Origin of the sequence: Bradyrhizobium zhengyangense (genome assembly GCF_022012435.1) — a bacterium.
GTDB lineage: Bacteria > Pseudomonadota > Alphaproteobacteria > Rhizobiales > Xanthobacteraceae > Bradyrhizobium > Bradyrhizobium zhengyangense.
In genome coordinates, this window is sequence record NZ_JAKLUA010000007.1 from 54830 (window position 1) to 110968 (window position 56139).

54 protein-coding genes (2 of these 54 only partly in view) are annotated in these 56139 nt (G+C 63.8%); 29 read left to right on the forward strand and 25 right to left on the reverse strand.

Features of this window, described 5'->3' with window-relative positions; genetic code table 11:
- Positions 1 to 303, forward strand: the 3' portion of a protein-coding gene (locus tag L6637_RS21805; RefSeq protein ID WP_237864603.1) for a thiamine pyrophosphate-binding protein. Its footprint begins 1359 nt before the window's first position; the window shows 303 of its 1662 coding nt (coding positions 1360–1662); its start codon lies beyond the left edge, outside the window; the stop codon is at positions 301 to 303.
- 53 nt (positions 304 to 356) lie between these two features.
- Here the strand turns inward: L6637_RS21805 and L6637_RS21810 are convergent, their stop codons facing one another.
- A complete protein-coding gene (locus L6637_RS21810; RefSeq protein WP_237864602.1) occupies positions 357 to 1736 on the reverse strand; it encodes an LLM class flavin-dependent oxidoreductase in 1380 nt (459 codons plus the stop codon).
- Between the two features lie 263 nt (positions 1737 to 1999).
- Between L6637_RS21810 and L6637_RS21815 the strand changes: the two genes are divergently transcribed.
- The 6 genes from L6637_RS21815 to L6637_RS21840 all read left to right on the forward strand — a co-directional run bounded on the left by L6637_RS21815 (position 2000) and on the right by L6637_RS21840 (position 7647).
- Positions 2000 to 3394: a M20 family metallopeptidase gene (locus L6637_RS21815; protein ID WP_237864601.1), complete on the forward strand. Its 1395-nt coding sequence runs from the start codon at positions 2000 to 2002 to the stop codon at positions 3392 to 3394.
- A gap of 84 nt (positions 3395 to 3478) precedes the next feature.
- A complete protein-coding gene (locus tag L6637_RS21820) occupies positions 3479 to 4390 on the forward strand; it encodes an amino acid ABC transporter substrate-binding protein (RefSeq protein WP_237864600.1) in 912 nt (303 codons plus the stop codon).
- 131 nt (positions 4391 to 4521) lie between these two features.
- Positions 4522 to 5253, forward strand: a complete 732-nt coding sequence (locus L6637_RS21825) for an amino acid ABC transporter permease (protein WP_237864599.1) — start codon at positions 4522 to 4524, stop codon at positions 5251 to 5253.
- A gap of 4 nt (positions 5254 to 5257) precedes the next feature.
- Positions 5258 to 5950 (forward strand): amino acid ABC transporter permease, encoded by a 693-nt coding sequence (locus tag L6637_RS21830; protein WP_237864598.1) that lies wholly within the window; start codon positions 5258 to 5260, stop codon positions 5948 to 5950.
- Positions 5951 to 5962: 12 nt separating this feature from the next.
- Positions 5963 to 6694 (forward strand): amino acid ABC transporter ATP-binding protein, encoded by a 732-nt coding sequence (locus L6637_RS21835; protein ID WP_237864597.1) that lies wholly within the window; start codon positions 5963 to 5965, stop codon positions 6692 to 6694.
- 92 nt (positions 6695 to 6786) lie between these two features.
- Complete coding sequence (locus L6637_RS21840) at positions 6787 to 7647, forward strand: D-amino-acid transaminase (protein WP_237864596.1); 861 nt, start codon at positions 6787 to 6789, stop codon at positions 7645 to 7647.
- Between the two features lie 135 nt (positions 7648 to 7782).
- On the opposite strand, the gene L6637_RS21845 is transcribed toward L6637_RS21840, so the two are convergent.
- The 3 genes from L6637_RS21845 to L6637_RS21855 form a co-directional block, all read right to left on the reverse strand.
- The gene (locus L6637_RS21845; RefSeq protein WP_237864595.1) at positions 7783 to 8244 is read right to left on the reverse strand and encodes a carboxymuconolactone decarboxylase family protein; all 462 of its coding nucleotides are present in this window, start codon (positions 8242 to 8244) and stop codon (positions 7783 to 7785) included.
- Positions 8245 to 8272: 28 nt separating this feature from the next.
- Positions 8273 to 9892, reverse strand: coding sequence for an MDR family MFS transporter (locus tag L6637_RS21850; RefSeq protein ID WP_237864594.1), 1620 nt, complete (start codon positions 9890 to 9892; stop codon positions 8273 to 8275).
- A gap of 119 nt (positions 9893 to 10011) precedes the next feature.
- Positions 10012 to 11163 (reverse strand): HlyD family secretion protein, encoded by a 1152-nt coding sequence (locus tag L6637_RS21855; RefSeq protein ID WP_237864593.1) that lies wholly within the window; start codon positions 11161 to 11163, stop codon positions 10012 to 10014.
- Positions 11164 to 11303: 140 nt separating this feature from the next.
- Here L6637_RS21855 and L6637_RS21860 point away from each other — a divergent pair, with 140 nt between their 5' ends.
- Entirely contained in the window at positions 11304 to 12215 is a 912-nt protein-coding gene (locus L6637_RS21860) for a LysR family transcriptional regulator (RefSeq protein ID WP_237864592.1), read from the forward strand.
- A 14-nt stretch (positions 12216 to 12229) separates the two neighbouring features.
- On the opposite strand, the gene L6637_RS21865 is transcribed toward L6637_RS21860, so the two are convergent.
- Entirely contained in the window at positions 12230 to 15679 is a 3450-nt protein-coding gene (locus tag L6637_RS21865) for an indolepyruvate ferredoxin oxidoreductase family protein (protein ID WP_237864591.1), read from the reverse strand.
- A gap of 151 nt (positions 15680 to 15830) precedes the next feature.
- Here L6637_RS21865 and L6637_RS21870 point away from each other — a divergent pair, with 151 nt between their 5' ends.
- Positions 15831 to 16286, forward strand: a complete 456-nt coding sequence (locus L6637_RS21870) for an Lrp/AsnC family transcriptional regulator (protein WP_237864590.1) — start codon at positions 15831 to 15833, stop codon at positions 16284 to 16286.
- Between the two features lie 116 nt (positions 16287 to 16402).
- On the opposite strand, the gene L6637_RS21875 is transcribed toward L6637_RS21870, so the two are convergent.
- Genes L6637_RS21875 through L6637_RS21885 form a run of 3 tightly spaced genes read right to left on the reverse strand, consistent with a single transcriptional unit; the run spans position 16403 to position 19645 of the window.
- A complete protein-coding gene (locus tag L6637_RS21875; RefSeq protein WP_237864589.1) occupies positions 16403 to 17188 on the reverse strand; it encodes a fumarylacetoacetate hydrolase family protein in 786 nt (261 codons plus the stop codon).
- Positions 17189 to 17203: 15 nt separating this feature from the next.
- Positions 17204 to 18571: an LLM class flavin-dependent oxidoreductase gene (locus tag L6637_RS21880; protein ID WP_237864588.1), complete on the reverse strand. Its 1368-nt coding sequence runs from the start codon at positions 18569 to 18571 to the stop codon at positions 17204 to 17206.
- Positions 18572 to 18592: 21 nt separating this feature from the next.
- Positions 18593 to 19645 (reverse strand): Ldh family oxidoreductase, encoded by a 1053-nt coding sequence (locus L6637_RS21885; protein WP_237864587.1) that lies wholly within the window; start codon positions 19643 to 19645, stop codon positions 18593 to 18595.
- Positions 19646 to 19941: 296 nt separating this feature from the next.
- Here L6637_RS21885 and L6637_RS21890 point away from each other — a divergent pair, with 296 nt between their 5' ends.
- Positions 19942 to 23505 carry a bifunctional diguanylate cyclase/phosphodiesterase gene (locus L6637_RS21890; protein WP_237864586.1) on the forward strand — a complete coding sequence of 1188 codons (3564 nt, stop codon included), beginning with the start codon at positions 19942 to 19944 and terminating at the stop codon, positions 23503 to 23505.
- 39 nt (positions 23506 to 23544) lie between these two features.
- Here L6637_RS21890 and L6637_RS21895 read toward each other — a convergent pair whose 3' ends face one another.
- From L6637_RS21895 to L6637_RS42415, 3 genes are all read right to left on the reverse strand, one after another.
- On the reverse strand, positions 23545 to 24351 hold the full coding sequence (locus L6637_RS21895; RefSeq protein ID WP_237864585.1) for a WecB/TagA/CpsF family glycosyltransferase: 807 nt from the start codon (positions 24349 to 24351) through the stop codon (positions 23545 to 23547).
- Positions 24344 to 26635 (reverse strand): GumC family protein, encoded by a 2292-nt coding sequence (locus tag L6637_RS21900; RefSeq protein WP_237864584.1) that lies wholly within the window; start codon positions 26633 to 26635, stop codon positions 24344 to 24346. Before L6637_RS21900 ends, L6637_RS21895 begins: the two co-directional genes overlap by 8 nt.
- A gap of 295 nt (positions 26636 to 26930) precedes the next feature.
- Complete coding sequence (locus L6637_RS42415; protein WP_276575759.1) at positions 26931 to 27065, reverse strand: hypothetical protein; 135 nt, start codon at positions 27063 to 27065, stop codon at positions 26931 to 26933.
- 392 nt (positions 27066 to 27457) lie between these two features.
- Between L6637_RS42415 and L6637_RS21905 the strand changes: the two genes are divergently transcribed.
- A complete protein-coding gene (locus L6637_RS21905; protein ID WP_237864583.1) occupies positions 27458 to 28486 on the forward strand; it encodes a glycosyltransferase family 2 protein in 1029 nt (342 codons plus the stop codon).
- Between the two features lie 18 nt (positions 28487 to 28504).
- On the opposite strand, the gene L6637_RS21910 is transcribed toward L6637_RS21905, so the two are convergent.
- Positions 28505 to 29476: a glycosyltransferase gene (locus tag L6637_RS21910; protein WP_377803072.1), complete on the reverse strand. Its 972-nt coding sequence runs from the start codon at positions 29474 to 29476 to the stop codon at positions 28505 to 28507.
- Between the two features lie 232 nt (positions 29477 to 29708).
- On the opposite strand from L6637_RS21910, the gene L6637_RS21915 reads away from it, so the two are divergent.
- The 4 genes from L6637_RS21915 to L6637_RS21930 all read left to right on the forward strand — a co-directional run bounded on the left by L6637_RS21915 (position 29709) and on the right by L6637_RS21930 (position 34417).
- Positions 29709 to 30776, forward strand: coding sequence for a glycosyltransferase family 1 protein (locus tag L6637_RS21915; protein ID WP_237864582.1), 1068 nt, complete (start codon positions 29709 to 29711; stop codon positions 30774 to 30776).
- Positions 30777 to 30827: 51 nt separating this feature from the next.
- Positions 30828 to 32180: an O-antigen ligase family protein gene (locus L6637_RS21920; RefSeq protein ID WP_237864581.1), complete on the forward strand. Its 1353-nt coding sequence runs from the start codon at positions 30828 to 30830 to the stop codon at positions 32178 to 32180.
- A 134-nt stretch (positions 32181 to 32314) separates the two neighbouring features.
- Positions 32315 to 33457, forward strand: coding sequence for a GNAT family N-acetyltransferase (locus L6637_RS21925; protein ID WP_237864580.1), 1143 nt, complete (start codon positions 32315 to 32317; stop codon positions 33455 to 33457).
- A gap of 75 nt (positions 33458 to 33532) precedes the next feature.
- Complete coding sequence (locus L6637_RS21930) at positions 33533 to 34417, forward strand: protein-L-isoaspartate O-methyltransferase family protein (protein ID WP_237871975.1); 885 nt, start codon at positions 33533 to 33535, stop codon at positions 34415 to 34417.
- A 262-nt stretch (positions 34418 to 34679) separates the two neighbouring features.
- Here the strand turns inward: L6637_RS21930 and wrbA are convergent, their stop codons facing one another.
- The 3 genes from wrbA to L6637_RS21945 are packed head-to-tail and all read right to left on the reverse strand — an operon-like array spanning position 34680 to position 36811.
- Positions 34680 to 35279 carry an NAD(P)H:quinone oxidoreductase gene (gene wrbA, locus L6637_RS21935; protein WP_237864578.1) on the reverse strand — a complete coding sequence of 200 codons (600 nt, stop codon included), beginning with the start codon at positions 35277 to 35279 and terminating at the stop codon, positions 34680 to 34682.
- A 44-nt stretch (positions 35280 to 35323) separates the two neighbouring features.
- On the reverse strand, positions 35324 to 36022 hold the full coding sequence (locus L6637_RS21940) for a pirin family protein (protein ID WP_237864577.1): 699 nt from the start codon (positions 36020 to 36022) through the stop codon (positions 35324 to 35326).
- Between the two features lie 36 nt (positions 36023 to 36058).
- The gene (locus L6637_RS21945; protein ID WP_237864576.1) at positions 36059 to 36811 is read right to left on the reverse strand and encodes an SDR family NAD(P)-dependent oxidoreductase; all 753 of its coding nucleotides are present in this window, start codon (positions 36809 to 36811) and stop codon (positions 36059 to 36061) included.
- A gap of 116 nt (positions 36812 to 36927) precedes the next feature.
- Between L6637_RS21945 and L6637_RS21950 the strand changes: the two genes are divergently transcribed.
- The gene (locus tag L6637_RS21950; RefSeq protein WP_237864575.1) at positions 36928 to 37863 is read left to right on the forward strand and encodes a LysR family transcriptional regulator; all 936 of its coding nucleotides are present in this window, start codon (positions 36928 to 36930) and stop codon (positions 37861 to 37863) included.
- A gap of 80 nt (positions 37864 to 37943) precedes the next feature.
- On the forward strand, positions 37944 to 38465 hold the full coding sequence (locus tag L6637_RS21955; protein WP_237864574.1) for an REP-associated tyrosine transposase: 522 nt from the start codon (positions 37944 to 37946) through the stop codon (positions 38463 to 38465).
- Between the two features lie 68 nt (positions 38466 to 38533).
- Here L6637_RS21955 and L6637_RS21960 read toward each other — a convergent pair whose 3' ends face one another.
- Positions 38534 to 38791, reverse strand: a complete 258-nt coding sequence (locus L6637_RS21960; protein ID WP_237864573.1) for a hypothetical protein — start codon at positions 38789 to 38791, stop codon at positions 38534 to 38536.
- Between the two features lie 169 nt (positions 38792 to 38960).
- Between L6637_RS21960 and L6637_RS21965 the strand changes: the two genes are divergently transcribed.
- Together L6637_RS21965 and L6637_RS21970 are read left to right on the forward strand one after the other, a co-directional pair.
- A complete protein-coding gene (locus L6637_RS21965) occupies positions 38961 to 39947 on the forward strand; it encodes a tripartite tricarboxylate transporter substrate binding protein (RefSeq protein ID WP_237864663.1) in 987 nt (328 codons plus the stop codon).
- A gap of 95 nt (positions 39948 to 40042) precedes the next feature.
- Positions 40043 to 40396 carry a hypothetical protein gene (locus L6637_RS21970; RefSeq protein ID WP_237864572.1) on the forward strand — a complete coding sequence of 118 codons (354 nt, stop codon included), beginning with the start codon at positions 40043 to 40045 and terminating at the stop codon, positions 40394 to 40396.
- A 6-nt stretch (positions 40397 to 40402) separates the two neighbouring features.
- On the opposite strand, the gene L6637_RS21975 is transcribed toward L6637_RS21970, so the two are convergent.
- A complete protein-coding gene (locus L6637_RS21975) occupies positions 40403 to 41227 on the reverse strand; it encodes an adenylate/guanylate cyclase domain-containing protein (protein WP_237864571.1) in 825 nt (274 codons plus the stop codon).
- Positions 41228 to 41391: 164 nt separating this feature from the next.
- Between L6637_RS21975 and L6637_RS21980 the strand changes: the two genes are divergently transcribed.
- The gene (locus L6637_RS21980) at positions 41392 to 41634 is read left to right on the forward strand and encodes a hypothetical protein (protein ID WP_237864570.1); all 243 of its coding nucleotides are present in this window, start codon (positions 41392 to 41394) and stop codon (positions 41632 to 41634) included.
- A 96-nt stretch (positions 41635 to 41730) separates the two neighbouring features.
- On the opposite strand, the gene L6637_RS21985 is transcribed toward L6637_RS21980, so the two are convergent.
- The 3 genes from L6637_RS21985 to L6637_RS21995 form a co-directional block, all read right to left on the reverse strand.
- On the reverse strand, positions 41731 to 42198 hold the full coding sequence (locus L6637_RS21985; RefSeq protein ID WP_237864569.1) for a YbaK/EbsC family protein: 468 nt from the start codon (positions 42196 to 42198) through the stop codon (positions 41731 to 41733).
- A 21-nt stretch (positions 42199 to 42219) separates the two neighbouring features.
- Positions 42220 to 42960 carry a haloacid dehalogenase type II gene (locus L6637_RS21990; protein WP_237864568.1) on the reverse strand — a complete coding sequence of 247 codons (741 nt, stop codon included), beginning with the start codon at positions 42958 to 42960 and terminating at the stop codon, positions 42220 to 42222.
- Between the two features lie 209 nt (positions 42961 to 43169).
- A complete protein-coding gene (locus L6637_RS21995; RefSeq protein ID WP_237864567.1) occupies positions 43170 to 45020 on the reverse strand; it encodes a caspase family protein in 1851 nt (616 codons plus the stop codon).
- A gap of 241 nt (positions 45021 to 45261) precedes the next feature.
- Between L6637_RS21995 and L6637_RS22000 the strand changes: the two genes are divergently transcribed.
- The gene (locus L6637_RS22000) at positions 45262 to 45609 is read left to right on the forward strand and encodes a hypothetical protein (RefSeq protein ID WP_237864566.1); all 348 of its coding nucleotides are present in this window, start codon (positions 45262 to 45264) and stop codon (positions 45607 to 45609) included.
- A gap of 46 nt (positions 45610 to 45655) precedes the next feature.
- Here the strand turns inward: L6637_RS22000 and L6637_RS22005 are convergent, their stop codons facing one another.
- Positions 45656 to 46666, reverse strand: a complete 1011-nt coding sequence (locus tag L6637_RS22005; RefSeq protein WP_237864662.1) for a zinc-dependent alcohol dehydrogenase family protein — start codon at positions 46664 to 46666, stop codon at positions 45656 to 45658.
- An 85-nt stretch (positions 46667 to 46751) separates the two neighbouring features.
- Between L6637_RS22005 and L6637_RS22010 the strand changes: the two genes are divergently transcribed.
- Positions 46752 to 47099 carry a MerR family transcriptional regulator gene (locus L6637_RS22010; protein ID WP_237871976.1) on the forward strand — a complete coding sequence of 116 codons (348 nt, stop codon included), beginning with the start codon at positions 46752 to 46754 and terminating at the stop codon, positions 47097 to 47099.
- 59 nt (positions 47100 to 47158) lie between these two features.
- Here the strand turns inward: L6637_RS22010 and L6637_RS22015 are convergent, their stop codons facing one another.
- Positions 47159 to 48043 (reverse strand): amidohydrolase family protein, encoded by an 885-nt coding sequence (locus L6637_RS22015; protein WP_237864564.1) that lies wholly within the window; start codon positions 48041 to 48043, stop codon positions 47159 to 47161.
- A 340-nt stretch (positions 48044 to 48383) separates the two neighbouring features.
- On the opposite strand from L6637_RS22015, the gene ykgO reads away from it, so the two are divergent.
- The 3 genes from ykgO (at position 48384) to L6637_RS22030 (ending at position 49641) form a co-directional block, all read left to right on the forward strand.
- Positions 48384 to 48509: a type B 50S ribosomal protein L36 gene (ykgO, locus tag L6637_RS22020; RefSeq protein WP_006611362.1), complete on the forward strand. Its 126-nt coding sequence runs from the start codon at positions 48384 to 48386 to the stop codon at positions 48507 to 48509.
- A 107-nt stretch (positions 48510 to 48616) separates the two neighbouring features.
- On the forward strand, positions 48617 to 49255 hold the full coding sequence (locus tag L6637_RS22025) for a tetratricopeptide repeat protein (protein WP_237864563.1): 639 nt from the start codon (positions 48617 to 48619) through the stop codon (positions 49253 to 49255).
- Positions 49256 to 49380: 125 nt separating this feature from the next.
- Positions 49381 to 49641: a hypothetical protein gene (locus L6637_RS22030; protein ID WP_237864562.1), complete on the forward strand. Its 261-nt coding sequence runs from the start codon at positions 49381 to 49383 to the stop codon at positions 49639 to 49641.
- Positions 49642 to 49647: 6 nt separating this feature from the next.
- On the opposite strand, the gene L6637_RS22035 is transcribed toward L6637_RS22030, so the two are convergent.
- Positions 49648 to 49830, reverse strand: a complete 183-nt coding sequence (locus L6637_RS22035; protein ID WP_237864561.1) for a hypothetical protein — start codon at positions 49828 to 49830, stop codon at positions 49648 to 49650.
- Between the two features lie 329 nt (positions 49831 to 50159).
- Here L6637_RS22035 and L6637_RS22040 point away from each other — a divergent pair, with 329 nt between their 5' ends.
- Entirely contained in the window at positions 50160 to 51116 is a 957-nt protein-coding gene (locus L6637_RS22040; protein WP_237864560.1) for an alpha/beta fold hydrolase, read from the forward strand.
- Between the two features lie 18 nt (positions 51117 to 51134).
- Here L6637_RS22040 and cycA read toward each other — a convergent pair whose 3' ends face one another.
- Entirely contained in the window at positions 51135 to 51545 is a 411-nt protein-coding gene (gene cycA / locus L6637_RS22045) for a cytochrome c-550 CycA (RefSeq protein ID WP_237864559.1), read from the reverse strand.
- Between the two features lie 226 nt (positions 51546 to 51771).
- On the opposite strand from cycA, the gene L6637_RS22050 reads away from it, so the two are divergent.
- On the forward strand, positions 51772 to 53265 hold the full coding sequence (locus tag L6637_RS22050; protein WP_237864558.1) for an FAD-linked oxidase C-terminal domain-containing protein: 1494 nt from the start codon (positions 51772 to 51774) through the stop codon (positions 53263 to 53265).
- A gap of 49 nt (positions 53266 to 53314) precedes the next feature.
- Here L6637_RS22050 and L6637_RS22055 read toward each other — a convergent pair whose 3' ends face one another.
- On the reverse strand, positions 53315 to 53650 hold the full coding sequence (locus L6637_RS22055; RefSeq protein WP_237864557.1) for a putative quinol monooxygenase: 336 nt from the start codon (positions 53648 to 53650) through the stop codon (positions 53315 to 53317).
- A gap of 235 nt (positions 53651 to 53885) precedes the next feature.
- Here L6637_RS22055 and L6637_RS22060 point away from each other — a divergent pair, with 235 nt between their 5' ends.
- Positions 53886 to 55121, forward strand: coding sequence for an FAD-binding protein (locus L6637_RS22060; protein ID WP_237871977.1), 1236 nt, complete (start codon positions 53886 to 53888; stop codon positions 55119 to 55121).
- Positions 55118 to 56139 carry the 5' portion of a glycolate oxidase subunit GlcF gene (glcF, locus tag L6637_RS22065; RefSeq protein ID WP_237864555.1) on the forward strand. Its footprint extends 301 nt past the window's final position, so only the first 1022 of its 1323 coding nucleotides appear in the window; the start codon lies at positions 55118 to 55120; its stop codon lies beyond the right edge, outside the window. The genes L6637_RS22060 and glcF overlap by 4 nt, the downstream gene beginning before the upstream one ends.

Sequence of the window (56139 nt, forward strand, 5' to 3'; positions counted from 1 at the left end):
GCGATGTACTCGATCCAGTCGCTATGGACCGCCGCGCATCACAAGCTGCCGCTCAATGTCGTCATCGCCAACAATGGCGGCTACCGCATCATCAAGCAGCGCCTGCTTTCCTTCCATGGCGACAACAATTATGTCGGCATGGATTTTGTCGATCCGCCCGTGGATTTCGCAGGCGTTGCCAAGGCGCTCGGCTGCGAAGCGATCAAGATCAGCGATCCCAGCGAGCTGAAGGCGACGCTGGCGTCGGCGTTCAATCGGCCGGGTACGAAGCTGATCGAGGTGATGGTGGACGGGGAGGTGTAGCCCCGGTGTCGTCCTGGCGAAAGCCAGGACGACACCGAAGATGAGGTGAGAGCCTACCCCCTCTTCCCCACCCGATACCCCGCCGCAGGATGCGGCGCATCAAGCCGCGCGCGGCCGTCGCCGAACAGTTTTTCCCGCAGCGTACCCTTTGCATATTCCGGCTTGTACCGCCCGCGCCTGGTCAACTCCGGCACCAGCATGTCGCTGATATCCTCGAAATCGCCGGGCGAGATCGCAAACGCGACGTTGAGGCCGTCGACATCAGTCTTCTCGAACCAGTCCTCGATTCTGTCGGCGACGCTTTCGGGCGTGCCGACCACGACCGGCCCGGCGCCGCCGATGCCGACATGCTCGATGACATCACGCACGGTCCAGACCCGATCGGGGTCGCCGCGGGTGACGTTGTCGAGCGCGCTGCGGCCGGCATCGTTCTGGACGTGACGGACCTGCTGGTCGAGCTCGTAGCCTGAGAAGTCGATGCCGGTCCAGCCCGACATCAAAGCGAGCGCGCCTTCCGGATTGATGTGCGAGCGGTAGTCGGCATATTTCGCCGCAGCTTCAGCTTCGGTGTTGCCGAGGATGATCGTCATCATGTTGAACATCAGGATCTCGGCTGGGTTGCGGCCGAGCGCGGCCGCCTCCTGGCGGATCGCGGCGACGCGCGGCGCGATGATCTTGGCAGACGGTCCCGACATGAACACGCATTCGGCGTGTTTTGCGGCGAACTGCCGCCCGCGCGGCGAGGTGCCGGCCTGGTACAGCACCGGCGTGCGCTGGGGCGACGGCTCGCTGAGATGGATCGTGTTGTTGATGCGATAGTTCGCACTCTCATGATTGATGCGATGAACTTTGCTGGGATCGGTGAAGATGCCGCGCTTGCGATCGCGCAGCACCGCGTCTTCCTCCCAACTGCCCTCCCAGAGCTTGTAGACAACCTCCATATATTCGTCGGCGATGTCGTAGCGGTCGTCGTGCCCGGTCTGCTTGTCCTTGCCGGCGCCTCGCGCGGCGCTGTCGAGATAGCCGGTGACGACGTTCCAGCCGATCCGTCCCTCGGTGAGATGGTCGAGCGTCGACATCCGCCGCGCGAACGGATAGGGCGGCTCGAACGAAAGATTGCTGGTGACACCGAAGCCCAAATTCTTCGTCACTGCCGCCATTGCCGAAAGCAGCAGCAGCGGCTCGTTCGACGGCGTCTGTGCTGCATTGCGCAAGGCTGCGTCAGGGCTGTTGCCATAGACGTCGTAGACGCCGAGCACGTCGGCCAGGAACAACCCGTCGAAACGGCCGCGTTCCAGCGTCTTGGCAAGATCGATCCAGTAGGGCAGGCGGTTATATTCGGCGGTGCGGTCGCGCGGATGGGTCCACAGCCCTGGCGACTGATGCGCGACGCAATTCATCGCAAATGCGTTGAGCCTGATTTGCTTGGCCATGCTGGTCCCCCGGCGCCCTGTACTGAGCGCTCTTTGAATGATAGACGTGCGCCCCAATCTGGCGAAGTTCTTGCATATCATTGGTCCATGGCAAGGGCCAAGAATAGGAAGGCTTGCGCTTGGCAAGGCCAAAATCAGCGGCACTTCCGCTCTTGGCAAGCCAAGCTCAAGAGAGCAAGAACGAAATCGCAAGGCCCCGCCACTTTCGAGCGTCCGCGTAGTCCGCTACGCTGCCTCGTTCCAGGACGTTGAAGACGATACTGATGACCAGAGCCGACGCCATCACCCGCGCCCGTGACGACTTCCAATCCGGTGCGTTTCTCTCCGAACTCGACCGCCGCGTCGCCTATAAGACCGAGAGCCAGAACGCCTCGCGCGGCCCTGAGTTGCGGGCCTATCTGGAACAGGAGATGGTGCCGGCCTTTGCCGCGCTCGATTTCACCAGCCGCATCGTCGAATCCCCGAGCGGCAAGTCGCCGTTCCTGTTTGCCGAACATCATGAGAGCGCGTCCGCGCCGACCGTGCTGGTTTACGGCCATGGTGACGTCGTCGACGGCATGGAAGGCGAGTGGCGTGATGGCCGCGATCCCTGGCGCACGACGAAGGCGGGCATTCGCCTCTATGGCCGCGGCACGGCCGACAACAAGGGCCAGCACAGCATCAACATGGCGGCGCTGCGCGCGGTGCGCGAGGCCCGCGGCGGCAAGCTCGGCTTCAATGCAAAGTTCATCGTCGAGATGGGCGAGGAGATCGGCTCGCCCGATCTCGGCAAGGTCTGCGATCTCAACCGCGATGCGCTCAAGGCCGATCTGTTCATGGCCTCGGACGGACCGCGGCTTTCGGCGGATCGGCCGACGCTGTTCCTGGGCTGCCGCGGCGGCATCCGCATCCATCTCGATGTGAATTTGCGCGATGGCGGCAACCATTCCGGCAATTGGGGCGGCGTGCTCGCCAACCCCGCGACCATCCTGGTCAACGCGATCTCGACGCTGGTCGATGGCCATGGCCGTCTCCAGCTTGAAGCCTTGAAGCCGCCGCGCCTGACCAACCAGATCCGCAGCTATCTTGCCGACGTGCAGGTGGTGCCGACCGAGGACGAGCCACAGCTTGCGGAGAACTGGGGTGAGGACGGCCTGTCCGCGGCGGAGCGGCTCTATGCCTGGAACACGCTGGAAGTGCTGGCGATGTCGTCGGGCAATATCGAGAAGCCGGCCAACGCCATTCCCGGCCATGCCAATGCCGTGTTGCAACTGCGTTTCGTGGTGGGCACCAAGGTCGATGGCCTGATCGACGCCGTCAGGGCGCATCTGGTGGAAAAGGGTTTTCCGATGGTCGAGGTGCGGGCGGCCCAGAGCTTTGCCGCCTCGCGCACCGATTTCGACAGCCCCTGGATCAAATGGGCGGCTGACTCAGTCCAGAACACCACCGGCAAGGCGCCGGCGGTGCTGCCGAACTTCGGCGGCTCGTTGCCGAACGACGTGTTTTCGGAAGTCCTGGGCCTGCCGACGATTTGGGTGCCGCACTCCTATCCCGGCTGCTCCCAGCATGCGCCCAATGAGCACATCCTGCTGCCATTGACCGAAGAAGCCTTGACGGTCATGGCCGGCCTGTTCTGGGATCTCGGTGAATTGCCCAAGCCGCTAAGTCCATTAACCTGAGCGGGCATCCAGCCGAAAGTCACATTCTAATCCGGGCCGAGATGTGCTTGCATCTGGCCGCATCATCCTGAAAGGGGAGAAAAAGTGAAACATTTCCGTCACATCGGCCTCGCGCTCGTCGCGACCTTTGCTGTGAGCCAGGCTGGGGCCGAGGAACTCACCGGCACGCTGAAGAACATCAAGGACACCGGCGCCATCACGCTCGGCTTCCGCGACTCCTCGATCCCGTTCTCCTATCTCGACGACAACCAGAAGCCCGTCGGATTCGCGATGGACATCTGCTACAAGATCGTCGACGCCGTGAAGAAGGAGCTCAAGCTCGACAAGCTCGAGGTGAAGCTCAACCCGGTGACCTCCGCGACGCGTATTCCGCTGATGGCGAACGGCACCATCGATCTCGAATGCGGCTCGACCACCAACAATGCCGAGCGCCAGAAGCAGGTCGCCTTCACCAACACCCACTTCCTCACCGCCAGCCGCTACGTCTTCAAGAAGTCGAGCGGCCTGAAGTCGATCGACGACCTCAAGGGCAAGACGGTGGTCTCGACCGCCGGCACCACCAACATCAAGCAGCTGACCGAAGCCAACGTCGAGAAGAAGCTCGGCGCCAACATCATCCCGGCCAAGGACCACGCCGAAGCCTTCCTGATGGTCGAGACCGATCGCGCGGTTGCCTTCGTGATGGACGACATCCTGCTTGCGAGCCTCGTCGCCGGCGCGAAGACGCCGTCCGACTATGTGATCTCCAAGGATGCGTTCTCCAAGCCCGAGCCCTACGGCATCATGCTCCGCAAGGACGACGCGCCGTTCAAGAAGGTGGTCGATGCGGCAACTGCTGCGCTTTATACCTCGGGTGAAGGCCAGAAGATCTACGACAAGTGGTTCATGTCCAAGATTCCGCCGAAGGGTCTGAACCTCAACACCCCGATCTCCGATCAGCTGAAGAACGAGTTCGCAAAGCCGTCGGACTCGCCGATCCCGGACGACTATAAGTAAGATATAACCCCGACCTTCCTGGGTCGGGATCATGTCCGGCCACTCTTGACACCAGAGTGGCCGGACATTTGCATAAGCGCCCAGACCTTCTTTCGAGCCGATCTTGATTGGCGCGTTCGCGCGGGGGACACGTGAACTACCATTGGAACTGGGGAATTTTCTTCGAGCCGAACCCGATGGGGACTGGCACCTATCTCGACATGCTGTTGTCGGGCCTGGTGCTGACCTTGAAGACGGCGGTGCTCGCCTGGATCATCGCACTGGTCTTCGGCTCCTTAGTCGGCGTGATGCGGACGCTGCCGTCGAAGGCTGCCGGCTGGTTCGGCTTCTGCTGGGTCGAGTTCTTCCGCAACATGCCGCTGCTGGTGCAGCTGTTCCTGTGGTTCTTCGTGCTGCCCGAACTGCTGCCGAAGGCCGCCGGCCTGTGGCTGAAGCAATTGCCGAACGCGCCGTTCTGGACCGCGGCGATCGGTATCGGATTTTTCATGTCGGCGCGCGTCGCGATCCAATTGCAGGCCGGCATTTCCTCGCTGCCGCGCGGGCAGAAGATGGCTGCGACCGCGCTCGGGCTGACCACGATGCAGGGCTATCGCTATATCCTGCTGCCGATGGCGTTCCGCATCATCCTGCCGCCGCTGACCTCCGAGTTTCTGAACACCATCAAGAACACGGCGGTCGCCATCACCATCGGCCTGATCGAGCTGACCGGACAGGCGCGCTCGATGCAGGAGTTCTCGTTCCAGGTGTTCGAGGCCTTCACGGCGGCGACCATCCTCTACCTCCTCGTCAACGCCGTGGTCGTGACCGCGATGCGCTTCCTCGAGCGCTGGGTTGCGATCCCCGGCTACATCACGGGGAAATAGCGCCATGTTCAGCAATTTCGATTTCGGCGTCATCATCCGCGCGCTGCCCTATCTGTTCTACGAGGGCATGACGTTCACGCTGCTGCTGACGGGGCTCGCAGCCCTCGGCGGCCTCGTGTTCGGCACGGCGATCGCCTTGATGCGGCTGTCGGGCTACAAGATTCTTGGCCGCATCGCCGGTGTCTATGTCGACTTCATGCGCTCGCTGCCGCTGGTGCTGGTGATCTTCTGGTTCTACTTCCTGGTGCCCTATATTGGACAGTGGGTGACCGGAGCCTCGCGCCCGATCAGCGTCGGCGCGTTCGCGTCCTCGCTCATCACCTTCATCATGTTCGAGGCGGCTTATTTCTCCGAGATCATGCGTGCCGGCATCCAGTCGATCTCGCGGGGGCAGCCGGCTGCGGCCAACGCGCTCGGCCTCACTTACGCGCAGACCATGCGCTACGTCGTGCTGCCGCAGGCGTTCCGCAACATGCTGCCGGTGCTGATCACACAGACCATCGTGCTGTTCCAGGACACTTCGCTGGTCTACGTGCTGTCAATCACCGATTTCCTCGGTGCGGCCAGCAAGGTCGCACAGCGTGATGGCCGTCTGGTCGAGATGTATCTGTTTGCCGCAATCGTCTACTTCACCATTTCCTGTATCGCGTCCTTCGGCGTTCGCCGCCTGCAGGCGCGCATCGCCATCATCCGCTAGAGCAAGTCGGTCATGATCGAAATCAGCCACGTCAACAAATGGTACAGCCCGACCTTCCAGGTGCTGACCGACTGCACCACCAGCGTCACCAAGGGAGAGGTCGTGGTGGTCTGCGGCCCCTCGGGCTCGGGCAAGTCGACCCTGATCAAATGCGTCAACGCGCTGGAGCCGTTCCAGAGCGGCGACATCAGCGTCGATGGCACCAAGGTCAACGATCCCAAGACCAATCTGCCGAAACTGCGCTCGCGCGTCGGCATGGTGTTCCAGCACTTCGAGCTGTTCCCGCACTTGAAGATCATCGACAACCTCTGCCTCGCGCAGCAGAAGGTGCTGGGCCGATCGTCTGACCAGGCGGTGGCGAAGGGCATGCAGCTGCTGGAGCGCGTCGGCCTGAAGGAACAGGCGCAGAAGTTTCCCGCGCAGCTCTCCGGTGGCCAGCAGCAGCGTGTCGCGATCGCGCGCGCACTCGCCATGGACCCCATTGTCATGCTGTTTGACGAGCCGACCTCGGCGCTCGACCCGGAAATGGTGAGCGAGGTGCTCGACGTCATGGTCGACCTCGCCCATGAGGGCATGACCATGATGGTCGTCACCCACGAAATGGGCTTTGCCCGCAAGGTCGCCAATCGCGTGATCTTCATGGATCGCGGCGAGATCGTCGAGGACGCGCCGAAGGAGGACTTTTTCGGCCAGCCGCGCAGCGACCGCGCGCAAAAGTTCTTGTCGAAGATTCTCTCCCACTAACCACCGCCGCCCCGGAATGACGAAACGAGGGTGCTCGACCCCCTCAACTGGCGTATAACGCGCCAAATCCCAATCCTCCCAGGAGACCCGCCTTGGATTCGATCGCCTACGTCAACGGCTCATTCGTCCCGCTCGCGGACGCGAAAATCTCGGTGCTGGATCGCGGCTTCCTGTTTGCCGACGGCATCTACGAGGTCTCGGCTGTGCTTGACGGCAAGCTGGTCGACAACGCCTCGCATCTGGCACGGCTGGAGCGTTCGGTCGGCGAGATCAAGCTGAAATTGCCAGAGACCGTTGAGCGCATCACCGAGATCCAGAAGGAACTGATCGCCCGCAACAAGCTGATGAGCGGTCTCGTCTATCTCCAGGTCACGCGCGGCGCCGACAAGGGCCGCGACTTTCCGTTTCCCAAGGCCGACGTCAAATCGAGCCTGGTGATGTTCACTTCGGAGAAGGACATCGTCAACGCCGCCTCGGCCAAGACCGGGATCAACGTCATCACCGTGCCCGACATCCGCTGGGAACGGCGCGACATCAAGAGCGTGGCGCTGCTGGCGCAGGTGCTGGCGAAGCAGGCTGCGGCCGAAGCCGGCGCCGGCGAAGCCTGGATGCTGCAAGACGGCTACGTCACCGAGGGCGGCTCGTCCACGGCGTTCATTCTCACCAAGGACGACGTCATCGTCACCCGACAGAATTCGAACGCGATCCTGCCCGGTTGCACCCGCAAGGCGGTGATCGCGCTTGCGGAGGAACGTCAGCTCCGCGTCGAGGAGCGCCCCTTCACGGTCGCCGAGGCGCTCGCCGCCAAGGAGGCGTTCGTCACGTCGGCCTCGGCGTTTGTGCAGCCGGTGGTCGCGCTCGACGGCAAGACGATCGGCGACGGCAAACCCGGCCCGATGGCAACGCGCCTGCGCGAGATCTACGTGGAGTTCGCGAAAGCGACGGCGGTCTAAGCCGCGCGCTCCGCTGCCGTAAGGTGGGCAAAGGCGCACTTGCGCCGTGCCCACGTCCTTTCCCTCGTTGGCTGAAGGTGGGCACGCTACGCTTTGCCCACCCTACGAGACCTGCTTCGAGGGACGCGCCGCGCCCTACGCCACCGACGCCTTCACCTTCACCGGATGTACCGCGCGGAACGCGATCGCCAGCCTGTTCCAGGCGTTGATGGCGCCGATCAGGGCGGTCAGGTTCACCGTCTCCGCGTCAGAGAACTGCGCGCGGACCTCTGCATAGACATCATCCGGCGCATGCGTCTCGGAGATCAGAGTCACCGACTCGGTCCAGGCAAGCGCGGCGCGCTCGCGGTCGGTATAGAGCGGGGACTCGCGCCAGGCATTGAGCAGATAAATGCGCTGCTCGGTCTCGCCGCGCTTGCGCGCGTCCTCGGTGTGCATGTTGATGCAGAAGGCGCAGCCGTTGATCTGCGAGGCCCGGATCTTGACGAGCTCGATCAGCGATTTCTCGAGTCCGGTCGACTGGATTTGCTCTTCCAGCGCCATCAGCGCCTTCATCGTGTCGGGGGCGGCCTGGTAGAAATTCATGCGGGGTTTCATGGTCGTTCTCCTTTTGCGGGGTGAGGGGTCAGTGGGCTCCCCCGGCCGAGACATGGCCGGGCTTCTTCAGGAAGAGGGACGCGATGAAGGCCACGATCAGCGCGAGGCCGAGCAGATAGAAGGTGTCGCTGAAGGCGAAGATGTAAGCCTGCTTCTGCACGACGTGGCCGATCGCGACATAGGCGCGATGCGCGGCATCGGCACGGTCGAGCACGCCGTGATTGATGAAATATTGCGTGAGCTGCTCCAGCCGCGTGCGGGTGGCCTGCTCGAACACCGAGACCGACTGCGTCAGCACGTTGGAGTGATACTGCTCGCGCTTGGTCAGCACGGTTTGCAACAGGGCGATGCCGACGGCGCCGCCGAGGTTGCGCATCATGTTGAACAGGCCGGATGCCGAGCCCGCATTCTCCGCCTCGATGCCCGATGTAGCCACCGCCGACAGCGGCGCCATCACAAGCGCCTGGCCGATAGCGCGGACAACGTTCGGCCACAACAGCTGGTCGGCGGCGTAATCGCTGGTCATGAAGATATTCATGAAGTTCGAGGCGGCGAACAGGATGAAGCCGATTCCAATGATCATCCGTGCATCGAAGCGCTGCATCAGGCGCGGTACCAGCGGGATCAGCACCAGCTGCGGCAGACCGGTCCAAGCCAGCACCATGCCGATCTGCTCGGAATTGTAGCCCTGAATCCGCGACAGATATTGCGGCAGGATGAACACCGAACCATACAACGCGACGCCGAGCAGAAAGTTCGCGAGCATCCCGAAGCCGAAATTGCGGCGGACCAGCAGGCGCAGGTTGAGCAGCGGCTTCTTCACGGTCAGCTCGATGATCAGGAAAGCGGTCAATGCCACGGCCGCGATCACGCTGAGCTTGACGATGAAGGGTGAGCCGAACCAGTCGTCCTTGTTGCCTTCTTCCAGCACGGTCTGAAGCGCGGAGAGGCCGATCGCCATGGTGATGATGCCGGCCCAGTCGCCGTCGCGCAGGAGCGACAACTTCATCGGCTTGGGTTCGAGCGCGTACCAGAGCATGCCGACCATGATCGCGCCGGGCGCGAGGTTGACGTAGAAGATGTATTGCCAGCCCAAATTCTCGGTGAGATAGCCGCCGATGGTCGGGCCGATCGCCGGTGCGAACGTCGCCGACAGCGCGAACAGCGCAAGCCCGACCGGCTGTTTTCCACGCGGCAGCAATGTGATGATGAGAGTGAATGCCATCGGGATCAGAACGCCGCCAGTGAAACCTTGGACGGCACGCAGCACGATCATCTGCGGCAGGTCCTGCGCCAGCGCACAGGCCGCGGACAGCGCCAGGAACAGGATCGCATTGGTGAGCAAATAGATCCGGATCGAGAACACCTGCGCGAGCCAGCCGGACAGCGGGATCACCACGATCTCGGCGATCAGGTAGGAGGTCGAGATCCAGCCGCCGTCGTCGATGCCGGCGCCGATCGCGCCCTGGATGTCGGCGAGCGAGGCGTTGACGATCTGGATGTTGAGCACTGCCATGAAAGCGCCGAGCGTGGCGCCAACCACCGCGATCCAGGTCTTGGCGGAAACGGCCGGCGTGGCGGCAGCAGCTTGCGGCGCGGGGATGTCGGCGGCGGAGGCGGCGTTGACGGCTGGTTGGAGCGTGCTCATGGAAGCCTCGTCTCTGTTGCGGAGACAGGATGCGTCAGGTGGACCGTTTCGATAATCGGGGAAGTCCGGGAAGGATCATCAGGCAGGACTTGATAATCCTGCCGCGATCCTCCGCGACATCAGCTTCCGTTCGGACGCGGCGCGTTGTCGGCGACGCGCTTGGTCGTCTCGTGCTCGGCCACCACCGTCGCCTTGGTATCGACCGTCGGCACTGCCGACATGCCGGGGCGCAGCAGGCCCGTGAGACTGTGATCGTCGAGCACGATCTTCACTGGCACGCGCTGCACGATCTTGGTGAAATTGCCAGTCGCATTGTCGGGAGGCAGCAGCGCGAATTCAAGCCCGCTGGCCGGCGAAAGGCTGTCGACATGGCCGTGCAGCGTGCGATTGCGAAAACTGTCGACGATCAGTTCGACCGGCTGGCCGGCGCGGACATGGGTGAGCTGGGTCTCCTTGAAGTTCGCGACGACATAGACCGCATCGAGCGGCACCACCGCCATCAACTGCGTGCCGGCCTGCACGTACTGGCCGACCCGCAAGGATCGGGCGCCAACGGTGCCGTCAACAGGCGCGGTGATCTCGGTATAGGACAGGTTCAGCTCGGCCTGGTCCGCGACCGCGCGGGCGCGGTCGAGCTGCGCAGAAGCCTGCGCGCGCTGCGTCGTGAGCACGTCGACCTTGCGCTGTGCGGCAACCAGGCCCGACTGCGCATGCTGCAATTGCGCGTTGCTGGCGCGGAGCGCTGCGTCGGTCTGCTGCGCGCGCTGGATCGTGCCGGAGCCAGACTTCATGAGGTCGTCGTAGCGGGCGCGCTCCTCCTGCGCGAATTTCAGATTGGCATCGGCTGCGACGACGTCGGCCGTGCTCTGCGCGATAACAGGCTGTTGCAGCTCGAGCTGGGCATCGAGGTTGCGCACTGAGGCTTCGGCGGCCGCAACGTCGGCGCGGGCTTGCCCCAGCGCGGCCTTGAAGTCGCGGTCGTCGATCCTGGCCAGCACCTGGCCGGCCTTGACCTTCTCGTTGTCGCCGACCTGCACCTTCGCGATGTAGCCGGAGACCTTGGGGGCGATGATGGTGGAATCCGCCTTCACATAGGCGTCATCGGTGGTCTCAAGGTAGCGGCCAGTAGTCAGGTAATTGTAGCCAAAGTCGCCGGCGCCGGCGACGCCGAGGATCAGTCCCAGCGCAAGGGCCGCCCGCTTGATTGCCTGCCGAGATGGTTTCAGGCTGATTTTATCAGTTGTTTCAGTGGTATAAGTCGCGTTCGACATGACATCCTCCGGATTTGGCAGGCGTCCCGTTCCGAAGGGGGCGCTGTTGTCTGGGTCGAAGATGCGCTGTCCCGGCTCTTGTGATAATCCGCCAAAAAGCAAAATGATTGTCCACCCACGCTGCATAATCCGAGGCGCTCATGGACCGGCTGACCAGCCTGACCGCTTTTGTCCGGGTCGTTGATACCGGCGGCTTCTCCGCCGCCGCCCGCAAGCTCGAGATGTCCACGACCATGGTGAGCAATCACATCCAGGCGCTGGAGGAGCGGCTGGGCGCGCGGTTGCTCAACCGCACCACCCGCAAGGTCAGCGTCACCGAAATCGGCAAGGCCTATTACGACCGCTGCATCCAGATCCTCGCCGATATCGAGCAGGCCGACGACATCGCCGGCGCCCTGCAGTCGGTGCCGCGAGGGACGTTGCGGATTCATTCCGCTACTCACATGGTGCCCTTTGTCGCGGGCGTCGTGGCAAAACTGCTGTCGACTTATCCGGAGGTGAAGGTCGACCTGCGCATGGGCGAAGCCAATGTCGACCTGATCGAGGAGGGCTACGACGTTGCTCTCCGCATGACCCCGCCGCCGGACTCCAGCCTGATCGTCCGCAGTCTCGCCACCTGGCGCCACGTGCTGTGCTGCTCGCACGACTATCTCGAAAAGCATGGCCGCGTGCAGCAGCTTGCCGAGCTCACCGAGCACAATTGCGGCCGCCACCTCAACTATCCCTTCGGCGACGAATGGCGCTTCTTCGACCGCAAGGGCGCGCCTGCCTCGGTCCGCATTTCGGGCAGCCTCGTTACCAACAGCGGCGAGGCGCTGCGGCGGATGGTGATCGAGGGCGCCGGCATCGGCCTGCTCGCGGGATTTCTGGTGAGCGACGATCTCGACGCGGGGCGGCTGGTGCGCCTCTTGCCGGAATATCGGCCGGTCGAGATGTCGATGAACGCGGTCTATCCGCATCGCCATCATCTGTCGGCCAAGGTGCGCACCTTCATCGACATGCTCGTGCATCATGGCGCCGAGCAGCAGAAGCTGATCAATCCGTATTCGTGAGCCCAGGCGTCGCGTCAACCGGTGGCGCGCATCTTTGCCGGCGAAGATGCCGCGAGATTGGCGAGCAGCTGCTCGACCTCAGGCTTCACCTTTGCGATCGCGATGTCCTTCACCGGCCCGTAACCGCGGATCTCCATCGGCGCTTTGGCGATGGCGACGAGGTCAGGCAGATGGGCCGCGTCGAGATTGTCAAGCATCTGCGCGATGACGCCCTCGTACCAGACAATCAGCTCTCGCTCTGCGCGCCGCTCCGCGGCATAGCCGAACGGATCAAGCGGTGTCCCGCGCAGCACCTTGAGCCGCGCCAGCACTGCGAGCGGCATCTGGATCCACTGGCCAAAGGCGCGCTTACGCGGGCGGCCGCGCGCGTCATGACCGGACGGCAGGAACGGCGGCGCGAGATGATACTGCACGCTGAAGCCGTCCTCGAACTCGCGCTTCAACTCGTCGAGGAAGCCGCTTCTCATGTGCAGACGCGCAACCTCATATTCGTCCTTGTAGGCCATCAGCTTGAACAGGGTGCGCGCGACGGCCTCGGTCAGCGCCTCGCTCTTGAGTCCGGCTTCGGCACGGCGGACCTTGGCGACGAGCGCCCGATAACGCGCGGCGTAGGCGTCGTTCTGGTAAGCCCTCAGGAAGTCGGATCGCCTGGTGATGAGCTGGTCGAGCGTCTCGGTTTTTGTTGCCTCATTCGCTTTCGGCAGAAAGTCGGGATCGGCGGCGGCGATCCGGCCCCACGCGAAAGCCTGCTTGTTGCGCTCGACCGCGACACCATTGAGCTCGATGGCGCGCAGCAGCGCCGATAGCGAGACCGGCACAAGTCCGCGCTGCCAGGCAAAGCCGAACATGATGATGTTGGCATAGACGGCATCGCCGAGCAGGCGCTCGGCCAGCGCATTGGCGTCGATGCTGTCGAGATTGTCGTTGCCGATGACCTGCCGGATCGCACGCAGGCGAGCAGGCGAGGCGAGATCGGCGTCGCGGAAGCGGACGACGTCGCCTGTCGGCATCTCCGCGGTATTGATCGCCGCGCGCGTGCCGTGGCGGTAGGTGCCGGATGCCTTTGGCGAGGAGCTGACCACGAGGTCGCAGCCGATCAGTGCGTCGGCAGCGCCCTGGTCGATACGGACCTGATGCAGTGCGTCGGGCGATGCGGCCAGGCGGATGTAGCTCAGCACCGGCCCGAATTTCTGCGCAAAGCCGGTGAAGTCGAGCACCGAGACACCGCGACGCTCCAGATGCGCCGCCATGCCGATCAGCGCGCCGACCGTGATCACGCCGGTGCCGCCGACGCCGGTCACGAGCAGATCGTAGGGACGATCGAGCGCTGCGGGGACGGGCAGGGGGAGCGTCGCTGCGTGGCCGATCGCATCAATCTGGCTGGCGCTCTTCTTCCGTCGCGTCGCGCCTTCGACGGTGACGAAGCTCGGACAAAAACCGTTGAGGCAGGAAAAGTCCTTGTTGCAGGCGGACAGATTGATCTGCCGCTTGCGGCCGAACGGCGTCTCCTTCGGCTCGACGCTGAGACAGTTGGACTCGACCGAGCAGTCGCCGCAGCCTTCGCAGACGAGGTCGTTGATGTAGGCAAAGCGCTTGGGATCGGCCATCTGTCCGCGCTTGCGGCGACGCCGTTTCTCCGTGGCGCAGGTCTGCTGGTAGATCAGAACCGAGACGCCGGAGAGGTCACGCAGCTCGCGCTGCACGGCGTCCATCTCCTCGCGCGGATGGATGGTGACGCCACCAGGCAAATCCGCCGGCGAGAATTGTGCGGGATCGTCCGATACCAGAGCGATGCGGGCCACGCCCTCGGCGCGAACGCTGTGCGCAATGGCCTGCACGCTGACGGGCCCGTCGACCGGTTGGCCGCCGGTCATGGCGACGGCGTCGTTGAACAGGATCTTGTAGGTGATGTTGGCTTTGGCCGCGATCGCCTGACGGATCGCCATCGATCCGGAGTGGTAGTAGGTGCCCTCGCCAAGGTTCTGGAAGATGTGCTTGTGGCCGGTAAATCGCGACGAAGCCGCCCAGTTCACGCCCTCGCCGCCCATCTGGATCAGCGATGAGGTCTCGCGATCCATCCAGCTCGCCATGAAGTGGCAGCCGATTCCCGCCAGCGCCTTCGATCCCTCCGGCACTTTCGTCGAGGTGTTGTGCGGGCAGCCAGAGCAGAAGTAAGGGGTGCGCGTTGCGCCGGATACGTTGATCGTGCGCGCAGCTTCCGGAAGCAAGGCGGCCGCACGGGCCGCGAGATTGAGGCCCGGAAACATCGGATCGAGCCGTCGCGCCAGCACCGACGCCAGCGCGCGCGGTGACATCTCGCCGATCCAGGAGATCAGCCGAGCGCCGGTTTCGTCATGCTTGCCGACCATGCGCTCCGGCTTGGCGCCGGGATAGTCGTAAAAATATTCCTTGAACTGGCTCTCGATGATGCCGCGCTTCTCCTCGACCACGAGGATCTCGCGCTTGCCTTTCACGAAGTCCATCGCGTCGTGCAGCGCCAGCGGCCAGACCATGCCGACCTTGTAGATGTCGATGCCGATGCTGCGGCAGGCGGCTTCATCAAGCCCCATCAACCGCAGCGCTTCCATCAGGTCCAGATGCGCCTTGCCTGTCGTGACGACGCCGTAGGTGGCATCAGGGATGTCGTAGATGTGGCGATCGATCGGATTGGCCTTGGCGAAGGCGTAAACCGCGTGCTTCTTCGCCTCCAGCCGCTCCTCGATCTGCGGGCCCGGCAGGTCCGGCCAGCGATAGTGCAGTCCATCAGGCGGCGGCGTGAAATCGGGCGCGCGGAAGATGCGCGGTGGGCGCAGTGCGACGGATGCGCCCGACTCCACGATCTCCGAGATCGCCTTGAAGCCGACCCACATGCCGGAGAAGCGGCTGAGCGCATAGCCGTATTCGCCGAATTCAAGATATTCGTCGACGCTTGCGGGATGCAGCGTCGGCATGAACCAGCTCATGAAGGCGACGTCGGACTGGTGTGGCATCGAGGAGGACACGCAGCCATGATCGTCGCCGGCGACGACCAGCACGCCGCCGTGCGGCGAGGAGCCGTAGGCGTTGCCGTGCTTGAGCGCATCGCCAGAGCGATCGACGCCGGGACCCTTGCCGTACCAGAGCCCGAACACGCCATCGACTTCACGGTCGGCTTGTGTCTCGACCTGCTGGGAGCCGAGCACTGCGGTGGCCGCAAGGTCCTCGTTGACAGCGGGAAGGAATTCGATGCGGTCTTTCTTGAGCCGTTGTTGGATGCGCCAGAGCTCGAGATCGATGCCGCCGAGCGGCGAGCCGCGATAGCCGGAGATGAAGCCCGCCGTGTTGAGGCCGGCCGCCCGATCGCGTCGCACCTGGTCGAGTACGATGCGGACAATGGCCTGTGTGCCCGTGAGGAAGACGCGGCCCTCCTCGCGCTCATAGCGGTCGGAGAGTTCGTAGGCGTCGAGTGACGGAATGGCGTCCATGGTGGACCTCGCGCGGCATCCTGCCGATAGCAAAGGTTAGGCCCGGGGCGCTGGTAGGTCTTACCTATTTATCCCGATATGGTCGCAGAATCGGTAGATTTTTGCCTATTCCGGACAAATTTGGTAAAACTTATCGATTGGAGGGCTCTCGATGATCGAAGACCATGACCTGCGGATTCTCGCCCACCTCCAGAAGGACGGTCGCGCCACCAACCAGCAGCTGGCCGATGAGGTCGGCATGTCGACCTCCGCCTGCTGGCGCCGGGTGCGCGCGCTCGAGGACAGCGGCGTCATCCGCGGCTATGCGGCCCTCATCGCGCGCGAGCAGGCAGGCTTTGCGATGTCGGCCATCCTCCATGTCTCATTGGAGCGGCACGACGCCAAATTCGTCGACGAGTTCGTCTCGCGCGTCACCACGCGCCGCGAGGTGCTGGAGTGCTTTGCGACCACCGGCGATGCTGACTATCATTTGCGCGTCGTTGTGCAGGACATGGCGGCCTACAACCGCTTCCTCGATGAGTTCATGTTCCGCATTCCCGGCATTCGCTACGTCCGCAGCAATGTGGTGCTGAAGGAGATCAAGACCAGCGTCGCGCTGCCGTTCTGACATACGGGAGGTGCCGTAGGGTGGGCAAAGGCGCTCTTGCGCCGTGCCCACGATCTTTCCATGATCGAAAAAGGTGGTGGGCACGCTTCGCGTTGCCCACTCTACAGCACCGGCGCTTACTGCCCCTCCCGTACAAACCTGTTCCGCAAGCTGCCGACACCAATAATCTCGATCTCCACGATATCGCCGTGCTTGATGTCGGGCGAGGCGCCATCCGTGCCCATCCAGATCACGTCGCCCGGCCACAGCGTAAAATACTTCGTCAGCTCGACCAGGAACGGCACCACGCCAAAGATCATGTCGTTCGTGTGGAAGCGGTTCGTTTCCTTGCCGTTGACGCGGACGATGGTCTCCATCGTCGCAAGATCGGCCTCGGTTTCGATCCATGGGCCCATCGGCTTGAACGTGTCGGCATTCTTCGAGCGCCACAGGCTGCGATCGGCCTTCTGCCAGGTGCGCTCGCTGACGTCGTTGCCGATGGTGTAGCCGAATACGCAATCCATCGCGTTCGCTTCGGTGAGATGTTTTACCTTCTTGCCGATGACGACGACGAGCTCGCCCTCGTAGTGGATCTTCTCCGTGGCAAAGGACGGGATCACGACATCCTCGTCATGCGCGATCAGCGCGTTCTGGGCGCGGTAGCCGATCTCGGGCCTCTCAGGCACAGCCGGCACCGTGCCGGCCTTGTCGGCGGCTTCCTTCAGATGCCTCAGATAATTCAGGCCGACGCAGTAGAAGGTGCGTGGAATCAGCGGCAACTCGATCTTCACCTGCGACAGCGGATGCGTGCGCGACGTACGCTGCCACTCACCGAAGGGATCGCCGTCGACCGCGATCACCTGATCGCCGTCCATGATTCCCCAGGAGGTCTTGCCGGAGGCGGTGAATTTTAGCCAGCGCATAGTCTGTCCTCGCTGTTATTCTGCAGCATTGCGCGGCTGCACTTTCCACGCGCCGGCGGCGGGCCGCTTCAAGCCGAGATTCTCCCGCAGCGTCTTGCCACGGTAGTCCTTCTGGAACAGGCCGCGCCGCTGCAACTCCGGCACCACATGCTGGACGAAATCGGCATAGGAGCCGGGCACGTAAGTGGCCGCGATGACAAAGCCGTCGCAGCCGCGCTCGACGAACATCTCTTCAAGCTTGTCCGCGATCTCCTTGGGGCCGCCGACCATGGCGTCGTGCACCTGGCCGCGGCCGGAGAAGGTGACGAAGTCGCGCGCGCTCGGATTGCTCTTGCCCGAGGTCTTCAGCACGCCGTCGCGGATGCCCAGGATGCCCTGCATGCTCTTGAGGTCGTCCGTCGTCAGCGGTTCGTCGAGATCCTTGGTGGCGAAGTCGTAATTGAGCGCTTCTGATAGCAGCGACAGCGCGTCGATCTCCAGCGGCAGCTTGTTGATCAGCGCCATCTTGTCCTCGGCTTCCGCCTTGGTCGCGGCACAAACGGGCGTCGTCAGATTGCAGAGGAACATCTGCTCCGGATCGCGGCCGGCTTTCGCGGCCTCGTTGCGCACGGACGCATAACCTTCCTTCGCGGCGCCGAGATTGCGCGCGGCGGTGAAGATCACCTCGCCCCATCGTCCGGCAAAGCGCTGGCCGCGGCCGGACGCGCCGGCCTGGATGATGACGGGGTGGCCCTGCTGCGAGCGCGGCACGGTGAACGGCCCGCGGGACTTGAAGGCCGCGCCCCTGTGATCGAGCCGCTTCACCTTGGTCGGATCGGCAAAACGTCCGCTTGTCTTGTCCATGATCAACGCGCCGTCTTCCCATGTGTCCCAATGGCCGAGCACGACCTCCATGAACTCGTCGGCCTTGTCGTAACGGGAATCATGTTCGGGATGGGAGTCCCGGCCCATGTTGAGCGCCTCGCCGTCGTTGAGCGAAGTCACGACGTTCCAGCCCGCGCGCCCGCCCGACATCAGATCGAGCGTGGCAAAGCGGCGGGCGACGTCGAACGGCTCGTAATAGGTGGTCGAGCATGTTGCCCCTAAGCCGAGCTTGTCGGTCACCATGCCCATCGTGGTCAGCACGATCAGCGGATCCATCTTCACGCAGCGGATGCCGTATTCGACGGTGTGGGCGTGGTCGTTGCCATAGCGGTCCGGCATCGCGAGACGATCGTCGAAGAACGCCATCTGGAACTTGCCGGCCTCGAGAATCTTCGCGATCTCCTGATAGTAGTCCGCCGACATGGAGTCGCTGCGCGAGTCCGGATGCCGCCACGAGCTCGGCAAGTTCGTGCAGTTCTGCGCCTGCAGGAAGCCGACCAGAACCATCTGCCTGTTCATGTTGCTGTTCTCCGGATTGGCTCAGGACAGATCGAGGACGGTGTCGAGACGGTAGTCACGCGCGAGCGCACGCAGCTTTTCCCACGTCGCATCCTCGACCGCGATGCCATCCCGCAGACGCTGCTGCTCGCGCACGCCCTCGAGCTCGCCGGGATAATAGACGCCCTTGCTGCCCTCGGACGGCGGCGTCGACTTCAAATAGCGCGCGAACTCCGCAACCTCGCGCTTGAACTCCTGCAGCGGGCGGAAGGCGGCGACGTTGAACACCGCCATGAAGCACCCGTCATTGTGCCGTCCTGTCGGCTCGACGCCGAAGCCGAGCCCCGTGAGCAGGCCGCAGAGCACCTCGACCATCGCGGCAAGCCCACTGCCCTTGTAGCCCTCGGTACCGCCGAGCGGCAGCAGCGCGCCGCCCTTGCGATATTGCGTGGGATCGGTGGTGTGCCGGCCCTCGGCATCGATGATCCATCCCGTAGGAATCTCTTCGCCGCGGGCGACCGCGAGCTGGACCTTGCCGGCGGCGACAGCCGACGTCGCCATGTCCAGGTAGAATGGCGCCTCGAGGTCGGACGGCACCGCGATCGAGATCGGGTTGGTGCCGAGCCGCGCCTCCTTGCCGCCGAACGGCGCGACATGCTTTGGCGAGCGTCCGGAATCGGCGGTGGCAATCCCGATCATGCCCTCGTGCATCGCCATCAGCGGATAGGCCGCGAGGCGGCCGACATGGCTTTGCCGGAACACGGTGCAGGCGGCGACGTTCGCCGTCTTCGCCTTCTCGATGGTAAGTGCCATCGCCTTGGCGTTGACGTGAAACCCAAAACCCCAGTGCCCGTCGATTACGGTCGTGGTCGGCGATTCCTGGACGATGGTCCAATTCGCACCGGGGACGATGTGCCCGGCTTTGATGCGGTCGATGTAGGTGGGAACCGCGATCACGCCGTGGGAGTCATGGCCGGCGAGATTGGCGTTGACGCAGCCGACGGCAACGGCGTCGGCTTCTTCCTCGGTGGCGCCGGCGGCCCGGAGCAGCGCAGCGCTGACGCGCGTGAGGCGGTCGGCCTTGACGATCGGCATGGCGTTCCCTCGGCTTTCGTGCCCTTCACGGGCTGCTCGTTGGGTGCCATCGTCTCAAAGCCGGAGTGCGATATCAATCTTCCGTAAACCAATACAGGGCTGCAAATTCGTAAACAGTGCGCGCCTTTCGTCGAAGATTCCTCCCGCGCGGCGGTATTCCCGGGAGTTCTTCAGCTGTCATTCGCTGCTCGTTCACTCTGATTGGCGGTTTCCCTGCCGCAATAACGACCACTTAGGCGATCCCCATTCATAAAGCACCCGGGAAAAATCGGCAGAAATGCCCGGGAGTTGAGATCGTGTCGACGTCACTCGCGCGCACCTTTGCGGCGCTGAGCGCCATAAATGAAGCGATCCTCTACGCGAAATCGCCGGACGCGCTGTACCAGATGGTCTGCGATGCCGGGTTTTCGAGCGGAGACTTCATGGCCGTCGCCGTGTTCCTGGTGGAGCCGGAGGGCCAGCACTTGCATTTCGCCGCCGGGCGCGGCGACGATGTGGCGCGCCTGCGCTCGCTCAAGATCACCACCGAAGCTGGCGCGCCCGAGGGCTCGGGCGTCGGGGGCGAAGCGTTTCGCAGCCAGAAGCTCTGCATCAGCAACGACTATCTGAACGATCCGCGCTCACTGGCATGGCGTGAAGGCGCGACCAAGGCGAATATCGGCGCCGCGGCGGCGCTACCGCTTCTGTGCAACGGCAAAAGTGTCGGCGTGCTGTTCGTCACCCGCAGCGAGGCCGGCTCGTTGACCGAGCAGATGGTGTCGCTGTTCGAGCGCATGTCGGCCAACATCTCCTATGCGCTGGAGAACTTTGCGCGCGAGACCGCGCGGCAGGCCAGCGAGCGGACGACGCGGCGGCTCAACCGCATGTTCGGCGCGCTCAGCGCGACCAATGAAGCCATCCTGCGGGCAAAAAACGAGCAGGAGCTGTATCAGCTCGTGTGCGACGCTTCCGTGCACGGCGGCAAGTCATTGGCGACCTTCATCCTGCTGAAGGAGCCGGATTCGCATTGGCTGAAGCCCGTCGCCGGCACCGGCGAGAATCTGGAGCTCGTGGCGCGGACCCATTACTCCACCGATCCCGAGAATCCCTACGGCCGCGGCATTTCCGGCGAAGTGTTTCGAACGCAGAAGCCCATCATTGAGCGCGATCTCGCACGTCGCACCAAGGGAACGCCATGGGAGCAGCCGAACGTCAACACCGGCGTTGCAGCCCTCATCGCGGCGCCCCTGGTCAAGCATGGCCAAAGCATCGGCGTCATCCTGGCCTTCCTCAGCCAGTCCTGGGCCAAGGACGACGAAGTCGTCAGCTTGATGCTGCGCATCGCCGAGAATGTCTGCTTCGCGATCGACAATTTCGACCGTGAGGCCGAGAAAGCGCAGATCGCCGAGGAGGAGGAACGCCTGGCGCGCATGTATGCGGCGCTGAGCGCGACCAACGAGGCGATCCTGCGCGCGCACTCCCGTGCCGAGCTGTTCGATCTCGTCTGCGAGGCAACCGCCAAGGGCGCAAAATTCACCTCGGCGGCCATCGCGCTGGTCGATCACGACGCCGAGCTGCTCCGCGTCGCCGCCTGCTACGGTCCGAACGCGGATTCAGTTCGCAACTTCAAGCTTTCGACCTCCGACCAGGTGCCCGAAGGCCGCGGTTTGACCGGAACGGCTTTCCGTACGCGCCAGCCCTGCATCAGCAACGACGTGCTGTCCGACGACCGGATCAAGCCCTGGGCGGCCAATGCCCGTCGCAACGGCATCGGGTCCGCCGCGGCGTTGCCGCTGTTCAACGGCGACCGTATCGAGGGCGTATTCGTTTTCAACTCGCCGGAGCGCGGCACGTTCACGCCGGAGTTTGTCGAGCTGTTGCAGCGGCTGCAGGCCAATGTCGCCTTTGCGCTCAACAATTTCGATCGGGCCGACGAACGCGCGCGGGCCGAGGCGCAGAAGGAGCGCCTGACGCGCATGTTCGCGGCGCTGAGCGCCACCAATGAAGCGATCGTGCGCGCCAAGTCCCGCACCGAGCTGTTCGAGCTCGTGTGCCGGGCCGCGTCCACCGGCGGCAAGTTTACTTCGACGACCATTGCGCTCGCCAGTGCCGACAGCGATCGGCTCGCGATCGTCGCATCCGCGGGACCTTCCGCCGAGACCACCCGCAACGTCCGTCTCTCCGTCGACGCCGACCGGCCCGAGGGGCAGGGCATGAGCGGAACGGCGTTCCGCACGCGCCAGCCTTGCATCTGCAACGACTATGTCAACGACAGCCGTGTGAGCGCCTTCCATGCCGTCGTCCGAGCCGACGGCGCGCGCTCCGGCGCGGCATTTCCGCTGATCGCGCACGACAAGGCCGTCGGCGTCATGATCTACATGTCGACGGAACAGGACACCTTCACATCCGAGTTCGTCGAGCTGCTGCATCGCCTCGCCGACAACGTCTCCTTCGCGATGGAGAATTTCGATCGCGCCGACGAGAAGAACGAGGCCGACGAGCGGATCGAATACCTCGCCTCGCATGACAGCCTGACCGATTTGCCGAACCGCGAGACCTTCAACGGGCTGCTGCGCGGAGCGATCGACGACGCTCAGCGCCACGATCACCGCTTCGCATTGCTGTTCATCGATCTCGACCGCTTCAAGGTCATCAACGATTCGCTCGGGCACGAGGCCGGCGATTTGCTCCTGCTCGAAGTGGCAAATCGTTTGCGCGGCGCGCTGCGGGCCAGCGACGTCGTGGCACGTCTCGGCGGTGACGAGTTCGTGGTGATCCTCGATCAGTGCGGCGAGATCGACGATGTCCAGCGCATCGCCACCGGGCTGCTCGCCGCGCTCGCCGAGCCGATGGAGCTCGCCGGCCACGAGTGCCACACCACGGCGTCGATCGGCATCGCGATGTATCCGGCCAACGGCGCCGATGCACAGACGTTGACCAAGAACGCCGACATGGCGATGTATCTCGCCAAGGAAGACGGCAAGAACGGCTACCGCTTCTTCTCCAACGAAGTGAAGACGCAATCGATCGAACGTTTGTCGCTCGAAAGCGCACTGCGCCGGGCGCTCGAACGAGAGCAGTTCTCGCTGAACTACCAGCCCAAGGTCGACATGGAGACGGGGCAGATCACCGGCGTGGAAGCGCTGCTCCGCTGGAATCATCCCGATCTCGGCAGCGTCTCGCCGGCGCAGTTCATCCCGCTTGCGGAAGAGACCGGCCTGATCGTGCCGATTGGCCGCTGGGTGCTGAACGAAGCCTGCGCGCAGGCGATGACTTGGCAGCGCTGCGGCCTGCTGCCGCTGTCGATGGCGGTGAACTTGTCGCCGCGCCAGTTCGCCGACGAGCATCTGTTGCAGGACGTCGACGAGGCTCTGGCGGCCTCCGGCATGTCGCCGGTGCTGCTCCAGCTCGAGGTCACCGAGAGCATGATGATGCGCAATGTCGGTCGGGCGCTGAAGGTGCTCGATGCCATTCAGAGCCGCGGCATCCGCCTGGCGATCGACGATTTCGGCACCGGCTATTCGTCGATGTCGCTGATGAAGCATTTCCCGATCGACACGATCAAGATCGACCGCTCCTTCGTGCGCGACCTGCCGCAGGATTCGGAGGACCAGGCGATCGCACAGGCCATCATCAGCATGGGCAAGGCGCTCGGCATGACCGTGGTCGCCGAGGGCGTCGAGAATGCCGAGCAGGAGGCCTTCCTGCGCACCCATGGCTGCGACGAGATGCAGGGCTTCCTGATCGCCAAGCCGTTGCCGGCGAAGCAGATGGCCGAGCTGCTGCGGCCGATGGAGTTGGCGATCGCGCCGCCGCTCCAGCCGGAGACGGATCTGCCCGTGGACGACGCGGGACCGGTGTTGAAACGCGCCGTCGTGTGACGGCTGCTCAACGCGATCTGGGTGGATGCGCTACGCGTCCTAGCGATTGAATGGCCGTCTGCGGCTGAACAGAAGATAGATCGCGCGGGGGTTGGTGGTCATATAGCGCCAGAACAGACGGCGCGGCTCGAGCCAGGTCCGCCAGGCCCATTCAAGCCCGACCCTCTGCATCCATCGCGGCGCGCGGGAGCGGCTGCCCGACAGGAAGTTGAACAGGCCGCCCGACGTCTTGATGACGCCGACATTGGTGAGCAGCGGCGTGTATTCCTCGACGAAGGCCTGCTCGTTGGGTACGCCGAGCGCGACCCACAGGAAGTCGGGCGCGAGCGCGTTGATCTCGTCGACCTTGGCCCGCAGCGCTTCGCCATCGAGATAGCCATGACTGTGTCCGACGATCTTGAGCCTCGGATACATGTTCTGGACACGCCGGACGGCCGCGGCGTTCTCCTCCTCGTTGGCGCCGAACATGTAGAAGGTGCGACCGGTCACCTCCGCCTTGCGCGCGACGACATGGAACAGGTCGGTCGTGGCCACGCGCTCGGGCAATGGAAACCAGGACTGCAGCTTCGAGGCCGCCACCAGCGGCTGCCCGTCGGCATTGATCAGATCGGCGGCGCGGAACAGACGCTCGGTCTGCGGCTCGGTCGAACAGCGCGCCAGCACCTCGCCATTGGCAGAGGTCAGATACAGCGGGCGGCTGATGCGATGACGTTCATCGGTCGCCTCGATCATGAAGTCGGCGGTTGCTTCCAGGTCGAGTGCGGCCATGCGCAGGCCGCCGATCGTGATCCGGGGCACGTCGGCGGTCGCGGCCCGACCTTCAAGATTGACGCGGCGCTCAAGCATATTGTTTGCCTCGCTGGCGCGTTTGGATCGCCGGGGGGAGCTCGTCGAGCACGACGCCGACGAGCTTGCGCTGGGCGGTGCCGAGCGCGGTCAGGATTTCTTCCATGCTGTCGTTGATGTCGAGGCTGGTCGGCAGCACCGCTACCAGCGCGTCAGTGCCATCGAGCAGCTTGCGGCCGGCAGCCGAGAGCGGCATCGCGGGGCCGTCGAGAACGACGAGGTCATAGCCGCCGGCCGCACGCGCCTGCGCGATTGCCTTGCGGATGGCGTCGGCTGCCTTGCCGGCATCGCTCTCGGTCGCCGGCAGCACCGAGATGCCGTTCACGGTCTTGATCTCGCGCGCGGCCTTGCTGCCGATCGAGAGCCAGCCCGCCTTGCCGGCTTCGGTCTTGCCTGGGCGCTTGACCTTGCTCGAGAGCGCGTGCGCTTGATGATCCGCATCGATCATCAGCACGCGGCTGCCGTCGCGCGCGGCGGCAAGCGCAAAATTCAGCGCGGACACACTGCGCCCCGTGGTCTGGCCGGCCCCCACGAGCGCGATCACTTGCATCGTCTTGCTGCCGGTAAGGCGCGCTATCGCCGCACGCATGTCGCGCAGGGCGTTGAGGAGGGTCGTCAACGGAAATCCGGGGCGAAGCGTCGGCCAGCCGATTCGGGTCAGATCGACGCCGCTGCCGGTTGCAAGAATGGCGCCGAGCGTGCGGATCACGTCGGCCTCCTGGAGCCGGGCGATCGTTGGCTTCTCGACCAGCGCAAGCGCGGGCGGAGGCGCGGCGGCCTCGATCTGGGGCTTGGCATCGTCAGGCGCTGGGTTACGCTCGCGGCGGTTCGGCTCGGGGGCGGTCGCGCCATTGAACAGATGCTCGGCCGCGACGAACCAGAAGGCGGCGGCAAGCCCACCGAACATGAAGCCGATCATCGCGAACAGGCTCATGCCAGGCGGGAACGAGCGGCGCTGCGGTATGGTGGCCTCGCCAATGACGCGTGCCGCCGAGGTATTCAGGGTTTCCTGTTCCTCGGTCTCGCGCGAGCGCTTGAGGAAGGACTGATAGACGTCGCGGCTGGCGTCGGCCTCGCGCTCGAGCTCGCGCAGGCGCACGGCCGCCTGGCTGAGCTGCACGCTCTGCCGCTTCTGCACATCCAGCGCCCGGTTGAGTGAGGCTTCGTAGTCGCGGGCGCGGGTCAGATCGTTCTTGGCGGACAGTGCGAAGCGATCGATCTCTTCGTTGATGGTGCGCTTGAGATCCTCGACCTGCTTCTCGGTCTGCCGCAGCGCCGGGTGGCGCGGGCCGAGCTCGGCGGTCTGCTCCGCATATTTCTTGCGGGCATCGGCATATTGCGCGCGCAAATTGGCGATAGTCGGCGATTGCAGCGCTTCGGGAATCGCGCCTGCATCCGCGGCGGTCCGCTTGTTTGCCTCGATCTGGTCCAGCCGCGCTTGTGCGTCCATCGTCGCCGCTCGGGCCGCTGACAGCCGCTGGTTGCTGGAGGAGAGTTGCTGATCGGAGATCAACGAATCCTGGGTGCCGACGAAATTGTTCTGCGCCTTGTAGGTGGCAAGCGCGGTCTCGGCATTGCGCAGCCGCTCGCGCAGCTCCTTCAGCCGGCCGGACAATTCGCTGGTGGCGCGCCGCGCCGCCAGGGCCTGGGAGTTGCGGGACTCCGTGAGGTAGGTGTTGGTCAGGGTGTTGGCGAGCATCGCCGCCTTCGCCGGATCGGTCGACCAGACCTCGATGTCGACGATGAAGCTCTTTTCGGTCTTGCGGATGGTGATGTGCTTGTTCAGCGCGTCGAGTGCGGCGAGCTGCACCTCCTTGGTTTCCGCAGCGGAGGGCGCGCGGAGCTGGAAGCCGATCAGGCCGAGCAGGGACGAAGCCAGCGTCTTGCCGTCGCTGCCGCCGAATTCTGGATCCTTGTCGAGACCTGCCTGCTGGATCACCTGCAGCAACACGCTGTTGGAGGTGATGAGGCGCGCCTGGCTCTCCACCAGCATGGACATGCCGGAGACGTCCTGCGCGCGCGGCGTCAGCTCGCGATCGACCAGCTGAAGCTCGCGCGGGTCGACATAGAGCTGGGAGGTCGCGGTGTAGCGGGGTGTCAGGCTCTTGCCGGCAGCAACGGCGAGGCACGCGCCGATCAGTGCCGCGGAGGCAATCGCGATCTTGCGCCGCCACAGCAGGTTGGCGAGCTCCAGCACGTTGAAGCTGGACTCGGATCTCCGCTGCGGGACTTCCGACCCGGTCGGATTTTTGGCCCGATCAATCGGCTGGTTGTAGTCAAGCATAGTCCCCAGCTTTCATTCCAACGGTCGCGGGCTGAGGGGTTACTCTTCGCTTTACGCCTCGCACCGGGGATATAGGCGCGCAATCAACGCAACAGGGAAAATTAACCATACTCATTGAGGGACTATTCACCGAAATGGCAAACAAAGCGTTTAAGCGCGGGCCGCCATTAGCCGCGACGTTGTGCCGCCTCAGTGCCGGCAGCCCCCCAGTGATTAACGGTTCGTTACCATGCGTGCCCAGCGGCGCGCACGCGCCCGGCATCTTGACTTGGCGGCCGGTCAACGCGCTCATGGCTCAGCGCCTCCGCAGATTGACGTAATGGTCGCCGCGCCGGAGATCGGTACCACGCGGCAGCACGGCGGCGCCATCGAACGCTTCGAGCTTCGGTTGCGTCGCTGTCGCGAGATCGATCGTGGCGGACTCGTTCATTGTTTTCCAACCGCGCTTGTTCGACTCAAATTTACAGGAAAAGTGTCGCGATCTCGAAGAGCAAATCTGATGCCGCGGGACGTCACCGATCACGGTGCTTACAGGCGGGTTAATCGGCCCCCACGTTAACTACGGCATTGTCCATGTTGATCCGTTGACGCCTGATGGACTGTGAATTGCAGTATCACACACAAGGGAATTTGCAGGGCAAAACACGCGAAAGCGGTTAAACCTATGACGAAGCGTCTCATCGTCGACAGATCTGTGTCCGCGGTGCAGTTTGAGTGCCCTTGCGGTCCGCTCGTTCTGGGACGCTTCTGTCCCGCGCGGCCGTGCCGTCGCGGGACAGTGGACGCAGGGCTTTTTCAACATATCTCAGGCATTGGAATGCAATGACGCTGATCCCGACAGATTTGTCCGCCCGCCGGATCTCGGAAACGTTGCGCGATCCCTTCAGGGAGATCGTGGCGAGTTCGCGCGTCATCGACCTCTCGGTCGGCATCGTCGTCTGCATTCCCTGTTTCCGGCGCCCCGAGCATCTGCGGCTGACGCTGGACTCGCTGGTCGATCAGCGCACGCCGCGCTCCTTCGCGGTGGTGATGGTCGAGAACGATGCGGCAGGGCGCGCGAGCGCGCCGGTGGCTGCGGAATACCTCGCCGACGGCAAACTCCAGGGCATCTGTCTGGTCGAGAAGCGGCAGGGCAATTGCCAGGCGATCAACGCCGCGTTCGAGACGGCGCAGGCGGTGTTTCCCGCCGCGACCCGCTTCCTGATGATCGACGACGACGAGATCGCTTCGCCCGATTGGCTCGAGCTGATGGTTCGCACGGCGGAGGCGACCGGCGCCGACATTGTCGGCGGACCGGTGCTGCCGGTGTTTGACGATGACAGCCGGCCCTGGCTCGCGCGTCATCCCGCTTTCTGTCCTGCCTACGATTACACCGGGGCCGTGCCGATGATCTATGGCTGCGGCAATTGCCTGATCACGCGCGGCGCGTTCGACCGGCTCGGCAGCCCCGCCTTCGACCTGCAATTCAATTTTCTCGGCGGCGGCGATTGCGACTTCTTCTATCGCGGCCGCAATGCCGGCATGATCTTCCACTGGACCGCGGAAGCCATCATCACCGAGACCGTGCCGCAAAGCCGCACCAGCTTCGGCTGGATCGCCAGGCGGGGCCTGCGCATCGGGGTGATCAACTACCGTGCGCGATCCAAGGCCGCACACGGTGCGGCGGCACGGGCGCGCCTGTTTGCGCAGACGCTCGGACGGCTGCCGCTGTCTCTGGGGCGCTCGGTCCGACTGCTGACGTCATCGAGGGCCGTCGTGGCGATGCATCCCTTGCTGGTGGCCGTCGGGTCCGCGCTTGCGGCATTCGGCTTCGATCCGAAGCCTTATGAGGCCTCGAAGATCGTCTCCTGACGCGTTCGCGCCGAGACGCTAGATCCCAAAATAGGAAAGCGCGATCTTGATCGCGGACCGCGGCATTGCCTTGAGCGATCGCTGCCCGACCATGCCGAGATAGGCAAGCGCCTCGCGATATCGTCCGAAGCGGACTGCCTGCGTCGCAGCATAGGTGACGAGATGGATCTCGGCCGCCTGCCGTAGCCGCGCTGCGGCCCCTGATGGCAGCTTGCCAAGGATGAGTTCGTCATCGAATACGCGCGCCACCGCCGGAAAGAAATCCTGCGGCGTCCGTACTGCCGCATTCATCGTATTGGCCGTGTGCAGCCGATAGTCGAGCAGTAGCTCTGGCACATAGGCGAACTCGCCTGCTGCGGCGAGCCGGCACCAGCAGTGCCAGTCCTCGCAATAGCGCAGCGAAACGTCGAAGCCGCCGGTAGCGCTGAAGGCATCAAGGCGGACGAGCATGATGCCGCCGTTGACGATGAAATTGCCGCTGGCGAGCCGCTCCAGCACGTGGCCCGAAGGCTTTTGGCGTCCTTTCAGCAGGTCGCGGTGGCCGATCGTCCGCCCGGCGCTGTCGATGGTGTTGTAGTCGCCATAGACCAGCACCGCCTGCGGCGCGGTCCTGGCCGTTGCCAGCAATGTCGTCACCGCGTCAGGTCGCAGGCGATCATCCGCATCGAGGAAGAGCAGCCAGTCCCCGCGTGCGTTGCGGGCGCCGAGGTTGCGCGCTGCCGACACGCCGCTGGCGTCGTTCCGCATCAGGCGCAGCCGCGGATCGCGGATGGCGCCGACGATTGCGTCCGTGCCGTCGGTCGAGCCATCGTCGACGACGATGATCTCGCTGACGCCGCCCTGCATGAGCGCGCTCTCGATGGCTTCGCCGATATAGGCCGCGGCATTCTTCGCGGGGATGACAACCGACACCACCGGCGACGTCGCGCGCGCATCCGCCGCCACTGGTGCTGCGGTCGGTGCATCGAGCATGGCGTCGGCGAGAGGCAAGCGGGGGCTCGTCGTGTTTAAGGATCTGTTAACCAGGCGACCTGCGGCCGCAGTCCTGGCGCGCGCAGATGATACCCGGATAAGAGCGAAATCGTTGTTGCGAAGGCGGCCCAAGTCATCGGTTTCGTAGATTAGCGTTAAGCCTGTGGCGTTAAGTCTGTCGCTGGTTTCGAGAGGTGCGATGGCCGGTCTCGTGCGAAACTGCAGGCCCAGATGCCGCGGATGGATGAAAGTGCCCGCAAAGACGTTCGACTACGATCCCGACGACATGATCCTCAACCTGTTCTATGAGGACAAGGACGATCGCTGGTTTCCGGGCGACCGCCATCTGCGTCGCATGGCGCGCAAGATGCTGTTCGGTGAGCCGCGCATGAGCGGGCAGCTGCGCGTCTTCCTTAATCTCTGTGCCGGACTTGACCGGCTCGGCATCCGCTATCGTGTCAACGACTACGGCTACATCGCGCAGCACCCGGAAGAAGTCGCCTGCATCATCGGCCGCGCCTTCCTGCTCGACAAGTTTGCGTGGAAGAACCCGATCCTGCTTGGCGTTTGCGCCTATAACCATCCGTTCGACGATCCTGACCTGTTCAAGCGGCTTCCAGTCCGGAAATTCCTGGTGCCCGGTCCGTGGTATGCCGAGATGTACAGGCCCCATTGGCCTGAGACGGAAGCCTGGCCCGTCGGCATCGACACGGATCAGTGGGCGCCGTCGCGCCCGCACGACAAGACCGTCGACGTTCTGCTCTACGACAAGATCAGCTTGGATCGCGAGCGCTACGTTCCGGAGCTGGTCGAGGCAGTGCGCGCCCGGTTGACGAAGGAAGGCCGCTCCTTCACCGAGCTGCGTTACGGCAGCTACCAGGAGGAGGATTACAGGTCCGCGCTGGCACGCTCGCGCGCGATGATCTTCCTGTGCCAGAACGAGAGCCAGGGCATCGCCTATCAGCAGGCGCTGTCCTGCGGCGTGCCGGTGTTCGCCTGGGATCCCGGCGGCCCGTGGCGTGACCCCGACTATTATCCACATCGGGTCGAGTTCGGGCCCGTCTCGTCGGTGCCCTATTGGGATGATCGCTGCGGGCTCAAGTTCACTGACCGCGCCGGCTTCGAGGAGCGCTGGACCGATTTCTGGGCCGGCTGCACCGCCGGCAAATTCGATCCGCGCGGCTACATCCTGGACAATCTGACGCTGGAGCAGCGCGCGCTGCAATATTACGAGATCGCGCGAAGCGTCGCGCGGCAAAGCCGGGTTCCTGCCGCTGCCGATGTGCTGGTTGACGGATGGTTAACGGGGATGGGCTAGACCCGGGTTGACCTTTTGGGGTCCCCCATCGTCCCGTCAGGCCTTTGAGGCATGGATCGCAGCGCCGCAGACATGACTGACGTCGAGGCCCGCTCGCTGGGCCAGGCGCTGCGCGATGCGCTGGCGAAGTTCAACGTCGTGAACGCGGCACGTTGCCTTGTCGCTGTCGCGGCCCTGCTGCTGGTCCTGATCACGCTCGATCCGTTTCCCGATCTGCGCAATCCCGACGTTGCCACCGTGGTCAGCGGAAGATTGGCAACAACCTACATCTCGTTCGGATTGCTGGCCGCGATCGCGGTGCTGCTGACCTTCACGGCCGACGCGCCCTCGCTCGGAAGCCTGGTCACGCCGCTGCATCTTTGCCTGATCGGCTGGATGATGATCAATCTCGCATTCTCCGAGAGTCGCGAGATTTCGATTCAGCGCTTCGTGCTCGCGGCCAGCGCAACCACGCTTGCCGTCCTGCTGCCGCTGCTGCCGCCGACGCAGCGAAGCTTCAATCTGTGCCTCGGCGGCGCCGCGCTGGCGCTGCTGGTGGTGTGCTATCTCGGTGTCGTCCTGGCCCCGCAATATTCGATGCACACCGCGCTCGACATCACCGAGCCGCAGCTTGCCGGCGATTGGCGTGGCAGCTTTGGCCACAAGAACATCGCTTCGCCCGTGATGTCCATCCTGGTCTATGTCGGCATTTACCTGTCGGCCATGGGCTCTTTCGTGATGGGGCCGGCGATCGCGCTGCTTTCCGGCATCTTCCTGATCTTCACCGGCGGCAAGACGTCGTCGGTGCTGTGCCTTGTGATCTATGCCCTGGCATCGCTGGTCTACGCTATCAGGAGCCTGTGGCTGAAGCGGATCATCTGCTTCGCGCCGCTGATCGTGATGAACCTGCTGACGGTCGGCAGCGTCGTGAGCCCGGTGCTCGGCAGCATCACGCGGGCGCTTCCGATCGACCCCACCTTCACGGGCCGGTCCGAGATCTGGGAGTTTGCGCTCGGAGCCGTTGCGGAAAGGCCGATCACCGGTCATGGCTATGCGGCGTTCTGGGACGGCGCGGCGGAGGGGAAGACCATCCAGGGCTCGGAATGGGCGGTGACTGCGGCGCACAGCCACAACAGCTATCTCGACCTTGCCGTCACGATCGGCCTGCCGGGCCTTCTACTCGTCATCCTCATCTTCGTGCTCGCACCACTGCGCAATTTCCAGGAGGTCCAGGCCCACAACCGCAGCAATGCGCTGGGTAAGCTGTTCCTGACCATCTGGCTGTTCGGGCTCTACTTCGGAACGACCGAAACCTTCCTGGTCGAGCGCCAGAATCCGGTCTGGTTCATGTTCGCGCTTGCGGTCGCAGGGCTGCACTTCCTGGCCAGGTTCCAATGCGTCGCGCAAAGGGAACCCGATCGCTGACAATTTGTCGCAGCCGCAAGAAACACGTGCGCGCAGGCTGACGGTAACCGCTTAACGATAAGCAGCGACGTAACTTGTAGTCCGCGGCAAAACATAATCTATCTGGACGTGTTCAGTAACCGTATGCCCCGCAAATGGCGTTTCTCAGCGTCGAGCAACTAAACGGTCAGGTATCCAGCACGTCGGGAATCTCAGTCGATTTCCTGCGCGACTGGCGGCAGGCTGCATTGCGCCTGAACGCGGGACATCGCACCGCATTTCAACATGGTTACTGGCTGGGCGCGTGGTACGCCGCGTTTCACGGCGTCGCGCCGCTGATCGCTGTCATCACCGACGCGGCGACAGCTAAGGACATCGCCATCGTGCCGATGTTCAACCACACCAGGCGCGGCATCCGTATCGTTGAGTTTGCCGATCTCGGCGTCTCCGACAACAACGCTCCGATCGTTGCTGGCGATGCGAGTTTCGATGCGGCCGGCGCAGAGGCGATCAGCGCGGCGCTGGTTGACGGCCTGCGCGCCTTGCCCGATCGTTTCGACCTGCTTCGCTTCAAGAAGATGCCGGCCTATGTCGGCGGCAAGCCGAACCCGCTGGTGTCGCTCGGCCGCTCCGGCTCCTGCTCTCTCAACGGCAATCTCGTGCTGACCGGTGACGACTATGCGGACTATCAGGCCTCGATCAAGCGCATGCAGATGCCGCGCTGCTGGCGCGTGTTCAGCCGCCATGCCGGCGCCCGGTTCGAGATCGCCACCGACATTGCCCGCGCACACGAGCTTCTGGACGTGATCGACATCCAGCAGCAGGAGCGCATGCAGCAGCTCGGCTTGCGGTTCGTCCTCAATGACGCGGTCCATGGCCGCTTCTATCGCGATGTCGCCCGGCAGGGCGTTGCGGAGGGCTATGCGGTGATTTCGGCTCTGGTCTGCGACGAGGGCATCGTCGCGACCACGTTCGGTGTCAGATACGGCGCGACCTATTACTTGCTGCGGATCGGCCATGCCGGCAAGCCGTGGGCGAATTGCTCGCCGGGGCTGCTCGTGACCGAGCGCACCATGGCGGCGCTGCATGCGCAAGGCGTGCGGCGCTTCGATCTCAGCATCGGCAATCACGACTACAAGCGCCGCTTCGGCGCCGAGCCGGTGCCGCTGACCGATGTCAGCGTCGCGCTGTCATGGCGCGGGCTGCCCTTTGTCTTGCGCGACCATGCCGCGCAGGGACTGCGCCGTCATCCAAGGCTTGCCGCACTGGCCGCGCGGGCCATGGGCAAGGCGCGCTGAACCGTCGCCGGTTGCAGCGGTCACTCGAATATCGCGTTAATTGTGCTATCGTGATCGCCTCAGCCAGGAGGCGACATGCACGATCGTTCGGACAAGTATCGCGCGTTCTTTGCGCAGCTGATCTGCGCCGCGGCCAGAGTCACGGACCCTCGTCTCGAACAGGCCTTTCGCAATGTGAGGCGCGAACCCTTCGCCGGACCCGGGCCATGGTCGATCACATTGGGCGGGCATCCCTATGTCGTGACGCCGGATGACGATCCCGCCTTCCTCTATCAGAATACGCTGCTGGCGCTGGATCCGGCGCGGGGCATCAACATCGGCATGCCCGGTGCGCACGCCCATTGGCTCAGCGGCTGCGGTGTCAAAGAGGGCGAGACCGTGCTCCAGATCGGCGCGGGCACGGGCTACTACACCGCGGTCCTCGCCGAGCTTGCCGGGCCCAGCGGCCGCGTCTACGCCTACGAGATCGACGCGCACCTTGCGGGGCTTGCGCGCGAGAATTTGAAGGACATCGCCAATGTCGAGCTGCGTGACCGCTCGGGCGTTGCCTCCGATCTGCCTGATGTCGACGTGATCTATGTTTGCGCAGGCGCGGCGCAGCCGGCGAGCGAATGGCTGGAGGCGTTGCGGCCCGGCGGCCGGCTGGTGTTTCCGCTGGCCCCGACGGGCGTGCTCGGCGGCATGTTGATGATCACGCGCCCGCAGCAGGGCGCGGCCTGGCCGGCGAAATTCCTGAGCCGGGCCCAGTTCATCGGCTGCGCGGGACTACAGGATGCGGAGGCAGGCCGGCGGCTCGCCGAGGCGTTTGCAAAGGGCTGGGAGAGTGTGCGGTCGCTGCGGCGAGGGGATGCGCCGGACGAGACTTGCTGGTTCGCCGGCGACGGCTGGTGGCTTTCAACGGCGCCCGCATCTGCGCCTGATATCAGCATCCCACCGCACGCGGACATCACGCGGGCGTGAGGGATTACGATCCCGTGCACTCCGCGCAGTGAAAACGTCCACGCGAGGCTCGGAACAGGCTGCGGCAATACCAGCGTCGCGCGAGAGCCTGGGCCGGCCTGCGGATCATCTGCGCAATCAAGAGAAGTTCGAAAGCCATTCGTCTAATAAGTCCTGCGTGTCGTGAGCCGTGTCGTTGCTGCTCACATAGATGGGGCGGCATTCCCGTCAGAGAATGCCGCCTGTGTCGCATCTGCCATGCGGCAGATCGTGAGGCTTAAGCTTAACCGTGCAGCTTCTTCGCGGTCTCCGCGATCTGGCGGCCCTGATAGCGCGCGCCAGCCAGCTCATTGGCGCTGGGCTGGCGGCTGCCGTCGCCGCCGGTGATCGTGGTGGCGCCATAGGGCGCACCGCCGGTGACCTCGTCGAGCTTCATCTGGCCGGCAAAGCCATAGTTCATGCCGACGATCACCATGCCGAAATGCAGGAGGTTGGTGATGATAGAGAACAGCGTCGTCTCCTGGCCGCCATGCTGGGTCGCGGTCGACGTGAAGGCACCGCCGACCTTGCCGTGCAGCGCGCCCTTGGCCCAGAGCCCGCCGGCCTGGTCCAAAAAGTTCGCCATCTGCGAGGCCATGCGGCCGAAGCGGGTGCCGGTGCCGACGATGATCGCGTCGTAATTGGCGAGGTCTTCGATCTTGGCGACAGGGGCGGCCTGGTCGACCTTGTAATACGAGGCCTTCGCGACTTCGGCCGGCACCAGCTCAGGCACGCGCTTGATGTCGACGGTGGCGCCGGTTTCGCGCGCACCTTCCGCGACGGCATTCGCCATCGCTTCGATATGGCCATAGGCGGAATAATAGAGGACGAGAACTTTGGTCATGGTGGTCTCCGTTGGGATTGGATGCGATGGCTCGTTGTTGGGTGTTACGCGGCGTCGACGAGCACGAGCTCGGAGTCTTCCAGCGCCGTGATTGTCAGCTTGCTCTCGTCGCGGATCGCGGCACCGTCGCGGGCATTGACGCGCACGCCGTTGATCTCGACCGCGCCTGCCGCCGGCACCAGATACAGGTGCCGCGCCTTCTGCGGTTCGTACTCCGCACTCTCGCCGGCTTTCAGCGTGGTGGCAAGCACCCGCGCATCGGCGCGGATCGGCAGCGCGTCGGTGTCTTCAGCGATGCCGCTCGCGATGGTGACGAGCTTGCCTGAGCGATCAGCCTTGGGGAACGGCTTTGAGCCCCAGGTCGGCTGTCCGCCGCGCGCCACAGGCTCGATCCAGATCTGGAAGATCCGCGTCCTGGTCGGCTCGAGATTGTACTCGGAATGGCGGATGCCGCTGCCGGCACTCATCACCTGCACGTCGCCCGCCTCGGTGCGGCCCTCGTTGCCGAGGCTGTCCTGATGGGTGATCGCGCCCTCACGTACATAGGTGATGATCTCCATGTTGGCGTGGGGATGGGCGGGAAAGCCGGTGTTCGGCGCGATCTCGTCGTCGTTCCACACCCGCAAGGCGCCGTGGCCCATGTTGTTCGGGTCATAGTGACTTGCGAAGGAGAAATGATGTTTTGCTTTCAGCCAGCCGTGATCGGCGCCGCCGAGTTTTGCGAAAGGTCTGAGTTCGATCATTTGCATAGTCCTTGTGTGAGTAGGTTGGCGCCTTGATCAGGCGCCGAACCCGCCGTCGACATTGAGCACGGTGCCGGTGACGAAGGAGGCTTCCGGGCTTGCGAGGAAGACGACGCCGGCGGCGACTTCCTCGGGGCGGCCGAAGCGCTGCAACGCGTGCTGCTTGCGTTGCGCTTCGGCAAAATCGCGGTCGTCATCCGGATTCATGTCGGTGTTGATCGAGCCGGGCTGCACCACGTTGACGGTGATGCCGCGCGGGCCGAGGTCGCGTGCCGCGCCCTTGGTGTAGCCGACGACGGCCGCCTTGGTGGCAACGTAGTCGGCAAGGCCCGGGAACGTGGCACGGTCGGCGAGCATGGAGCCGACGGTGACGATGCGGCCGCCTTCACCCATCAACCGCGAGGCGGCGCGGATCGCCGCGATCACGCCGTGAACGTTGACCTGGTCCTGCCGTTCCAGCGCGCCGGTATCCGCATTGGCATCGTCGGTCGCGCCGCCGGCGGCGACGCCGGCATTGTTGACGAGGATGTCGAGATGGCCGAATTCCCTGGCGACGTCGTTGACGAGCTTCGTCACGTCCTTGGCCGAGGCTTGATCGGCCTTGAAGGCGCGAGCCTTGACGCCGCGGGCCTTCAATTCGGTGACGACAGCTTCGGCCTTGTCCGGCGAAGCCAGGTAGCTGATGGCGACGTCAGCGCCTTCATCGGCGAGCGCGCGGGCCGAGGCCGCGCCGATGCCGCGCGAGCCGCCGGTGACGAGGGCAACCTTGCCTGAGAGCTTCTTGGTCATTGGATTTCTCCAGTCCGTCAATTTCTGATGGGCCTTGGATAAGCCTCCGCCTGTGGTATAGAAATAGAAACTGTTGAAACATATTGTTTCCTAATATAACCCTGCGGACCCTCGCCATGGCCAAACTCCCCGATTTCGAGGCGCTCGCGATTTTCGCAAAAGTCGTGGAATTACGGTCGTTTGCCGGGGCCGCGAGCGAGCTCACGATGTCCAAGGCCACGGTGTCCAAGGCGGTCACCCGCCTGGAGGAGCGGCTTGGCGCCCGTCTGTTCAACCGCACCTCGCGCCGCCTTGCGCTGACCGACGCCGGCCACAAGCTCGCCGATCGCGCCACGCGCCTGCTCGCTGATGGTGAGGCCGCAGAGAACGAGGCGCTGGCGCAATCGGTGGCGCCGCGCGGCCTGGTACGGCTTGCGGTGCCCATGACGTTCGGCATCAAGGCGGTGGCGCCGCTGTTGCCGGAGTTTTTCGAGACCTATCCGGAGGTCTCGGTCGATCTGCATTTGAGCGATGCCACCGTCGATCTGATCGGCGAAGGTTTCGACATGGCGGTGCGGATCGCGCGGCTGCCGGATTCCTCGCTGATCGCGCGGCGGCTCTTCACCATGCCGCGCTTCACGGTCGCGGCGCCGTCCTATCTGAAGAAGCACGGCCGCCCGACGCATCCGATGCATCTCGCCCAGCACAAATGCTTCAGCTACGCCTATCTCTCGACGCCCAATATCTGGCACTACACCAATTCCGCCGGCGAGCAGGCCAGCGTCCGCCCCGGCGGCCTGCTTCGCGTCAACAACGGCGAAGCGCTGATGCCGTCGCTCCTATCAGGCCTCGGCATCGCGGAGCTACCTGAGTTCATCGTCGGCGATGCCATCTCTTCCGGCGCCGTCGAAGTGATCCTGAAAGACTGGAAGCAGGCCGAAGGCGCCGTGCACCTCGTCACCCCACCCGGCGGCCCGAGGCCCGCGCGAGTCGAGGCGCTCGGCGAATTTCTTGCCGCGAAGCTGCCGGGGACGTGCAAGCGGAAGCCGAAGAAGGGTGGCAAAACCGGTTAGCTACTACTGTATCCTCAGAGCAGCTATCGTAGGGTGGGCAAAGCGAAGCGTGCCCACGTCTTTGCTCGGGGGGATCGCGAGTGTCTCGATATCGGCGCGTACGAGGGAGGACGTTCTTCTTCACCGTTGTGCTCGAAGACAGGTCGAGCACGCTGCTCGTCGATCAAGCTGATCGCCTGAGACGAATGTACCGAACCGTCTTTGAGCGCCAGCCATTCGAGACGATCGCAATCTGTATTCTGCCGGACCATCTCCATGCGATCTGGACGCTGCCGGAGGGCGACGTCGACTTTTCATCGCGTTGGAATCTGATCAAGGGCGGATTCTCGCGGGGCTTACAGGCTGTCGCGCCTTCGATGAGCAAATTGAAGAAGCGCGAGAAGGGCATTTGGCAGCGCCGCTATTGGGAGCATGCAATTCGCGATGACGCGGATCTGGAACGACACGTTGATTACATTCATTTCAACCCAGTGAAACATGGCCTCGTGACGCCGGTGCGCGATTGGTCTCTCAGCAGTTTCCATCGCTACGTCAAGCAGGGAGCACTTCCCGTGGATTGGGGCGGTGATATGCGGGATATTGCGGGGCAATTCGGCGAGTGACGCGGGCACGGCGCGCGAAGAGCGCGCCTTTGCCCACCCTACGGAATCTCGCAATGACGGTCTTCCAGCTACGACACCTTCACGCCGTCGATCGCGACGATCCGCAGGCTCGGCTTCAGCGTCTTCTCCAGCTCCGACTTCAACTCATGCACCCGCGGGTCGGTCGAGCGCGCGGCGCACACCGCGTATTGATGCACGGATTGCGTCAGGGCGCGGCGCGCCTCCGGCGTGCGCGTCAGTTCGGGCTTCGAAAGCCGCAGGACGATCGCCGCCAAATTCACCAGCATCTCGTCCAGGGCGACATCGATGGTCGCAAGTTTTCCCATAACACTCCCTCCACACTCGCCCTCGCAGGGCAACGGAGGGTGGAGGGATGCGTTCCGGACGAGGCCGAACATGGCTAACACTTCGTAAACGGCTTGTTCTTGCGGACCGTGACGCTAGGCTGGGAGGGAAACAAGAAAACAAGGGGAGGGGGCTGCCATGAATCGACGTATGGATCGACGTGACGTCTTGCGCGCGGTTGCCGCGTTGCCATTGTTGCGGGCCGCGTTGCCGGCGCAGGCCTTCGCGCAAGCCTACCCCGTTCGCAACATCACCATGATCGTGCCATTCCCCGCCGGCGGCCAGGCCGATCTCGCGGCGCGCCCGGTGGCGCAGGCGCTGGAGCGGATTCTCGGCAAGTCCGTCATCGTCGACAACCGCGCCGGCGGCGCCGGCGGATCGGTCGGCAACGCTGCGGCGGCGCGCGCCGAGCCCGATGGCTACACCCTGCTGATGGCCTTGTCCTCGCTCGCGGTGCTGCCCGAGGCCGACCGGCTGTTCGACCGCCCCGTCGCCTACGAGATGTCGCAGTTCATGCCGATCGCGCGCGTGCTGGCCGATCCGACGCTGCTCGCGGTGCCGACCTCGGCACCATGGAAGACGGCGCAGGAGTTCGTAGCGGATGCGAAGAAGCGTCCCGGCCAGATCACCTATGGCTCGTCCGGTCCCTACGGCACGCTGCATGTGGCGATGGAGATGTTCGCAAACAGCGCCGATATCAAATTGCTGCACGTGCCGTTCCGCGGTGCGGGGCCAGCGCTGACCGCGCTGCTCAGCGGCACCGTGCAGGCGATCGCGGCCGCACCGGGCACGCTGAAGCCGCAGGTCGACGACGGCAAGCTGCGCGTGCTCGGCAATTGCGGCGCGCAGCGCATCGCGAGCTTCCCCGACGTGCCGACCTTCCAGGAGCTCGGCTACAAGGATGTCGAGATGTACATCTGGGCCGGGCTGTTTGCACAGAGCGCGCTTCCCGCACCGATCGCGAGCCGCTTGCGCGAAGCGATGGCGCAAGTGATGACGAGCCCGGACGTGCTCAAGACCTTCGACGCGTCGGGTAGCCTCGTCGCGTATCAGGATGCGCCCGATTTCGCCAAGTTCGTCGCGACCGACAGCGCAAGGCTGATCGCGGCGGTGAAGAAGATTGGCAGGGTGGAATAGGTTCCAGCCGCTTCCTCACATTTTGTTGTTGGTCCAGAACCTGTCCGCGCCTCATTGATTGAAGACAAGTCGAGCGAGTTGGAAGGATCGGAACCATGCGAACAGAGCGGATTGCGCTGGGTGTGGCGCTCGCGATTGGCGGCATCGTCGCGCAGAGCGCAGCATTCGCCGAGGAATATCGCGGAACCATGGAGCAGCAGATGGCCTGCACGCCTGATGTCTGGCGCCTGTGCAGCGACCAGATTCCGGATGTGAGCCGCATCACCGCTTGCTTGCGGCAGAACACGCCGCAACTCTCCAGTGGCTGCCGCGCCGTGTTCGAGTCCAACAACCAGATGCCGCCGCAACAGCAGGTCCCGCGCAATCGCGCCGCACCGCCGCCGACGCGCTACAACAATGCGCCGTCGCCGCAGGTGCAGCCACGGCCTTATGATGATGACGACGATTAGCGCTGCCTAGCGCCTGTCCTGTTCAGGTCGACGTCCGAGCACCATCCGCAAGGCGGCGCCGAACAGAATGACCGCGACTGGCCAATGGAACCAGATTTTGTGCCCGCCAGAGAACAGATTGATCATGATCAGGAAGGCGGACACCGTGAGCGCCACCGCAACCGGCCGGGGCAGCTTTCCCAGCCAATCCGAAACGGCATTGGTGGACGATGATGGCTCGCGCCTGTCGCCCATCCGCGGAGCGCGCGCGCTCTCCGAGGGCGTTCGGTTTTCCTCCATCGGGATGCTGGCATGCCCGGCGGCTTGGCCGCCCAGGGTCACCCGATAGCTGGTCAGGGGCGCGATGTTCTTCATCGGGCGCTGGCCGAGACAGTCGAAGCCAACGGACAGTTTGTTGTGCACCTGATCGTAGACGGAGCTCGAGATCACGACCCCGCCGGGGTCAGCGAGCTCCTGCAGCCGTGATGCGATATTGACGCCGTCACCATAGATGTTGGTGCCGTCCACCATCACGTCGCCGAGGTTGATGCCGATGCGAAACCGCATCGCGTTCGCTTGAGGCGCGGCCGATTCCTGATCGGATATTTCCTGCTGAATCTCGATCGCGGATTGGACGGCCTCGACCACGCTGGCGAATTCGGCGATCACGGCATCGCCCCAGGTGTTCACGATGCGGCCGTCATGGCGCTCGACCAGTCGGGCAATGGCCGCGCGGGAGCGGCGGAGCGCTTCCAGCGTTCCGGCCTCGTCCGCTTCCATGAGACGGGAATAGCCGTACACGTCAGCGCACAGCACGGTGGTCAGTCGTCGTTTCACCTTGTCATCGGGCATGGTCCTCATCCTAGCCTCCCTGACCGGCAAATGCATCAGGCATCGCATCTGGCGCCGTCGCGGTTCAGCGACCGGTCGTCCCGTCCCGAAACCGTCACGTCTGTGCAACGAATTGCCGTCGGCCAAGTTGATTGCGGTCGGAAGCTGTCGATTGGAGGAATGTCATGTCCAAGACCGAATCCAAGACCAAATCCATGACCAGAATTCCTGCTGCACTTTGCGTGTTTGGCGCGATATTGCTCGGAGCACCTGCAATGGCAGCTCCAGTCACTGCTTTGTCCGGAGCCGCCAAGCCGATGGCGCAGGAGAACGACCTGGTGCAAGCGCGATTCGGCTGGCACTGGGGCTGGGGCCATTCGCACCGCGCGAACTATCGCTGCCGGCCCTACTGCGGCTGGGGCGGCTAGAGCGAAATGCGTTTCGGTTGAATCGGTGCAATCCGCGAGCTCCGACACCTCTCCTCGCTGGGGAGAGGTGTCGCAGGCCGACCGATCGAACCCGCGTTATGGCCTGTGCTCGCAGACGTCGACCCATTCCGCTGCGGTCAGCTCGGCCATCCGATCGGGCGTGATGCGCACGGCGCTGTGGGTCGAGCCCGCGGCCGGCACCACCACGTCGTACGCCTTCAGCGAAATGTCACAATAGACCGGCAGCGGCGATTTCAGGCCGAACGGGCAGACGCCGCCGACCTCGTGGCCGGTGATGTCGGCGACCTCTTCCAGTCCCAGCATCTTCGGCTTGCCGCCGAACTGCGCCTTTACCTTCTTGTTGTCCATGCGCGAGGTGCCGGCCGCGACGATCAGGATCACGCGCTCGCCGACGCGCAAGGACAGCGTCTTGGCAATCATGCCGGGCTCGACGCCATAGGCTTCGGCGGCCAGCGTCACGGTCGCCGAGCTGATCGGGGATTCCATGACTGATATGTCGGGGGCTTTCTCGGCGAAGAAGGCGCGAACGGATTCCAGGCTCATTCCAGTTGGCTCATCGAGGACTTACGGGCGGGCGGCAATCGCGGGCAGGTCCGAAAGCGAACGAACACGATAATCCGGCGCAAAGCCGAGCTCGTCCATCTGGGTGCGGATCGCCTTGAACATGGTCAGCGGTGCCACGAGTTCGGTCTCGACGCAAGCCAGCGCCATCGCCTCCGGCGTCACCCGCTCGATCCAGGCGACGTTCAGCCCGAACGCCTTGGCACCGGCGACGTCCCAGGGATTGGAGGAGACGAACAGCACCTCGCCAGGCGCGGTGCCGAGCACCTCGCCGATCAGCTCATAGGCCTGTGGGCTCGGCTTGAAGATCTTCTTGGCATCGACGCTGATGGTGGCGTCGAGCAGGCGGTCGAGCCCGGAATTGCGCACCAGCGCGTTCAGCATATCCGGGCTGCCATTGGAGAGGATGGCCAGCTTTCGCGGTCTCAAGGCCTCGAGCGCGGCGGTCGCGTCCGGATAGAGATCGAGATGCAGATATTTTTCGATGATCCGCTCGAAGGCCTCGTTCTCGTACGCCAGCCCAAGCACGCGCAGCGTATAAGCCAGCGAGTCGCGCGTGACGGCAGAAAAATCCTGGTAGCGCCGCATCAGCGAGCGCAGCCAGGTGTATTCGAGCTGCTTGATCCGCCAGACCTGCGTGATGATCTCGCCATAGCCCGGAAACGCATCCTCGGTGATCTCAGCGACCGACTGGATGTCGTAGAGCGTTCCGTAGGCATCGAAGACGACGGCTTTGAGATTCATCGGCTGTCCTTCCGGGCGGTGTAGTCACAAGAACCCCGCTTGGGGGCGTGCGCGTATCGTCAGCTTACCAGAGCACAGCAGACGCCGGCCACCGCAAGCGTGATCGCGGCTTGTGGACGCAGTGCAGATGTTGGCTGTTTCGCTGACCGCTCTTCCGGGCTTGGTTCAAGTTCCGAAATGCGGCCGTCGCCACTGTAGAATGCGTCACGCTAGTCGCACACTTCGGTAGCGAAGTTGGTAGCAGATGTGCTGAAATATTTTCGCTGCTCGATGCGACATCCGGGCTTGACGGGCCGGCAACCGGCACTCGAGCAGATCATCTGGCCGCTCGATCTCGCCTGCGGTTTCGAAGGCGTTGACTCGACCTGCTTTCGCTCGTCGTCCGCTCCTTTCGGCGATTCACGAGTCGCCACTGGCTTCTTGTCTTGGCCCCTCTCGCATTCGTTGTCACCATTGAGGTGATAATTTGCCCGGCAGGTGATCTTGACGCAGGTGTCGCCATCAGCCCTGAAGCCGTGCTCGCAGACAAGCGGACAAACCCGACCAGGCCTGGCCTTGATCGCATCGAGCGCTTCGAAGCTCGCCAGCTTGGTGTCGAATTTTGTTCCGGCAAACTTGTTAAACAGCGTCAGGGAGCGCTGGGAGGCATTGCTCCAGTCGCCGTCAGTTGCGCCCGTCATACAACCGACACGGCGCAGCTCAGACTGCACCAGCTTGATCGTCTCTTGAGGCGAGAGGGATGGCTGCGATGGCGTGGGCGGAAGGTCCGCAACCTTCATGGCGTTGTCGTTCTTGTCCTTGGTTTCCGTCGCCGCCTGCTTCTGCGCTGTAAGTTCGGCAGCAGCCTTCTCTCGGGCAATGCTGTCGGCTAGCGCGGTCTCGGCCGCCTGCTTTTCGGCAAGTGCCTTGGCGACTGCAGCTTCCGCCTCCTTGCGCCGCTGCTCGGCCTCTGCTGCCTTCGCCTCTTCAACCCGTTTGGCCTTTTCTGCCGCAAGCCGGTTGTCCTCGGCAGCCTTCGCGGCCGCCGCGGCCTTCTCCTGTTCGGCCTTGTTGGCGCGATCGGCGGCCAGACGTGCCTTCTCCTGCTCCGCCTGTCGGGCCTTGTCTACCGCCTCAGCGCGGGCTTCCTCGGCCGCGATCTTGTTGAGCTGGCCCTTGGCGAGACCGGCGTAGAATCCATCGGGATATTGGGTCAGGAACACGGTCCAGCCATCGCGGGTACCGAGTTGAAGCGCGAATTCGTAGTCGCGGCGAACGGCCTCCTGCGGATCGGCTTGCGCTCCCACTGCCGGTGCGGCCGGGACCAGAGACAGATCTTCGCCGCCGAGCGAACCGTAGACGTAAGGCTCTTGATGATAGGCCGTGCTCCTGAGAACGTCGTCGCGGACGAAGCCAAAGGCTTTGCGGAGATCGAGCCCTGGTTTTGGCAGGCGTTCGACCACGGCAATTGCAAATGGGCTGTTCTTCGAGTCTCCGTCCGACGCCGTCGAGCCCGCCTTGGCGGCAAAAGCGATCATCGTATTCGGACTCGACGGCTCGACCTTGGCAAGACCGCGACCGATAGAACGGCTGGCCACGGTGCGTTTCATAGTTCCGGCGAACGGGTTGTCCCGGCAGGCATCGAGAATGACGAGGCGAAGCTGCTTGGCTGGTTCGATCGTCGCCAGGATACGGTCGAGCGGAAGTGCCTCGTCGTAGACGTCCGTATCGACTTCCAGCGCGGCATCGGTCGGGACCAAATAGTTGATGCCATCGACCTCAATCCCGTGGCCTGCGTAATAAACAACGGCGATGTCGGCATCCCGGCTCCGGAGGCCAAATTCCCTCAGCGCTTTCCGCGTCTCGGCAATGTTGAGGTCAGTCTTGATCTCGACGAGATCGAATCCAGCGTTCCTGAACATGCCGCCAACCAAGGCGGCGTCATTCACAGGGTTCGCCAGCTTCGGCACGCTCTTGTAGGCGGAATTGCCGATCACCAGCGCGACCCGGCGTTCGGCATGGGCCGAACCGAACGTCAAGCAAAGCAAAAAGATTAAGAAAAACCAGCGAGGTGTGCGCATGGAAGCCCCGATTATGTGCACAGGGTATTTGCAGCTTGCCATAATGCAAGTGGGACTTTGTGATGTCGATCACAGTAAAGGTCGCCCGCCTTTGAAGCGCGTCACGAAGCTGATTTTCGGCATTGGCGCCAAGCCGACATGCGACTGGCGCCTGCTTGCGAAGGGAAAGGGCCTGTGTCCCCCCGGAACTTTGCCAACGCCTCTCCGTTCCCGTTAGCGGGCATGAACGTAGGGAGGCGTGATGAAATGGATGTTGGTCGTCTTGGTCGGCGGCGTCTCACCCGTCAACACCGATCTGGTGTTCGACAAGTTCAGTGACTGCCTCGCCGCCGAGGAGCAGATGCGGCAGCACTATGCTGACGCGTTCGAGGCGTGGGATCGCACGGCTGCGGCAAGGATCGAACGCCGCAGCGACTACAGGAAAGCCCGTGATATCGAGGCCAAACGGCTGCTCAGCAACGTAGGGACGTGCGTCCCGCACGGTGGCGGCGATGCGCAGCCGGTCACAGCACCGCAGCAGCAACCTTCTGCTCCAGCGCCGTCGCAACCTGCCGCGACACCGTCGCCGCAGCCAACGCCGCGACCTTAGTGAGTGCGCTGGTTGCGCGCGCCGGAATGATTCCGCCGCCCGCGAACTAAAGCGTCACGACGACCTTGCCGAAATGCGAGCCGCTCCGCAGGTGAGCATAGGCTTCGGGGACGTCCTCGAAATCGTAGATGCGGTCCACGATCGGGTGGATCGCATGTTCGGTCAGGAAGCGATTCATCGCAGAGAAATGTTCAACCGATCCGACGGTGACACCGATGATATCGGCATTTTCCCATTGCAGGCGAGCGAGATCTGGCTTCGGACCGAACCCCGTCAAGACGCCGATCTGAATGATCTTGCCGCCCGACGCGACGGATCGCAGCGACCGGTCATAGGTGCCAGGACCGCCGAGTTCGAGAATGTGGCTGGCACCTTCGCCACTGGTGGCCTTCATCACGGCGATATCCCAGTCCGGGGTGTTGCGATAGTTGATGAGGATCGAGCCGCCCAGTGTCCTCGCGCGGGCAAGCTTTTCATCCGAGGACGAGATCACGATCGCGCGCGCCCCGAGCGCCGCAGCGAATTGAAGTCCGAACAGTGCGACGCCACCCGTTCCCTGGACGAGCAGCGTGCCGCGCTTGCTCAACCCACCGCGTGTGACGAGGCCGTGCCAGGCCGTGACGCCAGCACAGGGCAAAGTGGCCGCTTCGACCGAGGACAAATGCGGCGGTACGGGGACGAGCGCTGACGCCGGCAGCACGACATACTCTGTCAGCATTCCGTCCGTCGCGTTGCCACCGAGGGACGACGCAACGTAGCTGGATTTGAACGGCCCGGAGATCCAATCGCGAAAGAACGACGCGGCGACGCGGTCGCCGATCTTCCATTGCGCGACCTCGGCGCCGATGGCGTCAACGATGCCCGCACCGTCGGAGAGCGGCACGCGGCCGTTGACTTCGTTCTGGCCCGCGCGGTCGAGGATCAGAAGGTCCCGGTAGTTGAGACTGACCGCTTCGACCCGGACGCGGACTTCACCATTGGCGGGTTCGGGCTTGCTGACGTCGGCTCGCACGAGGTGGCCGGCCCCCGCATGGCTGTTCAAATGATAGGCTTTCATCATTGCTCCCTTCACAAGTGGCATTCACTTGGATGAGCACCATCTGTACGGTCTGACAGTGCTGTCAGGGTCAAGAGGTCTTCAGATGAAAATTGGCGAGCTTTCCCGCAGGACGGGGGTCAGCGTCCGGATGCTGCGCTATTACGAAGGCGAAGGCTTGCTCGCGCCGCAGCGGACCAATTCCGGTTATCGCGACTATGGCCCGGAGGCAGAGGAGACCGTGCGGCGGATCAAAATGCTTGGTTCGGCGGGGATGAAGCTCGAGACGATCCAGCAATTGCTCCCGTGCGTCCGGAACAACGATCCGGCTTTCACGCCGTGCAATGAGCTACGAAGAATCCTCGCTCAGCAGGTCGGCCTGATCGACGAACGCATCGAGACGCTCAGCCAGAGCCGCACCATTCTGGCGGGCTATCTGGCAAGTGTGAACTGATCGCGCATCGCGCGTCGACTTCCGCCCTCGGGCCGTGAGCGGACGTCGTTAGGACGCGCCTAGATCCCCAAGATCTTCCGCGCGTTGGCCTTCAGCACCTTCGGCCGGATCTCGTCGCGGATGTCGATCTTGGCAAAGTCCGACAGCCAGCGGTCCGGCGTGATGACGGGCCAGTCCGAGCCGAACAGCATCTTGTCCTGCAGGATCGAGTTGATGTAGCGCACCAGGATCGGCGGGAAATATTTCGGCGACCAGCCGGAGAGGTCGATATAGACGTTCGGCTTGTGGGTCGCGACCGACAGCGCCTCTTCCTGCCAGGGGAAGGAGGGATGTGCGAGGATGATCTTGAGGTCGGGGAAATCGGCCGCGACGTCGTCCATGTACATCGGGTTGGAATATTTCAGCCGCATGCCCATGCCGCCGGGCATGCCCGAGCCGACGCCGGTCTGGCCGGTGTGGAACAGCGCGATCGCGCCGCCATTGTTGATCTCTTCGTAGAGCGGATAGGCCATGCGATCGTTGGCGTAGAAGCCCTGCATGGTCGGATGGAATTTGAAGCCGCGCACGCCGTATTCCTCGATCAGCCTGCGCGCCTCGCGCACCCCGAGCTTGCCCTTGTGCGGGTCGATCGAAACGAAGGGGATGAGGACGTCCAGATGGTCGGAGGCGATCTCCAGCATCTCTTCATTCTTGTAGCGGCGGAAGCCGGTCTCGCGCTCGGCATCGACGGGGAAGATCACGGCGGCGATGTTCTTGGAGCGGTAATAGGCCGCGGTCTCCGGCACGGTCGGCGGATGCTTGTGCGGCGACTTGAAATAGTCGGCCATCTGCGCCTGGAAATCGTCATAGCCGTCGTCGGGATGGGTGCCGCAAGGCTCCTCGGCATGGGTGTGGATGTCGATGGCGACGACCTTGTCGATATCAGGCAGCTTCAGCTTGGGCATTGGTGTCCTCCCGACGGGTTGCCGAATTGATTATATGATATAACGAATTTGGCAAGGCGTTGCTGGCGGAGAAACCGCAACCCGCTAAAGTCTTTGCGGGGCCTGGCCGGGGCCTGACAGAATCGGGCCGAACCGGCCGCTTCTACTGTGCATGGGGTTGTTTCGCGTTTTGCCTGCGAGGAACCAGCCAGACAACATTGACATGACCTCCCGCCATGCCTTAAGAACCGCCCCGTCCCGGGCGGTCGGTCCGCCAGCGGGAAATATCTCATTTTGCCACATTCGCGCGTGCCGAAACGGTAGTGCCGAACACGGCCTTTCGAACGTTCAGGATTCTGCCATGAAGGTCCGTAACTCGCTGAAGTCGCTGCGCGGTCGCCATCGCGCCAACCGCCTGGTCCGCCGCAAGGGCCGGGTCTATGTGATCAACAAGGTGCAGCGCCGTTTCAAGGCTCGCCAGGGCTGATATTGCCCTCGCGGTCGCCTTCGCGCGCCCCGCAAGACCACGGTCTCACACGAGTTTGACGCCGCCTTTGCTTTGCAAGGGCGGCTTTGCGCGTTTAGACTTTCACCATGACCGTGAGATTCCTTTTCCCGCGCACGCTGTGCCTGGCCCTGGTTCTTGGAACTGCCGGCCTCGCGCCGGCGCTGGCGCAGAATGATCCGGCCCCGCCGACGAAGCAGCAGAAGAAGCTGCCGGAGGCACCGGCCAAGCTGCCCAAGGCCGACCGCACCAAGAACCTCGATTTCCTGTTCGGCGCGCTAAAGGCCGCTCCCGACGACGTCAGCGCCAAACATGTCGAGGCGCGGATCTGGGCGATCTGGCTGCAGACCCCGAGCGACACCGCTGCCCTCCTGATGGCGCGAGCCAAGGCGGCGGTCGATGCGCAGAAGATCGACGTCGCGATCAAGCTGCTCGATTCCGTCATCAAGCTCCGGCCCGATTATATCGAAGCCTGGAATCGGCGCGCCACGCTCTATTACATGCAGAACGACTATGCCCGCTCGCTCGCCGACATCCGCGAGGTGCTGATCCGCGAGCCCCGTCACTTCGGCGCGCTCGCGGGGCTCGGCATGATCATGCAGGACGTCGGCGACGAGAAGCGCGCGCTCGAGGCCTATCGCAAGGCGCTCGCCGTCAATCCGCACCTCGAGAAGATCCCCGAGCAGGTGAAGGCTTTGACCGAGAAGGTCGAAGGCCGCGACATCTAGCCGATATTTCGATCATTTCTTGAGCGGTTGCGGCGCGCCGCGATTAACCACGATCGGAAGCGCAATGCGGCAAGGACTATTGCCGGTGCTGCCGCAGGTCTACCTGCATGGCAGGGAGCACAGCCATGATGCGTTTGATCTTTGCTTGTAGCTTGCTGTTGGCGTCGGGAACGATCAGCCTCGCCAATGGGCTGTTCTGGGTGGTTGGCAATCGCGCCACCGGCAAATGCAATATCGTGACCAGCAATCCGGTCATCATTGGCGACATCTGGTTCGGCGACGGTCCCTACAAATCCAAGGACGACGCCAAACTTGCGCGCTCGACCATCCGCGCCTGTCCCGTGCTCACGCCCGACGAGCAAAAGGCCGAGGACGACGCCGGCTAATCCGGCTTAGTGCAGCACGTTGGTGCCGCGCTCGGCGAGACCATGATCGGCGGCCGCGGCATAGGCCTTGGCGAGCTCGGTCTCGAGATGTTCGTTGATCAGCAGCAGCGCCCGCACCGCACCGCGCAAATCGCCGTTGCAGCTTGCCACAATCTCGTCGATTGCGGTGTCATTCGATCTGAAGCTCATCGAAAAATCCTCCGGTTCAAACCAGGACAATCCTGCCGGTCTTTCCTGCATCCCCTGAGGTTGCGAGGAGGGATCGGCGCCCATCCGCTTCCAAATGGCGGAACCGACCGTGGCGATTATAAGGACGGCGCGATGACGACTGCATGAAGCTGGTGGGAGGCTTGTAGGTCGTCGGGTGGATCATTGATTTCATTGAGTTTTTTAGTTCGGCAATTCTGCACATATCCACAGGGCGGCATTTCCGGTGGAAGCGCTGGGCCTCCCCGCGCGAAACTGCCGTCTGCGTCATTCGTAACTGCCATGTGCCCTGGATCGTCCGGACTGTCTCCATGATCGTTTTATCAGCCGTGACGGCGCTGGCCCTGCTCGCGCTGGTCACGCAGGCCGGCATCATCGTCGTGCAACGTTCCTTTCCGCCGCAGGGCCGGATGATCGAGGTCGAGGGCGCAACGCTGCACGTCGTCGACATTGGCCCGCGCGATGCGGGCTGGCCGATCGTCATGCTGCACGGCGCCAGCTCGAATCTTGAAGTGATGCGGCGTCCGCTCGGCGACATGCTCGCCGGGAATCATCGCGTCATCCTGATCGACCGCCCCGGCCATGGCTGGAGCACGCGCGCGCGACGGCAGGATTCGACGCCTCAGATTCAGGCGCGGATGATCGATGAGGCGCTCGGCAAGCTCGGGATCGATCGCGCGATTTTCGTCGCGCATTCCTGGAGCGGTGCGCTGGGCGCGCGCCTGGCGCTCGATCACCCAGGCCGCGTTGCTGGCCTCGTCATGCTGGCACCGGTGACCCATCCCTGGCGCGGCGGCGTCGGTCGCTACAACGAGATCATCGCAACGCCTGTCATCGGCCCGCTGCTCGCATTCACCATCACGCTGCCGCTGGGCTTTTTCGTCACCGAATCGGGCGCACGCAACGTCTTCCTGCCCCAGACGATGCCGGATGGATTCGTGAAGGAGTCCGCGACGCCGCTCTTGCTGCGGCCGCGCGAATTCATCGCCAATGCCTACGATCTCGTGACGCTCAAGGAAGCGGTGGCCGCGCAGGCGCCGCGCTACGGCGAGATCAAGGTGCCTGTGACGATCATCGCCGGCGCGCCCGACAAGACGGTGCGGACCGACATCCACGCGCGCCCGTTCGCCGCGACGGTGCCGGATGCAAAGCTGATCGTTCTGCCCGACCTCGGCCACATGGTGCAGAATGCGGTGCCGGATCTGGTGAAGACGGAGATCGAGACGATGATCGGTCAGATCGCCCCGGCGCAGGCGGCCGCAGATTAGCGGCCGCCATCAACCGGCTTACTGCTTGATCTTGCCGTCCTTGTCGAACTGCGAGACGTAGGTCCAGAGATTGTTGATCTCGGTCTCGTTCTTGATGCCGGCGAACGCCATCTTGGTGCCGGGGATCTTGGCCTTCGGGTCCTTGATGTATTCCTTGAACTGCGCCTCATTCCAGGTGATGCCGGAATTCTTGTTCGCATCTGAATAATTGTAGTCTGGCGCGGTGCCGGAATGACGGCCGTCGAGGCCGTTCAGCTCGGGGCCGACCTTGTTCTTGGCGCCTTCGCCGATCGCGTGGCAGGCCAGGCACTTATTGAACGATGTCTTGCCGGCTGCGGCGTCCTGCGCCATCGCTTTTGACGACATCGCGGTGGAGGCTGCGGCAGTCATGGCGAGGGCAACCAACGCGCCGAAAGTCAATTTTTTCATAGCTCTTCGTCTCTTCCCGGGGTCAGAGGGTGGATCGTGGTTTTGGCAGGTCCGGTGCACGGGGACAAGCTGCCAAACCCTGACAGGTTTCCTGATAGCAGACTTGCCTCAGAGAGAACTTGCGCTGCAACAAAGCAATGCGACCTTCGGAGGACCCTACCCAAACGTGGGCAGACATGATTGATTTGCCGGAACAAATTCCAATGCCCGACGAAGGTTTTGTAACATGGCCATCATGATGCCCGCGAGCGATCAGGCGGTGCTGGCGCGCCGCAGCGAGATCGTCGCCGCCTTGCGCGCAATCGTGCCCGGCGAGGGCGTGATCGACAGCGCCGCCGAGATGCGGGCCTATGAATCCGACGGGCTGACCGCCTATCGGCAGCCGCCGATGGTCGTGGTGCTGCCCGATACGACCGAGCAGGTCTCGCTCGTCCTGAAATATTGTGCCGCCCAGGGCATCAAGGTGGTGCCGCGCGGTTCGGGCACGTCGCTGTCAGGCGGCGCGCTGCCGCTCGAGGACGGCGTGCTGCTGGGCCTCGGCAAATTCAAGCGTATCCGCGAGATCGATTTCGACAACCGCGTCGTCGTCACCGAGCCCGGCGTCACCAATCTCGCGATCAGCCAGGCGGTCGCGCATGCCGGCTTCTATTACGCGCCAGATCCGTCCTCGCAGATCGCCTGCTCGATCGGTGGCAATGTCGCGGAAAATTCCGGCGGCGTGCATTGCTTGAAATACGGCATGACCACCAACAACGTGCTCGGCTGCGAGATTGTCCTGATGAGCGGCGAGATCCTGCGCATCGGCGGCAAATCGGCGGAGAATCCGGGTTACGACCTCATGGGCGTCATCACCGGCTCGGAAGGCCTGCTCGGCGTCATCACCGAGGTCACCGTGCGCATCCTGCAAAAGCCGGAGACGGCGCGCGCACTGATGGTCGGATTCGCGCAAGTCGAGGCGGCCGGCGAATGCGTGGCGCGCATCATCGGCGCCGGCATCATCCCGGGCGGCATGGAGATGATGGACAAGCCGGCGATCCACGCCGCGGAGGCCTTCGTCCATGCCGGCTATCCGCTGGATGTGGAAGCGCTGCTGATCATCGAGCTCGACGGTCCCAAGATCGAGGTCGATGAGCTGATCACGCGCGTCGAGACCATCGCCAGAGGCTGCGGCTCGGTGACGCTGCAGATCTCCAATTCGGAGGCCGAGCGCAATCTGTTCTGGGCGGGCCGCAAGGCCGCGTTCCCCGCGGTGGGCCGCATCTCGCCCGACTATCTCTGCATGGACGGCACCATTCCGCGCGGCGCGCTGCCGAAGGCGCTGGCGCGCATCCGCGAGCTCGGCGAAAAGTACCAGCTCGGCTGCGCCAACGTGTTCCACGCCGGCGACGGCAATCTGCATCCGCTGATCCTCTACGATGCCAACAAGCCGGGCGAGATCGAGCGCGCCGAAGCCTTCGGCGCCGACATCCTGCGCGCCTGTGTCGAGTTCGGCGGCGTGCTCACCGGCGAGCACGGCGTCGGCATCGAGAAGCGCGATCTCATGCCCGACATGTTCACCGAGATCGACCTCAACCAGCAGCAACGGTTGAAATGCGCCTTCGACGCGCAGGGCCTGCTCAACCCCGGAAAGGTGTTTCCGACCCTGCACCGCTGTGCCGAGCTCGGCCGCATGCATGTCCACGCAGGCAAGCTGGCGTTCCCGGATATTCCAAGGTTCTAGACGCTCGCGAAAGGAAGGGCCCGCGGGTGCGGGCCCTTCTCCGCGAGCCTCACAGCATCCCGTACTGCGCCCGCTCGCGCTTCGCGAGTAGCGGCAACGCCTGGTCGGCGATCCAGGTCTTGAAGTGCGCGCTCTCCTGGTGTGCTTTGAAGGCGGCCTCGTCGCGGAACAGTTCGTAGAACAGGAACTGGGCCGGATTGTCCTTCGCCCGCGAGATCAGGAACAGCTTGACGCCGTCCTCGCGCTGCGCGTCCGGCAGGAAACGGTCGAGGATCCCAGCGACCTTGTCGGCCTCGCCGGGCTTTGCCTCCCATTGTGCGACGACGAGCAGGCCGCCGCCGTCGACGGCCTCGCTGAGGGATTTTTGCGTTGCATAGTGGTTCATGGTCCTTCCTCCTTGTCTGTCTTCACCGGTTGGCCTCGATCGCGATCGACGCAGATTTGTAGCGACGGCCTGCTGGCTTTGGTTCGCCGGTGATCGAAGTATCGATGTCGTGAACGCTTCGGCCACGATCGAAGCGTCGATGTGGCCCTGCGACGGGTCGCGAACGCGCCGGCGAGGGGCGCTTGCGTCACGCCGCATTTGATTTTGGCGACGAATTTCGCTACCGCCTTCTCCCGTGGATACGCTCAAGGTCAGAGACGCCAAAGACGTCGAAGAGGTGGTGCGCGCGGCGATTGCCAACGAGCAGCCGCTCGAGATCATCGGTCATGGCAGCAAGCGCAGCATCGGCCACGCGATGGCGACCAATGCCGTGCTCGATATCTCCGCTTTGAACGCCGTCACCTCCTACGAGCCGAACGAATTGATCGTCACGCTCCAGGCCGGCGCGCCTGTTGCCGACGTGCTGTCGCTGATCGACGCCAAGAACCAGCAATTCGCTTTCGAGCCCATCAACACCGCGCCGCTGCTCGGCACGCCTGCCTCGGGAACCATCGGCGGCATGATCGCGGCCGGTCTCGCCGGCCCACGCCGGATCAAGGCAGGCGGGGCGCGCGATCATCTCCTCGGGGCGCATGCCGTCTCCGGCTTCGGCGACAGTTTTAAAACCGGCGGCAAGGTGGTGAAGAACGTCACCGGCTATGATCTCTGCAAGCTGCTGGCGGGCTCCTGGGGCACGCTGTCGGTGATGACCGAAGTGACGCTGAAGGTGATGCCGAAGCCGGAAGCGGAGCGGACGCTGCTGCTGCGCGGCCTCGACGATGCCACCGCCAACAAGGCGATGACGGCGGCCCTCGGCTCCCCCTACGACGTCTCCGGCGCCGCGCATCTGCCGAAATCGGTGCTCCGAACCAGGACTGACGGGCTCGGCGATATCGCCAGCCAGGGCGAGGCGGTGACCGCGCTGCGGCTCGAGGGCATCACGGCCTCGGCCAGCCATCGCGCCGGTTCCTTGCGCGAGCTGCTGGCGCCGTTCGGCGCCGCGACCCTGATTGAGGATGCCGTGTCGTCAGTGCTATGGGCCACCATCCGTGATGTGTTGCCGTTTGCGGCCGGCAGCGCGCTCGGTGCTTGTCCGGTGTGGCGGATCGTCTGCCCGCCGGCCTCGGGGGCGGCACTCGGCACGCAATTGGCGCGCGAGACCGGTGGCGATGTGATCTATGACTGGGGCGGCGGACTGATCTGGGCGGCGCTGCCGCCGAAGGCCGATGCGCATGCCCCTTCCGTACGCCAGCGTGCCGATGCAGTCGGAGGGCACGCCATGCTGATCCGCGCAGCCGAGGACGTCAGGCGCGGCGTCGACATATTCCACCCGCAAGCGCCGGGCGTTGCCGCCCTGAGCGAACGGGTCCGCGCCAGCTTCGATCCGAAGTCGATCCTGAACCGGGGACGCCTGAGGCGGGCTACGGCATGAAGACCGAATTCTCACTCGCGCAGCTTGCTAACCCCGACATCGCGGAGGCCGACAAGATCCTGCGCGCCTGCGTCCATTGCGGCTTCTGCACGGCGACTTGCCCGACTTATGTCCTGCTCGGCGACGAGCTCGATAGCCCGCGCGGTCGCATCTATCTGATCAAGGAAATGCTGGAGAAGGACCAGGCGCCGACATCGGAGGTGGTCAAGCATGTCGATCGCTGTCTGTCGTGCCTGGCTTGCATGACCACCTGCCCCTCCGGCGTGAACTACATGCACCTCGTCGATCAGGCCCGTGTCAGGATCGAGCAGCGCTATCAGCGCCCGCTCGCCGAGCGGCTGCTGCGCCGGGTACTCGCCTTCGTCCTGCCGGACCCGCAATGGTTTCGCATCAGCATGCGGCTGGCTCAGCTGGCCCGACCCCTCGCGGTCTTCCTGCCGACACCGCGGCCCTCGGCCACGCCAGGCCTGATCCAGCGCCTCAAGGCGATGCTGGCTCTGGCTCCCGGCCGGCTGCCGGCGCCGGGCGCGCTTCCGGGCAGCGTGTTCGCGGCGCTCGGCAAGAAGCGTGGCCGGGTCGCGCTGCTGCAGGGCTGCGCCCAGCAGGTGCTGGCGCCGCGCATCAACCAGGCCGCCATCAGCCTGCTCACCCGCCACGGCATCGAGGTCGTCCTGGTCAAGGACGAGCAATGCTGCGGCGCGCTGACCCATCACCTCGGTGATGACGAGGATGCGCTGGCGCGCGCTCGCGCCAATGTCGCAGCGTGGCACAAGGAGGCCGCCGGCGAGGGGCTCGACGCCATCCTGGTGACGACGTCCGGCTGCGGCACCGTGATCAAGGACTACGGTTATCTGCTGCGCGAGGACGCCGTGTTCGCAGCCGATGCGGCAAAGGTGTCAGCGCTTGCCAAGGACATCACCGAATATGTCGCCGGTCTCGGCCTCGCACCGAGCACGCAACAGGACAACATCGTCGTCGCCTATCACTCCGCGTGTTCGTTGCAGCACGGACAGAAAAT

Coding starts and splice junctions, on each gene's coding strand:
- L6637_RS21990 (WP_237864568.1), bottom strand. CDS start 42,960: ATGAATCTCAAAGCCGTCGTCTTCGATGCCTACGGAACGCTCTACGAC.
- L6637_RS21920 (WP_237864581.1), top strand. CDS start 30,828: ATGGATCGCAGCGCCGCAGACATGACTGACGTCGAGGCCCGCTCGCTG.
- L6637_RS21960 (WP_237864573.1), bottom strand. CDS start 38,791: ATGGGAAAACTTGCGACCATCGATGTCGCCCTGGACGAGATGCTGGTG.
- wrbA (WP_237864578.1), bottom strand. CDS start 35,279: ATGACCAAAGTTCTCGTCCTCTATTATTCCGCCTATGGCCATATCGAA.
- L6637_RS22030 (WP_237864562.1), top strand. CDS start 49,381: ATGATGCGTTTGATCTTTGCTTGTAGCTTGCTGTTGGCGTCGGGAACG.
- L6637_RS22055 (WP_237864557.1), bottom strand. CDS start 53,650: ATGAACCACTATGCAACGCAAAAATCCCTCAGCGAGGCCGTCGACGGC.
- L6637_RS21975 (WP_237864571.1), bottom strand. CDS start 41,227: ATGCCCGATGACAAGGTGAAACGACGACTGACCACCGTGCTGTGCGCT.
- L6637_RS21985 (WP_237864569.1), bottom strand. CDS start 42,198: ATGAGCCTGGAATCCGTTCGCGCCTTCTTCGCCGAGAAAGCCCCCGAC.
- L6637_RS21905 (WP_237864583.1), top strand. CDS start 27,458: ATGACGCTGATCCCGACAGATTTGTCCGCCCGCCGGATCTCGGAAACG.
- cycA (WP_237864559.1), bottom strand. CDS start 51,545: ATGAAAAAATTGACTTTCGGCGCGTTGGTTGCCCTCGCCATGACTGCC.
- L6637_RS21850 (WP_237864594.1), bottom strand. CDS start 9,892: ATGAGCACGCTCCAACCAGCCGTCAACGCCGCCTCCGCCGCCGACATC.
- L6637_RS21855 (WP_237864593.1), bottom strand. CDS start 11,163: ATGTCGAACGCGACTTATACCACTGAAACAACTGATAAAATCAGCCTG.
- L6637_RS21970 (WP_237864572.1), top strand. CDS start 40,043: ATGCGAACAGAGCGGATTGCGCTGGGTGTGGCGCTCGCGATTGGCGGC.
- L6637_RS21995 (WP_237864567.1), bottom strand. CDS start 45,020: ATGCGCACACCTCGCTGGTTTTTCTTAATCTTTTTGCTTTGCTTGACG.
- L6637_RS21815 (WP_237864601.1), top strand. CDS start 2,000: ATGACCAGAGCCGACGCCATCACCCGCGCCCGTGACGACTTCCAATCC.
- L6637_RS22010 (WP_237871976.1), top strand. CDS start 46,752: ATGAAAATTGGCGAGCTTTCCCGCAGGACGGGGGTCAGCGTCCGGATG.
- L6637_RS22035 (WP_237864561.1), bottom strand. CDS start 49,830: ATGAGCTTCAGATCGAATGACACCGCAATCGACGAGATTGTGGCAAGC.
- L6637_RS21835 (WP_237864597.1), top strand. CDS start 5,963: ATGATCGAAATCAGCCACGTCAACAAATGGTACAGCCCGACCTTCCAG.
- L6637_RS21925 (WP_237864580.1), top strand. CDS start 32,315: ATGGCGTTTCTCAGCGTCGAGCAACTAAACGGTCAGGTATCCAGCACG.
- L6637_RS21885 (WP_237864587.1), bottom strand. CDS start 19,645: ATGCCGATCGTCAAGGCCGACCGCCTCACGCGCGTCAGCGCTGCGCTG.
- L6637_RS21950 (WP_237864575.1), top strand. CDS start 36,928: ATGGCCAAACTCCCCGATTTCGAGGCGCTCGCGATTTTCGCAAAAGTC.
- L6637_RS42415 (WP_276575759.1), bottom strand. CDS start 27,065: ATGAACGAGTCCGCCACGATCGATCTCGCGACAGCGACGCAACCGAAG.
- L6637_RS22025 (WP_237864563.1), top strand. CDS start 48,617: ATGACCGTGAGATTCCTTTTCCCGCGCACGCTGTGCCTGGCCCTGGTT.
- L6637_RS21810 (WP_237864602.1), bottom strand. CDS start 1,736: ATGGCCAAGCAAATCAGGCTCAACGCATTTGCGATGAATTGCGTCGCG.
- L6637_RS22040 (WP_237864560.1), top strand. CDS start 50,160: ATGATCGTTTTATCAGCCGTGACGGCGCTGGCCCTGCTCGCGCTGGTC.
- L6637_RS21980 (WP_237864570.1), top strand. CDS start 41,392: ATGTCCAAGACCGAATCCAAGACCAAATCCATGACCAGAATTCCTGCT.
- L6637_RS21870 (WP_237864590.1), top strand. CDS start 15,831: ATGATCGAAGACCATGACCTGCGGATTCTCGCCCACCTCCAGAAGGAC.
- L6637_RS21830 (WP_237864598.1), top strand. CDS start 5,258: ATGTTCAGCAATTTCGATTTCGGCGTCATCATCCGCGCGCTGCCCTAT.
- L6637_RS22015 (WP_237864564.1), bottom strand. CDS start 48,043: ATGCCCAAGCTGAAGCTGCCTGATATCGACAAGGTCGTCGCCATCGAC.
- L6637_RS21860 (WP_237864592.1), top strand. CDS start 11,304: ATGGACCGGCTGACCAGCCTGACCGCTTTTGTCCGGGTCGTTGATACC.
- L6637_RS21895 (WP_237864585.1), bottom strand. CDS start 24,351: ATGCTTGAGCGCCGCGTCAATCTTGAAGGTCGGGCCGCGACCGCCGAC.
- L6637_RS22000 (WP_237864566.1), top strand. CDS start 45,262: ATGAAATGGATGTTGGTCGTCTTGGTCGGCGGCGTCTCACCCGTCAAC.
- L6637_RS21930 (WP_237871975.1), top strand. CDS start 33,533: ATGCACGATCGTTCGGACAAGTATCGCGCGTTCTTTGCGCAGCTGATC.
- L6637_RS21880 (WP_237864588.1), bottom strand. CDS start 18,571: ATGAACAGGCAGATGGTTCTGGTCGGCTTCCTGCAGGCGCAGAACTGC.
- ykgO (WP_006611362.1), top strand. CDS start 48,384: ATGAAGGTCCGTAACTCGCTGAAGTCGCTGCGCGGTCGCCATCGCGCC.
- L6637_RS21945 (WP_237864576.1), bottom strand. CDS start 36,811: ATGACCAAGAAGCTCTCAGGCAAGGTTGCCCTCGTCACCGGCGGCTCG.
- L6637_RS21865 (WP_237864591.1), bottom strand. CDS start 15,679: ATGGACGCCATTCCGTCACTCGACGCCTACGAACTCTCCGACCGCTAT.
- L6637_RS22005 (WP_237864662.1), bottom strand. CDS start 46,666: ATGAAAGCCTATCATTTGAACAGCCATGCGGGGGCCGGCCACCTCGTG.
- L6637_RS21940 (WP_237864577.1), bottom strand. CDS start 36,022: ATGATCGAACTCAGACCTTTCGCAAAACTCGGCGGCGCCGATCACGGC.
- L6637_RS21965 (WP_237864663.1), top strand. CDS start 38,961: ATGGATCGACGTGACGTCTTGCGCGCGGTTGCCGCGTTGCCATTGTTG.
- L6637_RS21875 (WP_237864589.1), bottom strand. CDS start 17,188: ATGCGCTGGCTAAAATTCACCGCCTCCGGCAAGACCTCCTGGGGAATC.
- L6637_RS21845 (WP_237864595.1), bottom strand. CDS start 8,244: ATGAAACCCCGCATGAATTTCTACCAGGCCGCCCCCGACACGATGAAG.
- L6637_RS21900 (WP_237864584.1), bottom strand. CDS start 26,635: ATGCTTGACTACAACCAGCCGATTGATCGGGCCAAAAATCCGACCGGG.
- L6637_RS22050 (WP_237864558.1), top strand. CDS start 51,772: ATGGCCATCATGATGCCCGCGAGCGATCAGGCGGTGCTGGCGCGCCGC.